The organism is Acinetobacter nosocomialis NIPH 2119 (genome assembly GCF_000368085.1).
GTDB classification, from domain to species: Bacteria; Pseudomonadota; Gammaproteobacteria; order Pseudomonadales; family Moraxellaceae; genus Acinetobacter; species Acinetobacter nosocomialis.
Genome location: NZ_KB849239.1, coordinates 1,135,611 through 1,193,281, shown reverse-complemented (window position 1 = coordinate 1,193,281; position 57,671 = coordinate 1,135,611). Strand labels below are relative to the sequence as shown.

55 protein-coding genes and 1 pseudogene (2 of these 56 cut by a window edge) are annotated in these 57,671 nt (G+C 37.6%); 33 read left to right on the top strand and 23 right to left on the bottom strand.

Annotated elements, in window-relative coordinates; all coding sequences use genetic code 11:
* Positions 1-1,142 carry the 5' portion of a sigma-54 interaction domain-containing protein gene (locus F984_RS09585; RefSeq protein ID WP_004708893.1) on the bottom strand. It extends 130 nt beyond the left edge of the window, so the window shows 1,142 of its 1,272 coding nt (coding positions 1-1,142); its start codon is at positions 1,140-1,142; its stop codon lies off the left edge, out of view.
* 192 nt (positions 1,143-1,334) lie between these two features.
* On the opposite strand from F984_RS09585, the gene F984_RS09580 reads away from it, so the two are divergent.
* The 4 genes from F984_RS09580 (at position 1,335) to F984_RS09565 (ending at position 5,797) form a co-directional block, all read left to right on the top strand.
* Positions 1,335-2,030 (top strand): MBL fold metallo-hydrolase, encoded by a 696-nt coding sequence (locus F984_RS09580; RefSeq protein WP_004708891.1) that lies wholly within the window; start codon positions 1,335-1,337, stop codon positions 2,028-2,030.
* Positions 2,031-2,042: 12 nt separating this feature from the next.
* Positions 2,043-3,698, top strand: a complete 1,656-nt coding sequence (locus F984_RS09575; protein WP_004708889.1) for a bifunctional protein tyrosine phosphatase family protein/NAD(P)/FAD-dependent oxidoreductase — start codon at positions 2,043-2,045, stop codon at positions 3,696-3,698.
* Between the two features lie 193 nt (positions 3,699-3,891).
* Positions 3,892-4,683, top strand: coding sequence for a sulfite exporter TauE/SafE family protein (locus tag F984_RS09570; protein WP_004708887.1), 792 nt, complete (start codon positions 3,892-3,894; stop codon positions 4,681-4,683).
* A gap of 109 nt (positions 4,684-4,792) precedes the next feature.
* A complete protein-coding gene (locus F984_RS09565; protein ID WP_004708885.1) occupies positions 4,793-5,797 on the top strand; it encodes a homoserine dehydrogenase in 1,005 nt (334 codons plus the stop codon).
* 30 nt (positions 5,798-5,827) lie between these two features.
* On the opposite strand, the gene F984_RS09560 is transcribed toward F984_RS09565, so the two are convergent.
* On the bottom strand, positions 5,828-6,745 hold the full coding sequence (locus F984_RS09560) for a DMT family transporter (protein WP_002050038.1): 918 nt from the start codon (positions 6,743-6,745) through the stop codon (positions 5,828-5,830).
* 166 nt (positions 6,746-6,911) lie between these two features.
* Here F984_RS09560 and F984_RS09555 point away from each other — a divergent pair, with 166 nt between their 5' ends.
* The gene (locus F984_RS09555) at positions 6,912-7,766 is read left to right on the top strand and encodes a helix-turn-helix domain-containing protein (protein WP_004708882.1); all 855 of its coding nucleotides are present in this window, start codon (positions 6,912-6,914) and stop codon (positions 7,764-7,766) included.
* Positions 7,767-7,784: 18 nt separating this feature from the next.
* On the opposite strand, the gene chrA is transcribed toward F984_RS09555, so the two are convergent.
* Positions 7,785-9,134: a chromate efflux transporter gene (gene chrA, locus F984_RS09550; RefSeq protein ID WP_004708880.1), complete on the bottom strand. Its 1,350-nt coding sequence runs from the start codon at positions 9,132-9,134 to the stop codon at positions 7,785-7,787.
* Between the two features lie 241 nt (positions 9,135-9,375).
* On the opposite strand from chrA, the gene F984_RS09545 reads away from it, so the two are divergent.
* From F984_RS09545 to F984_RS09510, 8 genes are read left to right on the top strand one after another with little or no spacing between them, the layout of a single operon-like run.
* Complete coding sequence (locus tag F984_RS09545) at positions 9,376-10,119, top strand: GntR family transcriptional regulator (RefSeq protein ID WP_004708879.1); 744 nt, start codon at positions 9,376-9,378, stop codon at positions 10,117-10,119.
* A gap of 28 nt (positions 10,120-10,147) precedes the next feature.
* Positions 10,148-11,881 (top strand): fumarate reductase/succinate dehydrogenase flavoprotein subunit, encoded by a 1,734-nt coding sequence (locus tag F984_RS09540; RefSeq protein WP_004708877.1) that lies wholly within the window; start codon positions 10,148-10,150, stop codon positions 11,879-11,881.
* A gap of 20 nt (positions 11,882-11,901) precedes the next feature.
* The gene (locus tag F984_RS09535; protein WP_000864074.1) at positions 11,902-12,147 is read left to right on the top strand and encodes a 4Fe-4S dicluster domain-containing protein; all 246 of its coding nucleotides are present in this window, start codon (positions 11,902-11,904) and stop codon (positions 12,145-12,147) included.
* A gap of 19 nt (positions 12,148-12,166) precedes the next feature.
* Positions 12,167-13,597 carry an ABC transporter substrate-binding protein gene (locus tag F984_RS09530; RefSeq protein ID WP_004708874.1) on the top strand — a complete coding sequence of 477 codons (1,431 nt, stop codon included), beginning with the start codon at positions 12,167-12,169 and terminating at the stop codon, positions 13,595-13,597.
* A gap of 34 nt (positions 13,598-13,631) precedes the next feature.
* On the top strand, positions 13,632-14,486 hold the full coding sequence (locus F984_RS09525) for an ABC transporter permease (protein WP_004708873.1): 855 nt from the start codon (positions 13,632-13,634) through the stop codon (positions 14,484-14,486).
* Position 14,487: 1 nt separating this feature from the next.
* The gene (locus F984_RS09520) at positions 14,488-15,327 is read left to right on the top strand and encodes an ABC transporter ATP-binding protein (RefSeq protein ID WP_004708871.1); all 840 of its coding nucleotides are present in this window, start codon (positions 14,488-14,490) and stop codon (positions 15,325-15,327) included.
* Complete coding sequence (locus tag F984_RS09515; protein WP_004708870.1) at positions 15,324-16,322, top strand: HEAT repeat domain-containing protein; 999 nt, start codon at positions 15,324-15,326, stop codon at positions 16,320-16,322. Before F984_RS09520 ends, F984_RS09515 begins: the two co-directional genes overlap by 4 nt.
* Positions 16,306-16,587 (top strand): gamma-butyrobetaine hydroxylase-like domain-containing protein, encoded by a 282-nt coding sequence (locus F984_RS09510; RefSeq protein ID WP_001167099.1) that lies wholly within the window; start codon positions 16,306-16,308, stop codon positions 16,585-16,587. Before F984_RS09515 ends, F984_RS09510 begins: the two co-directional genes overlap by 17 nt.
* 39 nt (positions 16,588-16,626) lie before the next feature.
* On the opposite strand, the gene F984_RS09505 is transcribed toward F984_RS09510, so the two are convergent.
* On the bottom strand, positions 16,627-17,913 hold the full coding sequence (locus tag F984_RS09505; RefSeq protein ID WP_000222732.1) for an MFS transporter: 1,287 nt from the start codon (positions 17,911-17,913) through the stop codon (positions 16,627-16,629).
* Positions 17,914-18,431: 518 nt separating this feature from the next.
* On the opposite strand from F984_RS09505, the gene F984_RS09500 reads away from it, so the two are divergent.
* Positions 18,432-20,636, top strand: a complete 2,205-nt coding sequence (locus F984_RS09500) for a TonB-dependent siderophore receptor (RefSeq protein WP_025469305.1) — start codon at positions 18,432-18,434, stop codon at positions 20,634-20,636.
* A 55-nt stretch (positions 20,637-20,691) separates the two neighbouring features.
* Here the strand turns inward: F984_RS09500 and F984_RS09495 are convergent, their stop codons facing one another.
* Positions 20,692-22,110 carry an aspartate ammonia-lyase gene (locus F984_RS09495; RefSeq protein ID WP_004708866.1) on the bottom strand — a complete coding sequence of 473 codons (1,419 nt, stop codon included), beginning with the start codon at positions 22,108-22,110 and terminating at the stop codon, positions 20,692-20,694.
* 413 nt (positions 22,111-22,523) lie between these two features.
* Between F984_RS09495 and F984_RS09490 the strand changes: the two genes are divergently transcribed.
* From F984_RS09490 to F984_RS09475, 4 genes are all read left to right on the top strand, one after another.
* On the top strand, positions 22,524-22,709 hold the full coding sequence (locus tag F984_RS09490) for a hypothetical protein (protein ID WP_004708863.1): 186 nt from the start codon (positions 22,524-22,526) through the stop codon (positions 22,707-22,709).
* A gap of 90 nt (positions 22,710-22,799) precedes the next feature.
* Complete coding sequence (locus F984_RS09485; RefSeq protein ID WP_000668585.1) at positions 22,800-23,021, top strand: hypothetical protein; 222 nt, start codon at positions 22,800-22,802, stop codon at positions 23,019-23,021.
* 774 nt (positions 23,022-23,795) lie between these two features.
* Positions 23,796-24,692: a LysR substrate-binding domain-containing protein gene (locus tag F984_RS09480; protein WP_002050172.1), complete on the top strand. Its 897-nt coding sequence runs from the start codon at positions 23,796-23,798 to the stop codon at positions 24,690-24,692.
* A gap of 237 nt (positions 24,693-24,929) precedes the next feature.
* Complete coding sequence (locus tag F984_RS09475) at positions 24,930-25,826, top strand: LysR family transcriptional regulator (protein WP_004708860.1); 897 nt, start codon at positions 24,930-24,932, stop codon at positions 25,824-25,826.
* A 61-nt stretch (positions 25,827-25,887) separates the two neighbouring features.
* On the opposite strand, the gene F984_RS09470 is transcribed toward F984_RS09475, so the two are convergent.
* The 8 genes from F984_RS09470 to F984_RS09435 form a co-directional block, all read right to left on the bottom strand.
* The gene (locus F984_RS09470; protein ID WP_000095311.1) at positions 25,888-27,060 is read right to left on the bottom strand and encodes a thiolase family protein; all 1,173 of its coding nucleotides are present in this window, start codon (positions 27,058-27,060) and stop codon (positions 25,888-25,890) included.
* A gap of 65 nt (positions 27,061-27,125) precedes the next feature.
* Positions 27,126-28,535, bottom strand: a complete 1,410-nt coding sequence (locus F984_RS09465) for a short-chain fatty acid transporter (protein ID WP_004708858.1) — start codon at positions 28,533-28,535, stop codon at positions 27,126-27,128.
* Positions 28,536-28,650: 115 nt separating this feature from the next.
* Positions 28,651-29,292, bottom strand: coding sequence for a 3-oxoacid CoA-transferase subunit B (locus F984_RS09460; protein WP_004708855.1), 642 nt, complete (start codon positions 29,290-29,292; stop codon positions 28,651-28,653).
* A 1-nt stretch (position 29,293) separates the two neighbouring features.
* A complete protein-coding gene (locus F984_RS09455; protein WP_004708854.1) occupies positions 29,294-29,998 on the bottom strand; it encodes a CoA transferase subunit A in 705 nt (234 codons plus the stop codon).
* 244 nt (positions 29,999-30,242) lie between these two features.
* Positions 30,243-31,124: a LysR family transcriptional regulator gene (locus F984_RS09450; RefSeq protein ID WP_002050110.1), complete on the bottom strand. Its 882-nt coding sequence runs from the start codon at positions 31,122-31,124 to the stop codon at positions 30,243-30,245.
* Positions 31,125-31,403: 279 nt separating this feature from the next.
* Positions 31,404-32,129 carry an alpha/beta hydrolase gene (locus F984_RS09445; protein WP_004708852.1) on the bottom strand — a complete coding sequence of 242 codons (726 nt, stop codon included), beginning with the start codon at positions 32,127-32,129 and terminating at the stop codon, positions 31,404-31,406.
* Positions 32,130-32,250: 121 nt separating this feature from the next.
* On the bottom strand, positions 32,251-33,186 hold the full coding sequence (locus tag F984_RS09440; RefSeq protein WP_004708850.1) for a LysR family transcriptional regulator: 936 nt from the start codon (positions 33,184-33,186) through the stop codon (positions 32,251-32,253).
* Between the two features lie 166 nt (positions 33,187-33,352).
* Positions 33,353-33,790: an MFS transporter gene (locus tag F984_RS09435; protein WP_025469303.1), complete on the bottom strand. Its 438-nt coding sequence runs from the start codon at positions 33,788-33,790 to the stop codon at positions 33,353-33,355.
* Between F984_RS09435 and F984_RS22375 the strand changes: the two are divergent.
* Positions 33,767-34,135 (top strand): annotated as a pseudogene (locus F984_RS22375) (helix-turn-helix domain-containing protein); the annotation flags it as partial. The gene F984_RS09435 and the pseudogene F984_RS22375 overlap by 24 nt on opposite strands.
* A 206-nt stretch (positions 34,136-34,341) precedes the next feature.
* Here F984_RS22375 and F984_RS09425 read toward each other — a convergent pair.
* On the bottom strand, positions 34,342-34,605 hold the full coding sequence (locus F984_RS09425) for a hypothetical protein (protein ID WP_002049812.1): 264 nt from the start codon (positions 34,603-34,605) through the stop codon (positions 34,342-34,344).
* 230 nt (positions 34,606-34,835) lie between these two features.
* On the opposite strand from F984_RS09425, the gene F984_RS09420 reads away from it, so the two are divergent.
* Positions 34,836-35,279, top strand: a complete 444-nt coding sequence (locus tag F984_RS09420; protein WP_004708845.1) for a BLUF domain-containing protein — start codon at positions 34,836-34,838, stop codon at positions 35,277-35,279.
* A gap of 136 nt (positions 35,280-35,415) precedes the next feature.
* Here F984_RS09420 and bla read toward each other — a convergent pair whose 3' ends face one another.
* Positions 35,416-36,270 (bottom strand): putative subclass B3 metallo-beta-lactamase, encoded by an 855-nt coding sequence (gene bla / locus F984_RS09415; RefSeq protein WP_029771699.1) that lies wholly within the window; start codon positions 36,268-36,270, stop codon positions 35,416-35,418.
* 665 nt (positions 36,271-36,935) lie between these two features.
* Between bla and F984_RS09410 the strand changes: the two genes are divergently transcribed.
* The 3 genes from F984_RS09410 to F984_RS09400 all read left to right on the top strand — a co-directional run bounded on the left by F984_RS09410 (position 36,936) and on the right by F984_RS09400 (position 40,486).
* On the top strand, positions 36,936-38,357 hold the full coding sequence (locus F984_RS09410; RefSeq protein WP_004708841.1) for a GntP family permease: 1,422 nt from the start codon (positions 36,936-36,938) through the stop codon (positions 38,355-38,357).
* Between the two features lie 33 nt (positions 38,358-38,390).
* Positions 38,391-39,176 carry a 3-hydroxybutyrate dehydrogenase gene (locus F984_RS09405; protein WP_004708839.1) on the top strand — a complete coding sequence of 262 codons (786 nt, stop codon included), beginning with the start codon at positions 38,391-38,393 and terminating at the stop codon, positions 39,174-39,176.
* A 323-nt stretch (positions 39,177-39,499) separates the two neighbouring features.
* Complete coding sequence (locus F984_RS09400; protein WP_004708836.1) at positions 39,500-40,486, top strand: AraC family transcriptional regulator; 987 nt, start codon at positions 39,500-39,502, stop codon at positions 40,484-40,486.
* Between the two features lie 67 nt (positions 40,487-40,553).
* Here the strand turns inward: F984_RS09400 and F984_RS09395 are convergent, their stop codons facing one another.
* Positions 40,554-41,897, bottom strand: coding sequence for an MFS transporter (locus tag F984_RS09395; RefSeq protein ID WP_004708835.1), 1,344 nt, complete (start codon positions 41,895-41,897; stop codon positions 40,554-40,556).
* A 330-nt stretch (positions 41,898-42,227) separates the two neighbouring features.
* Here F984_RS09395 and F984_RS09390 point away from each other — a divergent pair, with 330 nt between their 5' ends.
* Genes F984_RS09390 through F984_RS09370 form a run of 5 tightly spaced genes read left to right on the top strand, consistent with a single transcriptional unit; the run spans position 42,228 to position 47,119 of the window.
* Positions 42,228-43,478 (top strand): dienelactone hydrolase family protein, encoded by a 1,251-nt coding sequence (locus F984_RS09390; protein ID WP_004708833.1) that lies wholly within the window; start codon positions 42,228-42,230, stop codon positions 43,476-43,478.
* A 12-nt stretch (positions 43,479-43,490) separates the two neighbouring features.
* Positions 43,491-44,276, top strand: a complete 786-nt coding sequence (locus F984_RS09385; protein WP_004708832.1) for an SDR family oxidoreductase — start codon at positions 43,491-43,493, stop codon at positions 44,274-44,276.
* Positions 44,277-44,319: 43 nt separating this feature from the next.
* Positions 44,320-45,558, top strand: a complete 1,239-nt coding sequence (locus tag F984_RS09380; RefSeq protein ID WP_004708830.1) for a styrene monooxygenase/indole monooxygenase family protein — start codon at positions 44,320-44,322, stop codon at positions 45,556-45,558.
* Positions 45,559-45,586: 28 nt separating this feature from the next.
* Positions 45,587-46,117 carry a flavin reductase family protein gene (locus F984_RS09375; RefSeq protein ID WP_000379602.1) on the top strand — a complete coding sequence of 177 codons (531 nt, stop codon included), beginning with the start codon at positions 45,587-45,589 and terminating at the stop codon, positions 46,115-46,117.
* Between the two features lie 54 nt (positions 46,118-46,171).
* Positions 46,172-47,119, top strand: coding sequence for a SphA family protein (locus F984_RS09370; RefSeq protein WP_004708827.1), 948 nt, complete (start codon positions 46,172-46,174; stop codon positions 47,117-47,119).
* A gap of 57 nt (positions 47,120-47,176) precedes the next feature.
* On the opposite strand, the gene F984_RS09365 is transcribed toward F984_RS09370, so the two are convergent.
* The 4 genes from F984_RS09365 to antA form a co-directional block, all read right to left on the bottom strand.
* Positions 47,177-48,229 (bottom strand): AraC family transcriptional regulator, encoded by a 1,053-nt coding sequence (locus F984_RS09365; protein ID WP_004708826.1) that lies wholly within the window; start codon positions 48,227-48,229, stop codon positions 47,177-47,179.
* Between the two features lie 450 nt (positions 48,230-48,679).
* A complete protein-coding gene (gene antC, locus F984_RS09360) occupies positions 48,680-49,714 on the bottom strand; it encodes an anthranilate 1,2-dioxygenase electron transfer component AntC (protein ID WP_080631544.1) in 1,035 nt (344 codons plus the stop codon).
* 5 nt (positions 49,715-49,719) lie between these two features.
* Entirely contained in the window at positions 49,720-50,211 is a 492-nt protein-coding gene (gene antB, locus F984_RS09355) for an anthranilate 1,2-dioxygenase small subunit (protein WP_000076814.1), read from the bottom strand.
* A 2-nt stretch (positions 50,212-50,213) separates the two neighbouring features.
* Positions 50,214-51,629, bottom strand: coding sequence for an anthranilate 1,2-dioxygenase large subunit (antA, locus tag F984_RS09350; protein WP_000204407.1), 1,416 nt, complete (start codon positions 51,627-51,629; stop codon positions 50,214-50,216).
* Positions 51,630-51,851: 222 nt separating this feature from the next.
* Here antA and F984_RS09345 point away from each other — a divergent pair, with 222 nt between their 5' ends.
* From F984_RS09345 to F984_RS09330, 4 genes are all read left to right on the top strand, one after another.
* A complete protein-coding gene (locus F984_RS09345) occupies positions 51,852-52,202 on the top strand; it encodes a winged helix-turn-helix domain-containing protein (RefSeq protein WP_004708820.1) in 351 nt (116 codons plus the stop codon).
* A 189-nt stretch (positions 52,203-52,391) separates the two neighbouring features.
* A complete protein-coding gene (gene modA / locus F984_RS09340) occupies positions 52,392-53,177 on the top strand; it encodes a molybdate ABC transporter substrate-binding protein (RefSeq protein WP_004708819.1) in 786 nt (261 codons plus the stop codon).
* Complete coding sequence (gene modB / locus F984_RS09335) at positions 53,174-53,866, top strand: molybdate ABC transporter permease subunit (protein WP_000971578.1); 693 nt, start codon at positions 53,174-53,176, stop codon at positions 53,864-53,866. The genes modA and modB overlap by 4 nt, the downstream gene beginning before the upstream one ends.
* Positions 53,867-53,870: 4 nt before the next feature.
* Entirely contained in the window at positions 53,871-54,491 is a 621-nt protein-coding gene (locus F984_RS09330; protein ID WP_025469301.1) for an ATP-binding cassette domain-containing protein, read from the top strand.
* A gap of 43 nt (positions 54,492-54,534) precedes the next feature.
* Here F984_RS09330 and F984_RS09325 read toward each other — a convergent pair whose 3' ends face one another.
* Both F984_RS09325 and F984_RS09320 read right to left on the bottom strand, forming a co-directional pair.
* Positions 54,535-56,139 (bottom strand): PepSY-associated TM helix domain-containing protein, encoded by a 1,605-nt coding sequence (locus F984_RS09325; protein WP_004708814.1) that lies wholly within the window; start codon positions 56,137-56,139, stop codon positions 54,535-54,537.
* A 2-nt stretch (positions 56,140-56,141) separates the two neighbouring features.
* The gene (locus F984_RS09320; protein ID WP_004708813.1) at positions 56,142-56,432 is read right to left on the bottom strand and encodes a hypothetical protein; all 291 of its coding nucleotides are present in this window, start codon (positions 56,430-56,432) and stop codon (positions 56,142-56,144) included.
* 413 nt (positions 56,433-56,845) lie between these two features.
* Here F984_RS09320 and F984_RS09315 point away from each other — a divergent pair, with 413 nt between their 5' ends.
* The gene (locus tag F984_RS09315) at positions 56,846-57,577 is read left to right on the top strand and encodes a 4'-phosphopantetheinyl transferase family protein (protein WP_004708811.1); all 732 of its coding nucleotides are present in this window, start codon (positions 56,846-56,848) and stop codon (positions 57,575-57,577) included.
* Between the two features lie 42 nt (positions 57,578-57,619).
* On the opposite strand, the gene entS is transcribed toward F984_RS09315, so the two are convergent.
* Positions 57,620-57,671: the end of an enterobactin transporter EntS gene (gene entS / locus F984_RS09310; RefSeq protein ID WP_004708810.1), read on the bottom strand. 1,199 nt of this gene lie beyond the right edge of the window; the window shows 52 of its 1,251 coding nt (coding positions 1,200-1,251); the start codon falls outside the window, past its right edge — the gene reads right to left on this strand; the stop codon is at positions 57,620-57,622.

The window sequence follows — 57,671 nt, the reverse complement described above, 5'->3', positions numbered from 1 at the left end:
TTTGTCTCGGGTAATTTAACGTAATCCTCAGCATTCAAAAGCTCATTTGGTAAGTCTTCGACTTCAATTTCAACCTTACCATTTGCCATGGTTAATGCATAAAGCAGAGTGTTTTTTAGTTCACGAACATTTCCCGGCCAGTCATAGTTCAATAAAACTTGCATGGCTTTTTGATTAATATGGCGAGGCATCGATTCGAGTTGGGCTGAGCTTTCTTTTAAAATTTGATCGACAATCAGTGGAATATCGACTTTTCGTTCTCTGAGCGGCGGTATAAAAATTGGAATTACACGCAAACGGTAGAGTAGATCATGGCGGAAACGCCCAGCTTTTGCCTCTTCGCGCAAAGCTTTATGTGTTGCGGTAATAATTCGGACATTGGCCTGAATCGGTTTTTCACCACCGACAGGAGTAAATTCCCCTGTTTCTAAAACCCGTAGTAATTTAGCCTGAAGCTCTAAAGGAATCTCGGCAATTTCATCTAGAAACAACGTTCCGCCAGCAGCACGTTCAAACACGCCTTTATGGTCACGAATTGCTCCTGTAAAAGCACCTTTCACATGCCCAAATAGTTCACTTTCTAAAATATTGGCATTGAGAGCAGCACAATTAATCGCTACAAAAATTTTATTTTTACGTTGGCTATAATCATGAATTGCTTTTGCCACAAGCTCTTTGCCACTACCAGATTCGCCGCGAACAAGCACTGGAAATTCAGTAATTGCCACTCTTTGAATAATTGAAAACATACGGCTCATTTCTGGTGAGCAGCTATTAAAAACCTTGGCCAAGTCTTGCAACTGTTCTGTTAGCTCTACTTGAATAGCAATATCATTTTCTATGCTAATAGGCTGTAAAATATGTAGTTTCCCGATAATGCGATGCTCGGCAATATAAATATCATGTTCTTGATAGATAAATCGCTGTCTCATTTTAGGAGTATTGATCTCAAGATATTGATTGTGATGGTCTTGAGTAAGCGCTGCCATGCTCTCAACAGAAATGTCATCTGTATTAAACTTATAATGAATTGCTTTAGTTGATGTGTCTGCTAAAAACAGACTCGCATTTGAGAATAAAGCTTTTAATTGCTCAAATAAAATATAAAAATCCTGTTCTGACTCAAAATTTAGCTTTGCCATTTTATTTGTTTCACAATCGTTTCATTGAAACATACTTGAGTTTCATAGGAACATCAAGTTGATTCCTTTTTTCTATCTTTAATTTTATTAAATGTTATAAGTATTTAATTTTTATATTTATTATTTAATTTTAAATAATTGGCATCTTATTTGCAAAATATAGGAAAGAAATAAATTATTAGGGTATAAATCATGTTCTTTAAGCAGTTTTTTGAGCAGGAAAGTTCGACTTATACATATATGCTTGGATGTGAAGAAACACGAGAGGCTGTTTTAATTGACCCAGTTGCATCAGATATAGAGGTTTACACAAAAGAATTAGAACAGCATCAATTTACGCTCATTTACACCTTAGATACTCATGTTCATGCAGATCATATTACGGCCGCAAATTTACTTCGTGAACGCTTTCATTGCAAATCGGTTTTACACCGAAACTCAGATGTAAATTGCGGAGATATTTTAATTACAGATGGTTGCATGCTTAAAGTCGGCAACCTCAGTATTGAAGCGCGTTATACACCAGGTCATACCAATGCTTGTACGAGTTACCTAGTTGGAAATATGGTTTTCACTGGTGATGCATTATTAATTGATGGCTGTGGTCGCACTGACTTCCAGCAAGGTAATGCAGGCACACTTTATGACAGTATTCATAAACAACTTTTCAGCTTACCTAACGAGACTATTGTGTATCCGGGACACGATTACAAAGGTCGTCTATCTTCAACGATTGGTTATGAACGCTTAAATAACTCACGTTTAGGTCAAAATCGCTCGCGTGAAGATTTTATTAAATTAATGAATAATTTAAATCTTCCATATCCAAAACAAATCGATAAAGCACTTCCTGCCAATCAGGCTTGCGGCTCAATTTCACAATCATAAGAAGGTAGCAATATGGAACTTAAACGAGTTAATCAAGATTTTTATGTTGCTGGCCAGATTACTGCCAACGATATTGCAAAAATTGCAGACCAAGGAATAAAAACTCTGATATGTAACCGTCCAGATGGAGAAGGTGCAGATCAACCCAATGTGATTGAAATTGAAGAAGCAGCTCAGCGACATAGTCTAAAGGTAATTTATCAACCTGTTACCAGTGGCAAAATTAGCGATCAACAAGTTACCGAGTTTAAGCAGCTTTATCAGAATGCCCAAAAACCTGTTTTAGCGTATTGTCGTTCTGGTATGCGTGCAATCAGCTTGTGGGCTTTGGCTGAAGTTGCTCCACAAGATGCAGCACTGCTAGTAGAAGTGGGTAATAAGCTTGGGTTTAGCTTAAAAGGCTTAGTGCCACGTATTTTAAAACGTGATCATGAACCAGCCACAATTCCTTGTTATAGCGTTGTGGTTGTGGGCGCTGGAGCAGCAGGAATTTCTGTAGCATCGAGCTTGCTGTCTCGCGAACCTCATTTAGATATTGTCATTATTGATCCGGCAGACACACATTATTATCAACCGGGTTGGACCATGGTCGGTGGCGGTATTTTTAAGCCACAAGTAACCGCACGGTCAATGGCAAGTGTAATTCCTTCAAAAGTGAAATGGATGAAAGCAGCAGTTGCCGGATTCGACCCTGAACATAATCAGGTTATTTTGGAAGGATGCCAACCCATTCAATATAAAGCATTGGTCGTGTGTCCCGGTTTAAAACTGAATTGGCATGGCATTGAAGGTTTAGTCGAAACCTTAGGTAAAAATGGGGTGACGTCTAACTATCGTTATGATCTAGCGCCGTATACATGGGAACTTGTGCAACAGCTAAACGGTGGAAAGGCAATTTTCACTCAACCGCCTATGCCCATTAAATGTGCTGGTGCTCCTCAAAAAGCGATGTACCTTTCAGCTGATTACTGGTTAAAGCAAGGCAATCTTAAAGATATATCTATCCATTTTTATAACTCAGGCGGTGTTTTATTTGGTGTGAAGGAATATGTACCTGCACTCATGCAATACGTCGAAAAATATGGCTCTGAACTGCATTTTAACCATCAACTTGTCAAAGTAGACGGGCCTGCAAAAAAAGCATGGTTTAAGGTGGTGAATGATGAAAATGCAGCATTGGTCGAAACAGATTTCGACATGTTGCATGTTGTTCCTCCGCAACAAGCACCTGATTTTATTCGTGCAAGTATTCTTACTGATGAAGCAGGCTGGGTGAGTGTGAATCCTCAAACCTTACAACACACACAATATGCCAATATTTTTGCTTTAGGCGATGTGATGAATGCACCTAATGCCAAAACTGCTGCTGCGGCACGGGCACAAGCTCCGATCGTTGCTGTGAATGTGATAACGCAGCTCAAGGGGGAGCAGAACTTCTGTGAATACAACGGCTATGGCTCATGTCCACTTACCGTAGAGCGTGGAAAAATTGTTCTGGCTGAGTTTGGTTACGGCGGAAAATTACTCCCAAGTTTTCCAAAATGGGTGATTGATGGGCAAAAGCCATCTCGTTTGGCTTGGCTACTTAAAGAGCAGATTTTACCGCCGATTTATTGGCAAGGCATGCTCAAAGGCCGCGAGTGGATGGTCAAACCTGAGCGAGGATAAGTAAAGCAACGCTTTATCCTGAGAAGCGGTTGAAGCTTCGCAAGAAGACGAGAGCTGTGCTCGAGTTAAGAGGATAAACAAAGCAACGCTTTGTCCTGAGAAGCGGTTGAAGCTTCATAAGAAGGCGAGATCTACTCACTCATTAACCAGCAGTCTACTGCAAACAATGTATATGCAATTTTAGGCTTTTAATATGTTATTACTTGTCGTTGAAGGCATTGTGATTGGCTTTTTACTTGGTCTTACTGGTGCTGGTGGTGGCATTCTCGCCGTACCCGCGCTCATGACCAGTCAAGGCTGGAGCGTGGCTCAAGCCGCACCGATAGGATTATTGGCAGTTGCGTTATCTACACTCATTGGAACCATTGAAGGTTTATTTAAAAAAATAGTTCGTTATCGTGCTGCAATCTGGATTGCCTTAATTGGTGCTCCTATGGCACATATCGGTATTTTAATAGCTAACACGATTTCACCAGTTTGGCTCATGTTAATGTTTAGTTTAGTCATGTTTACAGTGGGCTATCGACTTATTAGTAACCGAGTTTCGGATTTTCATAACCCGCCGTGTCAGGTCAACCCAAGTACGGGACGCTTTATCTGGAATTTTAAAACTGGTGGCGTGCTTGCCAGCATCGGGATTATTGCTGGGCTTTTAACTGGTATGTTAGGGGTGGGTGGTGGATTTGTAATTGTGCCAGCGCTTAGAAAAGTCACCAATTTGGATATGCATAGTATTGTTGCAACCTCACTTATGATTATTTTTCTCATCAGTGGCATAAGTATTGTGATGCATATTGCAGAGGGTTTTCACTATCCAGTTGCCATTACCAGCGCATTTGCACTTGCATGTATGGCAGGTATGTTATTAGGACGCCGAGCTATTCGTTTTATTCCAGCGTCAATTGTACAAAAAGTCTTTGCTTTAATGGTTTTTGCTGTCGCAATTTATATGGTTATTAAGATTGTTAATCTAACAAATATCTAAGATATATAGTATTTTAACTATCCTTATGAATACTAAATTTCCAGAGATAAGATGTTTAAATTATCTTTGGAAATTTCATTTAAAGCATTTAAATTTTTGAGAAAGCGATATGAAGCGAGTTAACGTGGCAATTTGTGGTTTTGGACGGATTGGACAACAAATTGCAGAGCTCCTTTTAAATCGATCGACGTACTATAAACAAAAATATCAAATTGATGCCCGTTTAGTGGGTGTCTGCAACTCATCATCAGGCTTAATTGATCAAGAGGGTTTTCAGACTTCAAAGTGGCTAGATAAAACACGATTTCAGGAAGGCCTAACAGAGCAAAAGTTTTTAGAACAGGTTCAAGCAGATGTCATTATTGAGACCGGACCAAGTGATTATGTAACAGGTGGGAAAGGCTTATTTTATTTAAATTATGCTTTAACACACAACATGAATGCGATTGCGGTATCTAAAGGTGCTTTAGTCGTAGAAGGTAAAAAATTAGTTAACTTGGCACATCAGCACAATAAAAAACTATTTTTTAGCGGTGCGACAGCTGCTGCCTTACCAACTGTTGATTTGTTTGAATATAACTTAGCAGGCTGTCAAATTTTAGAAATAGAAGGTGTGTTTACAGGCACCACGAATTTTATTTTAAATGATATGTTGCAACACGGATGCGCATTTGCAGAATCTCTTGAAAAAGCTCAAACAAAAGGTATTGCGGAACCTGACAGTTCATTCGATGTAGATGGATGGGATACCGCGGCTAAAATTACCATATTAGCCAACACTGTTTTGGGGGCTGATATAAAAATTCAAGATATTCCAAGACAAGGAATCAGTCATGTCACACCCGATCATATTCGTGACTGGAAAAAAGAAAATGTAATTCCTCGTCTGGTCGGTTTTATTCATGTTAAAAATCAGCAAATTGAAACAGGTGTTGAATTAAGGTTAGTCCGAGCAAATCATGCGTTTGCTCATCTGCAAGGTTCTCAAAAATGTATTCGGGTGTTAACACAAGAAATGGGTGAATTTGTGGTCAGTGGAGGGGCATCTGCGCCTTTAGCCACAGCAGCCGCAGCTTTAAAAGATTTTGAGCTGATGTTAAAAACGGGCTACTAAAATTAATTATGATTTATAAAAAAGCAGGCTTTAAGCCTGCTTTTCACAATTTTTTTGGGTGTTAAATAACTTCTTTCCAATTTCAAACTTACTAAACATTAAGTAATTACCAAGTAAGATTAGCAAAATTCCAAATACAGCATTTAAAGTCCACTCATATCCTTCAAAGAAAGTAGAAACTGTTAAAGCAACTAAAGGAAAGAGCAACGTGCTATAGGCTGCTTTGGCTGCGCCAATTCGTCCAACTAAAGAAAAATAAGCAGAGAACCCAATAACTGTGCCAAATACAGCTAAGTATAGTACCGAGCTTAAAAATGGGAAATTCATCGGCGGCATTAAATCTTGTCCAGTAAATAAAGCTAGACTTAGCATCACCAATGCCCCATAAGTCATGGCATAACAATTTGTTGAAAAAATATTTAGGCCACGTTTTTGGTGTCTAACACTAATCATATTCCCTAAAGAAAAACCGTAAGTGCCTATTGCACATAGCCCAATACCCATTAATAACTGTGCATTAAACTGACTATTAATCAGGTCATGCCAAAACAGTAAAACAATACCACTTAGACCCAAAAGTGCAGCCGGCGCAAAGTTTGGAGAAGGTTTCTGCTTAAAAAAGATAAGTGCATTAATAGCATTAAAGAAAACAGCCATGGAAAATATGACAGACTCTAAACCGCTATTTACATATTTAACGGCGGTATAAAAACAAATAAAGTTTAGACCGAAAACACAAAGGCCTTGCAGCATACAGAACAAGTGATCTTTTAAAGCAATTCGTTGTAATTTTCCGGAAAATAGTAAAACAACCCAAAGTAATAAGGCTGAAATGGCAAAACGCCATAAAATTGCAACGACGGGAGTTGCATAATGGCTCTGAACGGCAATTCCAATCCATGTTGTTCCCCAAATCAACACCACCGCAACATAGAGTAAAATATTCATAACTTCATCCTCGATTACCAAGCTTAAGTATCTAGGAATGCTTCATTTTTCACGTATATATTCTTGTGTAGTACATGCAAGATCTTGCGTTTTTTATATGTCTAAACTAGCTGAATTTTACTGAATATGGTTAACTTAAGCTCAATGATATTTGTTTTAATTTTGCATGGCCTATCAAACTTTAGAACAGCTACAGCAATCTAAAGCCAAGCTTCACGAAACTGTGGTGCTTGATGAAAATATGCAACTTGCATTTTGGTCTAATCAGCAAGATCGTGTAAGTGTCTGTAGCGACCACCATACTTTGAGTCTCTATATCCAAGATGGTTATGAAAGTTATCAAAAAACACCTTCAGGCTGGAAAAATGGTGGCGGGCCAGGGCGTTTTTGTTTGTTACCTGAGCATCAAGAGTCGACTTGGGATATACGAGGTGGGCTTAAATTTGTTCACTTGTATTATACCGACCAACATTTACGTGATGTTGCCGAAAAAATATGGGACAAAGAACCTAATCAAATTGAGTTAAACGAAGTTGTCTTTAATGATGATGAACGGATTCGAGCTTTATATCAGTTCTTCTTGCTAGATTGCGATTGGCAAGATTCTTCAAATCATTTGCAAATGAGCACAACAGCAAGTTTATTGCTAAATCATTTAATTAGAAGATACAGCAGTGTTCAATGGCAACAACCTATTATTAAAGGCGGGTTGGCACCTCATAAGCTCAAATATATTCAGGAATGGATTGAAGATCATCTAGATCAGGCACTCACTTTGTCAGATCTGGCAAATGTTGTGAATTTAAGCGAATACCATTTTGCTCATATGTTTAAACAGTCCATGAATATGGCACCTCACCAATATGTCATGCAAAGACGTTTAACTAAGGCAAAAGGACTCATTCAGTCATCTCAGCTTTCTTTACAAGACATTGCCCTAGTATGTGGTTTTAGTTCAGCAAGTCATTTAAGTCATCGCTTTAAACAGTTTTATGGCATGAGTCCTTCGCAATTACGTTAAAGAACTCATGACTAATTTCTATAAAAGATAAACCCCTAAACCAACCAGTGCCGAAGCAAAAATGACATACAGCACAGTAATGTTAAAACGGAATAAAGCAATAAATGCAGCAACGGTAATGAGGGCTGCAACAATATCAAAATGCCCTGAAAAACCTTGTGGCCATAACACGTGATAACTAAAAAATAGTGCTAAATTTAAAATGACACCGACCACAGCCGCGGTAATTGCAGTGAGGGGTGCCGTAAACTTTATTTCATTATGAGTAGATTCAATAATCGGTGCACCCGCAAAAATAAAGACAAATGAAAAGAGAAAGGTAAACCAAGTCACAATGACAGCACCGAGTGCACCAGCAAAAAATAGATGCTCGGACCCAAGTAATGAATGATTGACTCCTCCTAAAAAACCCACAAAGGCAACAACCATAATCAGTGGACCGGGGGTAGTTTCACCCAAAGCCAGTCCATCAATCATTTGTGTAGGTGAAAGCCATGCAAAATGATTGACAGCTCCTTGATAGACATAAGGTAAAACCGCGTAAGCGCCCCCAAACGTAAGCAGCGCAGCTTTAGTGAAGAACCATGCCATTTGGGTATAAGAGTGATGCCATCCGAAATATACGCCTAAAGCTAAAATGGGTAATAACCATAAAATGATTGCCACAAAAATAAGTTTAACTAACCGTGACCAGTGGAATTTAGCGTGTTCTGGTGTTGGAGTCTCATCATCAATAAATGCCGGGCCGTAATCTTTTTGGCTGGCTTTATGACCAGCAGCTGAGGAAAGTAGCTCAGGGTACTTTTTACTAACTAAATAACCTGCAATGCCTGCTGATAAAACAATAAGCGGGAAAGGAAGTTTTAAGACAAAGATTGCAAAAAAAGCAGCAATTGCGACGAACCATAAAAATCTATTTTTAAGCGAACGACTACCTATACGGTATGTCGCATGGAAAACAATTGCGGTGACGGCAGGCTTTATCCCGTAAAAAATACCCGCAATAACCGGAACGTCTCCAAATTTTATATAAATCCAAGACAGCCCAATTAAAATAAATAAAGAGGGTAATACAAATAAAATACCGGCAACTAAACCTCCCGCAGTTCTGTGCATAAGCCAACCAATGTAGGTTGCTAACTGCTGTGCTTCAGGTCCAGGTAACAACATGCAGTAGTTCAGTGCATGTAAAAATCTTTTTTCAGATATCCAGCGCTTTTGTTCAACCAGTTCCTGATGCATCACAGCGATTTGTCCAGCTGGCCCCCCAAAGCTAATAAAACCAAGCTTGAGCCAAAATAAGAAGGCTTGCCAGAAGGTGACTTGTTCCACTGAATCATCAGGGGTATTTAATTGTTTTTGTTGCATATTATCCCCTAAAAAATAATAGTAATTTTTACGTTTATGGCACAACGGAGTATGTTTTATAGCATAACAAACACAAATGTATTTTTTATGATAACCATTTAACTTTTATAGATAGCTATTAATTAATTTATTGATATTCATTGAAATTATTTTTTTAACTAAAGTTATCGCTTTAAATTATTTCCAAAGCTGAAACATTTTAAACATTATTTGCTCAAGTTGTTATAACAGGTTGTGAGCCGTGAGCCAGCTACCCCCAGATGCTAAAAATCATAAGCCTCTTTACGATCAGTTAAGGGAACTCATCCTTAACAAAATTGTAAATGGCGAATACGCCGTACTGAGTCAAATTCCATCTGAAAACGAGTTTGCTGAACAGTTCGGTGTAAGCCGAATCACAGTTCGCCAAGCACTCAACCAATTACAGTTGGAAGGCTATATTTTTAAGGTGCCAGGTAAAGGGACCTTTGTAAGCAAGCCAAAAACGTTCCAGAACATTTCAAGTTTGCAAGGTTTTGCAGAAGCAATGTCATCTGCTGGTCACGAAATTTTAAACCGTGTCATCTCGGCCGAGCTTAGGCAGGTCCCGATGCATGTAGTACCGAAATTAAAGTTACCTGTTAAAGCCAATGTGTATGAAATTCAACGTGTTCGTTTACTCAACCGTCAGCCAGTATCGTATGAGTTGACTTATTTGCCAGAACATATTGGTTTGAAACTTAAAGAAAAAGCGATTGATTTACGCACAACCGATATTTTCAAAGCATTAGAACAAGAATGTGGCATTCCTTTAGGGCATGCAGATTTAAGTATTGATGCCACTGTAGCGGATGAAGAATTAGCGGCCTTGTTGCAAGTCGAAATCGGAACTCCGGTATTACGGGTCGAACGTTTGACTCACGATGCAAATGGTCAACCGATTGACTATGAATATCTCTATTTCTCAGGCGATACCTTCCAGTACCGTTTACGTATTCATCGTTAATAACTCAAATAAAAATAAGGATTTTACAATGGAAACTAAATATCTTGAGTTTGATATTGTGGTGATTGGTGGTGGAACTGCAGGGCCAATGGCTGCGATTAAAGCAAAACAAGAAAACCCGAATTTAAAAGTCTTGCTCATTGAAAAAGCGAATGTAAAACGCAGTGGGGCGATTTCAATGGGAATGGATGGGCTGAATAATGCTGTTATTCCGGGATATGCGACACCTGAGCAATACACCAAAGAAATTACCATTGCTAATGATGGGGTAGTTAATCAAACCACTGTATATGCATATGCAAAGCATAGTTTCAAAACCATTCAACAGCTCGATCAATGGGGCATTAAGTTTGAAAAAGATGAGACAGGTGAATTTGCAGTAAAAAAAGTACATCACATGGGGGCATATGTTTTACCAATGCCCGAAGGACATGATGTTAAAAAAGTTTTATATCGTCAATTAAAGCGTGCTCAAGTCAAAATTAATAATCGGATTGTCACCACAAAGCTTCTAAAAAATGAGCAAGGTGCAATCAATGGTGTACTTGGTTTTGACTGTCGTAGTGGTGACTTTTATGTCATTAAAACGAAAGCAGCCATTTTATGTTGTGGTGCCGCAGGGCGTTTAGGTTTGCCAGCTTCCGGCTACTTAATGGGTACTTATGAAAATCCAACCAATGCAGGTGACGGCTATGCAATGGCATATCATGCAGGTGCTGAGCTTGCAAACTTGGAATGCTTCCAGATTAATCCACTGATTAAAGACTATAACGGCCCAGCTTGTGCCTATGTGACTGGTCCTTTAGGAGGTTATACGGCCAATAGTAAAGGTGAACGTTTCATTGAATGTGACTACTGGAGTGGTCAGATGATGTGGGAGTTTTACCAAGAACTGGAAAGTGGTAATGGTCCTGTTTATTTAAAAGTAGATCATCTGGCCGAAGAAACGATTCAAACTATTGAAGAAATCTTGCATACCAATGAGCGCCCAAGCCGTGGTCGTTTCCACGAGGGCCGAGGAACCAATTATCGTCAAGATATGGTGGAAATGCATATTTCAGAAATTGGTTTCTGTAGCGGACACAGTGCTTCTGGCGTATGGGTCAATGAAAAAGCTGAGACTTCAGTTAAGGGATTATACAGTGCTGGCGATATGGCGGCTGTACCTCATAACTATATGCTTGGAGCATTTACTTACGGTTGGTTTGCGGGTGTAAATGCTGCGCAATATGTGAATACAATTGAAGATAGCGAATTAAACCAAAGTGAAATAGAAGCAGAAAAAGCTCGAATATTTGCGCCACTAGATTGCTCAGAAGGTTTACCTCCAGAACAAGTGGAATATAAGCTGCGCCGTTTTGTAAATGACTATTTGCAACCTCCTAAAACTCGCCAAAAAATGGAAATTGGGCTCAAGCGTTTTGAAGAAATTAAACAAGATATTAAGCGAATCTCTGCAAGGAACCCGCATGAGCTGATGCGCGCCGCTGAAGTTTCTTTTATTCGAGATTGCGCGGAAATGGCAGCAAGAGCTTCACTGTTTAGAGAAGAAAGCCGTTGGGGACTGTATCACTATAGAGCAGATTTCCCTCAAAAAAATAACTTGGATTGGTTCTGTCACGCGCATTTGAAAAAAGATGAATACGGGAACATGGTTAGTTTCAAAAAGCCAATCGAGCCTTATGTGGTTCCGATTAATCAAAATGAAGCTGTGTCGTATGACCGTTTACGCATTCAAAAAGATGTTGCTCTAGCAGACTAAATAAATCAGGAATTCAAATCATGGCTTTTATTTTTAAAGAAGTACAGCACCGTACTGTCGCACCCGTCATTATCGATGAAGATAAATGTATTGCTGATAAAGGATGCACTGTCTGTGTAGATGTTTGTCCAATGGATTTATTGGCAATCGATCCAACAACTCAAAAAGCTTATATGCAATTTGATGAATGTTGGTATTGCATGCCTTGTGAAAAGGACTGCCCAACAGATGCAGTCAAAGTAAATATCCCATACCTACTCAAATAATTAATTTGGAATACGTAACATGAGACAAAATAAATTGCTCAATAAAAAACTATTACTCAGTAGCTTAATTGGTGCCATGGTACTCGGCACTTTGGGGTGCGGCAGTAAAACAGAAACTGTGCGTGTCGCCATTGGTACACAAGACACGACCATTAACTGTGCAACAGGTGGGTTGCTGATTCGTGAATTGAATTTATTACCAAAATATTTACCCAAAGATGGTAAATACAAGAATGTTAAATATGACATTCAATGGAAAAATTTTACCTCTGGTGCACCACTTACCAGTGAGATGGTGGCTGGACGTCTAGATTTGGGAGCAATGGCAGACTTTCCTGCGGTTAATAATTTAGCGGCATTTAAAAAAGCTGGCAAAGAAAGCATATTTTTAGCCCCTTTGTCAGGCAGTATTAATGGTAGCGGCAATGCGATTGTTGTTCCAATTGACTCAAAAGTAACATCGCTTAAAGAACTAAAAGGACAAACCATTTCTGTACCTTTTGCCTCAACTGCTCATGGACTGTTGCTACGAGCGATTCAAGCAGAAGGCTGGCAACTTGATAAAGATATTAAAGTGATTGCTCAGGCGCCAGAAGTGGCCGGACCTGCATTAAAAAGTCATAAGATTGCTGCGCATGCTGACTTCGTACCATTTGGCGAGTTATTTGCTTACCAAGGTTTTGCCAAAAAAATCTATGATGGTTCTCAAGCAAAATCACCCACATTTCATGGTTCGCTTGCCAGCAAGGATTATGCACAGCAGCATCCAGAAGTTATAAAAGCTTATTTACAGGCAACCATTGAAGCGAATCGTCTAATTCGGGAACAACCAGAAAAATATAGTGAACTGATTGCTGAAAAAACCGGTATTCCTGCCGAAGTCGTCTATTTATTTCATGGTCCACTAGGTCTGCAAACTCGTGACTTAACGTGGAAACCTGAATATCGAAAAGCAACTCAAATCGCGATAGACACCTTAAAAGTTTTAGGCAAAAACGACGGTACGCTTGATGTAAATAAATTTATTGATGATCAATACATTAAGGATGCATCTCAGGCATCTGGGCTTAATTACAGCCAGCAACTGGCCGACTATGCAAAATCACCTTTGGTTGCCAATGACGCATTAACGGGCCAACCCATCAAGACATTTGGTCGGGTGACTCAAATTTGGGTAAAGGGTGAAGAAAAAGTTCGTAGCTATGAAACGCCTGAGCATGCTTTTTCTGATTTAAAGAAAATACAAGCCAATGGAAAAACAGTGCGTGTGGTTTATAGCCAAGATCATCAGTCCGACATTAAATTACTTGCCAATTTGGCATGGTATGCCACAGATAAAGCAGGACAAATTCACGCCTTTTTATTAAAAGATGATGCTGAAAAATGGGCTAAACAACAGGGCGGAAAAGTATATGACTTTAAAGCTATTCAGCTTGTAACCCAGAGCTGATGTGTTGTCTTACCTAATAAGCAGGAGGTGACGAATGAGTAGTTTAGTCCAGACAAAACCTAAAAACCAAAGTACATTTTTGATTAAATTTTTTCAGCAGTTGAGATCATATCCGACGCATTTAAAAAGCTATGTCATTGCTTTTACATCTATAGCTTTTTGGATAGCAGTTTGGCAAGGACTTGCTCAGTTTAAAGTAAATTTAGGCTTTGTGAACTTTAGCAATGTCCCGACACCTTTAGATGTCATTCATGCGCTATGGGCTTTTTTTCAACTCAGCGCTGCATTTGAACATGTTGAATCTAGTGTGTTTCGTGTAGTGATTGGTTTTGTGCTTGCGGCTCTAATTGGTGTAGGTATTGGTTTGTTGGCAGGACGTTACCAAAAACTGGCTGCATTTCTAATGCCACCATTAGAAGTATTACGTCCAATACCAGCAGTTGCATGGATTCCTTTAGCAATTCTGATTTTTCCCTCATCAGAAGCTTCCATGATTTTTATTACGTTCATTGGGGCTTTATTTCCAATTTTATTAAACACGGTACATGGTGTTGGTGCAGTTGATCCAAGACTCGTTGCATCTGCAAAAAGTCTAGGTGCTTCTGATCTTGCCATTATTCATGAAGTCATTATTCCGGGGGCATTACCGAATATTATTACTGGTTTATCCATTGGAATGGGTACTTGCTGGTTCTGTTTAGTGACTGCCGAAATGATTTCGGGGCAACATGGAATTGGATACTTCACATGGGAATCTTTCACCTTGCAAAACTATAGCAATATCGTGGTTGGCATGGTGCTCATAGGAGCATTGGGTATGTTTAGCAGTACATTGGTGCGTGTGATTGGAAACCGATTTACTCCATGGTATCAATTGAGGAAGTCTTAAAATGTCAGTTACACAAGGCCATGTACGTATTCAAAATCTATCTCTACATTTAGGGCAAGCTAAAAATCGTTTTCAGGCATTAGATCGGGTTAATTTCGAAATACAACCGGGCGAATTTATTTGTTTACTGGGCCCATCGGGTTGCGGTAAATCCACATTATTAGGTGCTTTGGCAGGGCATTTACCGATTAGTTCTGGGTCTTTAACGGTCGATGATGAATCGATATTTGAACCGCATCCAGATAGAGGTTTGGTGTTTCAGCAACATACCTTATTTCCGTGGAAAAGCGTGCTCGAAAATATTGCCTTTGGTTTAAAAATGAAAGGCATCGCCAAACAAAAGCGTATTGAACAAGCTAAGAAAATGGTTGATCTGGTCGGGCTTAAAGGTTTTGAACATAAATTTCCAGCCGAACTCTCTGGTGGCATGCAGCAACGGGTTGAAATTGCGAGAGTACTGATTAATCAACCTCGCATTTTATTAATGGATGAGCCTTTTGGTGCCTTAGATGCTCAAACTCGTTTAAAAATGCAAATGCTATTACTCGAAATTTGGCAAGAAATCCAAACGTCGGTTTTATTTATTACCCACGATATTGATGAGGCACTTTTTTTAGCCGACCGAGTGTTGATTATGAGCCATCGACCAGGACGGATTATTGAGGAAATTTCGCTTAAGTTTGAACGTCCACGGGATGTTGAGCTTGTAACGAGTAGTGAATTTACAGCCATTAAAAAACATTGCATCCAGTCTTTAAAAGAAGCTACTCAACAAGAAGAGTTAAGCCGTTTAAATCCATTAGGGCTTGGAAAGAAATCACAAATTAAGGAATACGAATGAGTTTTTATTATCAAGCTTTAGATGACCTCGATGAATATAATCAGGAATTTCTCGCACAGCTCAATGACCCAGATGAAAAGATTCGCTTCGTCGCTTTAATGAATATTGGTGATGAAGAAAATCCAGATTTACTTCCTTGGTTGCATACAGCACTACAACACGACTCTTCAGCTTTAGTCCGGGAAGAAGCGGCAAAAAACTTAGAAAGCTGGGAAGACCCAACCAGTTTGCAAGTATTGGCGCAAGCCTTATTTGATGCTGATCTGAATGTGAGACAAGCTGCCAGCCAGAGTTTAAGTGAAGTCAAAAATCCGGCATCGGCCCAGATACTGGCACCGTATTTAAAGCATACAGATACTTTTGCCCTTAGTGCAATTCTGCGTGCTTTAAAACCTTTACGACCACACCAATTATTTGAAGAGATATCTGCTTTGGTACACCACGAAGATGCATTTGTACGCCGTGAGGCAGTCAGTGCATTAAGTTGGTTACAACAAGACCAAGCGATTACGATATTGGCAAAAATTGCAGAAACAGATACAGATGATGAGGTCCGCCGTATTGCAACAGGTGGTTTGGCTTATAGTCAGAGTATATCAACTGAGGTCATCCAAGCACTTCAACATTCTTTAACTTCGGAAAGCTGGCAACTAAGAGTGGAAGCTGCACTTACGATTGGTAAGTTACGTATAGTTCAGCTCGAAGCTCCATTAATTCATGCTGTATCAGACCTGTATTGGCAAGTACGTATTGCAGCAGTACGGAGCTTGGGACTACTAAAATCGCATCTGGCAGTTGCTCATTTGACTGATAACTTTAAGCATGAAATTAGTAACTTGCGTAAAGAAGTCGCTTTAGCACTCGGCGAAATCGGCACATCAGAAGCTCAGACGTTATTGGAACAACATCAAAATGATCCGGATCCTGAAGTACGAAAAGCGATTCGTATTGGATTAAATCAAATTGGTGAGGTGAAGTATGCAAATCAGACCTGATATCCGTGTCGACACTATAAATAAGCAGGTTCACTTTATATGGACCGATGGCTCAAGCGTATGTCTGAGTCATCAAAGTTTAAGGGAAATTTGCCCATGTGGCTTTTGCCGAGCGAAGCGGATTAAACAAATTAAAATAGAGCATCAAAATGTTGAAGTGACAGCTATGTTTGATCAAGGTTATGGTGCCCAAATTTGCTTTAATGATGGGCATGATAAAGGGATTTTTCCGTGGGCTTTTTTAAAAGAATTTGCTAAGAGCTAAAAGATGCCTTCTGCTTGGGACAGAAGGCATCTTATTTAATTAATGATCATGTTCTAAATAATCTGGTTTTTTAGGAAGCGCAAGGCTACATAAGAAACAGATAATCAGCATGACAATCACATATATAAAGAAGGTATTTTCAATTCCGGCAGCTTTGAACTGTAAGGCAACTGAAGGTGCAGAACCACCAAACAGCGCATTACCTACTGCATACGAGAAACCTACACCTAAAGCCCGCACATGAGGTGGGAACATTTCAGCTTTTACCAAACCACTAATGGAAGTATAGAAGCTGAGTAACATCATCATAAAGATGAGTAGCAATGTAATGATGATCGGAGAATCTATATAGGCACGCATCCCGATCACCATGACTGGATAAATAAAAATGGCGGACAATAAGCTAAATGCCAACATTGAAGAGCGTCGTCCAATACGGTCCGAAATTGCACCAAATACAGGTTGAGCACACATATAAACAAATAGCGCGAAGGTCATGATATAACCAACGGTTTTTCCATCCATCCCTAAGTTGGTTAAATAGGTTTTTGAATAAACAGTCTCTACATAAAACGTTAATGAACCAGCAGAAGTGTATCCAACCACCAATAAAAAGGTTTTCCAGTGCTTTTTAAAGAGTTCTCTTAAGCTACCAGACTCTTTTCGTTCGCTGTCTTGATGAGAAAGCGTTTCTTCTAAACGACTACGTGCAAGCAAAGATAAAATTGCTGCGATACCACCAATAACAAATGGAATACGCCAACCGCCATCATGTAATTGTTGTTCACTTAAGAACGTCAATAAAATAACGCCCAGTAAGCTTGCAAGCAATTGACCACCAGAGAGGGTGACATATTGGAAAGATGAGTAAAAACCACGCTGACCTTTTAAGCCTAATTCACTCATATAAGTAGCAACGGCGCCATATTCACCACCCACTGATAAGCCTTGAAGTAGACGAACAAGGAGTAACAGAAAAGGAGCAAATAAACCGACTTGATCATAAGTAGGCAAAGCTGCAAACAAAAAGGAGCTTAAAGCCATCAAACAGATTGATATGATCATCGACTTCTTTCGGCCATGTCGATCTGCAATACGACCAAATAGCCAGCTTCCAATCGGACGCATAAAGAAGCTTGCGGCAAATACCCCCCAAACATAAATAGACTTGGTCGTACTATCCATATCAGGTGCGGTTAAAGCTTGAGTAAAGTAAGCAGCAAATACTGCATAAATATAAAAATCAAACCATTCGACTAAATTACCAGAGGCTGCGCCTACAATCCCACGTATTCGACTACGTTTTTCTTCCTGAGTATATGTCATATTACATCCATCGTTTTGTAGACAAAAACTAGGAATTTTTTAGGTATGCTAGACAGAAAAGAGAATGAAACAGTAAAAGTTACTCAACCCTGAGCACGTCCTTAAAATTCCTAACCATTCATTTTTTCTAATTTTAAAATTCGTTTCTAGTGAGATTACGTCCTTTTGTTCGATTTAAAGATATTTTAACCAATGATCGAACATTTCCTTACGCTCAATTTGATAATGAATTATATTTAAAATCATTGAGCTAATTTAATACCAGTATTTTTTCTATTCTCTTTCTCCTTTTTAGGTTCCATTTTGAGCTTAAGTGTAATTTGAATATTTGATAATACTTAAAAAGTTATAGTCTCAATTCTCAAGAAAATAAATAAAATTTATATAATGATAAGTTCAAAAATTCGGACAAAATTCACTTAATCGAAAAAATACAGAATGTATTGTTTCTCAATATGTGTGCCTGTATTCTTGCGTGGCTGAAAATAGGGAGATAACCATTTTTAGCCTTATAAATTATGCTCGCAATAGCAGGTAACTATTCAATGGAAAGACGTTCGTTAAATCTTCACTTCATGACATGCTCTAAAACAGCATTAGCTTCATCTATTGCACTCATAACATCTGTCGTTTATGCAAATGAAGTGGAGGTTTCGCAGCTCCCAACCATTACTGTGAACGCTACACAAAATAATGATGCATTATACTCATCAAAAAAAGTGACTTTATCTGGCTTTCAAACTAGTGAAGTAAAAAAAGTTCCTGCATCTATTACAACCATTACTTCTGAACGTATAGCAGATCAACACGCAAAAACTTTAACTGATGTTATTAAAAATGATTCATCCTTAGGCGATGGCTACGCTGCTATTGGCTACTATCCAAACTTTGTAGCACGGGGTTTTGCACTCGATTTAGGTTCAAGTTATCTCATTAATGGCCATACCATACGTGGCGAGCAAAATGTAGCTTTAGAAAATAAAGAACAAGTTGAAATCTTAAAAGGCATTTCTGCAATTCAAAGTGGTATGTCGACGCCAGGTGGTGTTGTTAACTATGTAACCAAAAGACCTGCCGATGTTAAAAATATTACGGTCGATGCAAATTCAGAAGGCGGCTATACACTGGCAACGGATGTCGGCGGCTTTATTAATGATAATTTCGGTTATCGAATCAATCTAGCACATGAAAGTATTCATCCAAATGTTGATCATGCAAATGGTAAGCGTGAGTTTGGTTCAGTAGCTTTAGACTGGAAAATTAATGATCGCTCTAAACTACTGTTTGACATTGAAGCCCAGCATCAAAGTCAACGTTCTGTACCCGGCTATCAACTGCTTGATGGGCAAGAAGTACCAACAAATGTAGATCAAGACCGTTTATTGGGTTATCAGTCTTGGAGTAAACCTGTTGTAAATAATAGTGTAAATGCGAGCTTGAAATATCAATATGCATTTAACGATCAATGGAATGGTAGCTTAAGTGCATCACAAAGCCGTGTTGTGATTGATGACAATAGTGCTTTCCCATGGGGCTGTTATAGCAGCATTTGTGAAGTTACGGGCTTGGGCAATACTTTTGATAAACACGGAAATTATGATATTTATGACTATCGTAGTCCAGATGACACACGTATAACTAACCAGTTTGCTGCTGGGTTAAATGGCCAATTCAATACTGGCAATATTCAGCATCAAATCGCTTTCGAATTACAACGTACATATAAAACCTTAAAACACCATACACCACTGAATGTAGCAGTAGGAACAGGCAATATTTATGAAGATACGGTCGACTACAATCCTTCATTGGAAAGTCCAGGCGATCGTTACAAAGCTCTAGAGAGTGATCAAACTGCATTTACAATCTCTGACCGAGTTCAATTTAATGATCAATGGTCAACCCTACTTGGTGGAAAACTTATTCACCTTGATGAGCAAGCTTATAATTCAGATGGGCAGCAAAGCCGAGATACCGATTTAAATAAGTTTTTGCCACAATTAGCACTCATGTATAGTCCAACTGCTACGACTAATCTTTATGCTTCATATGCTAAAGGTTTATCAGATGGTGGCGAAGCTCCTTGGTTTGCTAATAATGCTCTAGAAGTTCTATCACCGAAAAATTCTGAACAATATGAATTTGGTGTTAAGCAACAAATACGCAACTTCTTATTAACAGCAGCTATTTTTGATTTAAAACAAGACAATCAATATAGCCAAGTGAATGTAGATGGAACTTTTGATTTTGTTGAGCAAGGCGAACAACACAATCAAGGTATTGAGTTAGGTTTAACAGGCGCCTTAACCGATACACTTGATGTAAGCTCTGGCATTACCTTTACCAAATCTCGTCTTGTTGATATTGATACTGACAGCTACAAAGGTCATCAAACTCAAAATGTACCAAAGGTACGCGCAACTGCACAGTTATCTTATAAAGTACCGTCAGTTGAAGGATTAAGATTACTCAGTGGTATGCAATATAGTAGCAGTAAATATGCAAACAAAGAGGGAACTGCAAAAGTAGGCGGATATAGTGTCTTTAATATTGGTGCTGCCTATAAAACAAATTTTGCTGGGCATGACACAACTTTTAGATTCAATATTGATAACTTATTTAACAAGAAATATTGGCGTGATGTAGGGGCATTTATGGGGGATGACTATCTGTTCTTAGGTAATCCTCGCACAGCTCAATTTTCTACAACTTTTAGCTTTTAAAAGTTACAGGACAAATAAAAAAGGAGCTTTAAAAGCTCCTTTTTTATTTCAGGAATTAAGCCGACATTTTTGGTTTAACCATATTATTAATCGACAAGATATCATCAAGCACTTGTGCTGATAATAAACCTTCATTCTGAACTAGAGCCAATACACTTTGCCCAGTTTCATTTGCTGTTTTAGCAATACGAGTTGTAGTTTCATAACCTAGGTATGGGTTAAGTGCAGTCACAATACCAATTGAGTTTTCAACTAAAACTTTACAGTGCTCAGGGTTGGCCGTAATCGTATCAATACATTTACTTTGGAACATTGCCATTGCTTTACCAAGTAAGTCCATCGATTCAAATAGTTTGAATGCAATAAGTGGTTCCATTGCATTTAACTGTAATTGACCAGCTTCAGCAGCTAAAGTTACAGCCAAATCATTTGCAATAATCTGGAAGCAAGCAAGATTCATTGCTTCAGGAATAACTGGGTTTACTTTACCTGGCATGATCGAGCTACCCGGTTGACGTGCTTCTAAGTTAATTTCATTAATGCCAGTACGTGGACCACTTGAAAGTAAACGCAAGTCATTGGCAATTTTTGAAAGTTTAGTTGCAGTACGTTTTAATAAACCAGATAAAAGAACAAAGTCACCCATATCTGAAGTTGCTTCGATTAGATCTGGAGCTGACTTAATTTTCTTACCAGAAATTTTTCCAAGTGCTTGAATCGCGAGTTCACGGTAACTATATTCAGTGGTAATTCCTGTACCAATCGCTGTACCGCCAAGGTTCATATAAGCTAAAACATTTGGAATAAGCGTATTAATTTGCTCAAGGTCTTTTTGTAGAGTTACCGCAAAAGCACCAAACTCTTGACCTAATGTCATAGGCACAGCATCTTGTAATTGAGTACGTCCCATTTTTAAAATGTGTGCAAACTCTTGAGACTTATTTAGGAAGCTAAGAATCAAATTGTTAAATGGAAGATTTAACTCATCTAGGCTAAGTAACAAACCTAAACGGATTGCAGTAGGGTATACGTCATTTGTTGACTGTGACATGTTAATGTCGTTATTTGGATGTAAGTACTGATATTGACCTTTAGAATGTCCCATATATTCTAAAGCAACGTTTGCCAATACTTCATTTGCATTCATATTGGTTGAAGTACCAGCACCGCCTTGCATCATGTCGATTGGGAACTGGTCATGGAAGTTTCCACGAATAAGCTGATTACAGCTGTATTCGATCGCTTCAAATTTAGTTTGATCTAAGTTTTTAAGATTATAGTTTGCTTCAGCACAGGCAAGCTTAACCATAGCTAATGCTTTAATTAAGTTAGGAAAATTTCCAACTTTGCTATTTGTTAAGTTGAAATTTTCTAAAGCACGTAATGTTTGAACTCCGTAATAATGATCATTGTTGATTTCTCTATGACCAATAAGATCCTTCTCAATACGGGTAGTAATATCTGCGTTCATCATTAAACTTCGATTCATTAAAGATGATTCATCTTAGAATTCGAAATGCTTCACTTCTAATGCATTTATTAAAGTAATTATGCATTTTTTGCATATCAAAAACTGAATTACACTAAAATGAATATTGAATAGTTGATGAGTCTTGGAAGCTATATATCTTACAAAATTTAATATATTCAATTGCTTGTATAATTTCTTTAGAGTGAGTTGCTCAACAAGAATTAAGTAAATTAAAAAATTTGAAGCGAACTAAATAATGATTTTTATTCAGGAACGTTATTAAATTATTTGAATTTTCATGTGAAAATTAATTTATATAAAGAAATAATGAGTTTAGTTTAATAAATTTTAATAAAATTGTGATGCATTTCACATAAAAATACTTATAATACAGAAAATTTTGATTTATTAAGTTTATGTTAAAAGTAATTGGTGCCTTACTAATATTGGGAAGTTTTACTTGCTATCTCCTTATAGGAAATGAAGAAAAAACTGAAACCAAAAGTTCACACATGCTTAAAGAAGCTGAGCAATCGATTAAGAATGCTGAGTTATCTATTCAAAAAGCAAAACAAAATATTCCTACTGCATCGTATAAGTAATTGAGGTAATAAAGATTATTATCTATTAAATAATCTTTTGACTGAAATTTTATTAAGATGTCAGCGCTGTAAAGAGACAAATGCATGAGAATGAAGTTTATTGCATATGACCCTAACTCTGGTGAAAAACTAAGCTTGAAAGAGCATATTCATCACATGGATAAATACACAACTTATGTTTTTTTTAGTGATGAAAAAGACAATATGGTATTTAACCCACAGAAAAAACAGATATTTGAAATCAGCCAATATACTTCAAACATGATGGTTGAAATTTCAAGAAAGTTATACTACTTAATTGGTGAATATTAGTTCATTTTCTATAGATCATTATGTGGATGAATTATCGCTCTTACTGATGAATTAATGTACTCCCTGTCAGTCTATAGATACTTTAGTATAATAGTCGGGATTATCTTATTAATTTATACTTACCTTAAATATTGTATGAAATACAATTAATTATTAATACTGCTTAAATCCTGAAATGAGGTAAGGTAATCATTTACTTATCAATTATTACCTTACCAAATCATTGTAAGAGTAAATAATAATTCTCTTTTTTGATGATTAGATGAAGTGAGAAAGAATCTAAAACTAGATTTTTTAGATACTTTTTATAGTGGAATAGTGTATTAATTTAAGATTCTTAAAATTCAATCAATAACCTAGAGATTGGTTATTGAAACAGTTTACAGTCCGCATTCTTCCCCAAGGTGCGGACTTTTTTTATCATTAAAATGTACGAATAGAATTTCGTGCTTATTTCTAAAAGTTATCTTGTTAAGATCACTTATTTAATTTTATGATGGGTTTTTATCGATTGATTTAAATAATTTTTTTAGCTGAACTGTACTTATGTTCATCTCTTGTCTCGTGAAAACAAAACCTATTATTTTCTTATCTTCTTTTCTATGTCAGAATTATTAAATACTTAATTTTATAGATTGGCTTTGTCCTTTCACTTCTCGCATTTTTGCAGGTACTCCCTATGTTTTATCATTCTTTCTCATCCCTAAATTTATTTATGCTTCTTCCCAAAAATATCAATTAATAAAATTACAAATCTAAAAGGGAATAGATAAGATGAATTTAGAAGTCCGTTGGGTAGAGGATCTCCTCACATTAGAACGTGAACGTTCGATTTCGAAAGCAGCCGAGAAAAGATTTATTAGCCAGTCTGCATTTACTCGAAGAATTCAACAAATTGAAGAAATGATTGGTGCTGAAGTCATTATTAGGAACAACAAAAACAACATCGAATTTACAGACATTGGTCGAATTTTATTAGTGATGTCTAAGAATATTGAAAAACAGGTAGAGGAGACCGCAAAACTTATTAAAAATATTAAGAATGAGACTGAATCTACCATTCGTTTCTGTGTAGTTCACTCATTAGCTTCAGGTTTTTTAACAACATTTTTAAAGAAATTTCCTACTCTTATTCGTGATTTAAAAATTGAAATTGTCGCAACGAATAGTGGAGAAGGCCTATCTTTGTTAAAAGAAGGCGCCTGTGATTTCATGATTTGCTATGCAGATAAAAGTAATATTAGAAAAGTTGGAGATGATATTTTAAGTGGTATTAAAATTGCTGAAACGGTCATTGTACCGGTTTCTGCAACTGAACCCGACCATAGCCCAAAACATACAATACAAAGTAACTTTGCTCTACTAGCGTATAGTAAACACGCATACTTAAGAAAATTAGTGGACCAACTTATTGAAGGTAAGCTCGTATATAAAACGTTATATGAAACTGATAATGCCACCAATTTAAAAGAGCTGGTTTTACAAGGTCTAGGGGTTGCTTGGATTCCGAAAATTAATGTTGAAGAAGACCTTGCAGCTGGGAAATTGGTTATTTTAGATCAGCAAGAATATTGCCTTGCTCAAGATATTTATATTTTCAAAAATAATTTGAGTGATAATAAATCGGTACAACAAATATGGAATGGTTTTAAAGCCCAGCAAGAACTATAACGCATACTCATTCAAAGGGTGAAGTACACGATATTTATATATAAATTAAGCAAATAAGTAGATTATGCTTGGGTCTTTATGATGAAAGGCATGATAAAGCATTGCCCCTCGTCTGAATTCTTTGCTAATTTAGAGTAAAATTCAATAAGTCAAAAGTAGGGTAGAAGAATTTTTCTATCATTTATAACTGCTTTTGAACTTATTTCAATGGATTATTAAATCCAAGCGGAGACAATTTTGTTTGATCTAGACAGTAGATTATTAAATATTTTTTATCATATTTATCGGTTCAAAAGTGTTTCAATGGCTGCAGATGCTATTGGTCTAACACAGCCGAGTGTAAGTAACGGTCTAAACAAAATTCGTCAACATTTTAATGATCCTTTGTTTATTCGAGTCGGCAATGAAATGATTCCGACCGAACTGGCGAAGCAGATTTTTCCTCTGATTAGTGAAGTTATTGATAAAGTTGAAAGTATTAATAACTTTAATGTGAACTTTGATCCATTGACATCAGACCAGCTGTTTACGATTGCAATGACTGATGTATCACATTTAGTTTTACTGCCTCAGTTAACCAACTATTTAAAAGAAAAAGCACCTCTCATCCGTTTAAATATTAGACCTATTACGCCAGAAACCAGCTATCAAATGGCAAATGGTGAAATTGATTTGGCGATAGGTTTCTTACCACAATTAGAAGAAGGTTTTTATCAGCAGAAGTTTTTTCGTCAACACTATGTTGTGATTAGCTCAAAAAGCCATCCGCGTTTAGACCCAAATAATTTTACTTTAGAAGATTACATGCGCGAATATCATATCGATATTGATGCAGGTATTGGGCATTATCACATTAAAAATGAACTACAAAATAAAGGGTTGGATCGAAATATTTTAATTCGTTTACCAAGTTACTTAGGTGTAGGTCTAGTCGTTCAGGAAACAGATGCGATTGCCACTGTTCCATATTATTTAAGCCAAGTTTTATTGGTTAGAGAGAACTTACAAATTTTACCTGCACCGCTTGATTTTCCAACTTATGACGTTAAGCAACATTGGCATATGTCTTGTCACCATAAGAGTAGCCATAAATGGTTCCGTCAAACTTGTTATGAGCTATTTAAAACAGTTTAGGAATTTTACTTATAAAAAAGAAGATGTAAGAAAAATCCTTACATCTTCTTTTAATTTTGAATTAAATTTCAATCGCAACGGCTGTTGCTTCACCACCACCAATACATAGAGCCGCAACGCCTTTCTTTTTACCTAAGCGTTTTAATGCATAAATAAGAGAAAGGATAATTCTTGAACCTGTAGCGCCAATTGGATGGCCTAATGCACATGCACCACCATGGACGTTTACTTTAGCTTCATCAATACCTAGCTCATGAATTGGTGCCATTGCCACCATTGCAAAAGCCTCATTAATTTCCCAAGCATCTACTTCATCAACAGACCAACCAGCACGCTCAAGTACTTTCTGAATTGCACTAATTGGAGCAATTGTGAATTCGCTTGGATGCTGAGAGTGCGTCGAAGTTGCCACAATTTTTGCTAAGGTATTTAACCCATGGCTTTGAGCATATTCTTCAGTAGTTAGTACTAATGCAGCAGCACCATCAGAAATCGAGCTTGAGTTAGCGGCTGTAATTGTACCGTCCTTGCTAAAAGCAGGGCGTAAAGTTGGAATTTTCTCAAGATTTGCTTTTAATGGTTGCTCATCTTGATCAACAACTTCAACACCTTTGCGGGTTTTTACTTCAACAGGAACAATCTCTTCTTTGAAATAACCTTCCGTAATCGCAGTTTGCGCTTTTTTAAGTGAAGAAATTGCAAAGTCATCCATTTGCTCACGGGTAAAGCCTTTGGTGTTTGCCATGTCTTGCGCAAAAGAACCCATTAAACGACCTGTTTCTGCATCTTCAAGGCCATCTAAAAACATATGGTCCTTAATTTCACCGTGTCCCATACGATAACCACCGCGAGCTTTAGGCAAAATATAAGGTGCATTTGTCATAGATTCCATCCCGCCAGCCACAATAATATTGGCACTGCCTGCTTTTAAGGTATCTGATGCCATTAACACCGCTTTCATTGCAGAGCCACAAAGTTTATTAATGGTCACAGCTCCGACATGATCAGGCACACCAGCTTTACGCATGGCTTGACGAGCAGGACCTTGACCAATACCTGCACTGAGTACACAACCAAAAATTACTTCATCTACTTGTTCAGGCTTAACACCTGCACGTTGGATCGATTCACGGATGACAGCAGCGCCAAGTTCTGGAGCAGTTAGAGAAGATAAACTACCCTGAAAACCACCCATTGCAGTACGGCTACCTGAAACTATAACAATTGAACTCATCTTAATATCTCTTATTGGTGTATTTGCTAAATTTGCCTTTAGCCTAAACTAAAGGCGCCACTAAATTAAAAAGTTGGAGGGGTATAGCTGAGCGTTCTACCAAAGAACCACAGCAAGAATAAAACTAAAGGAAAATGCACAACGAGCTGAGTCACTGTAAAACCAATCACATCTTTTGCTTTTAGTTTTAAAATGCCTAACATTGGAAGCATAAAAAATGGATTGATTAAGTTTGGTAAAGCTTCGGCTGCATTATAAATTTGTACAGACCAGCCCAAATGAACCTTTAAATCATTTGCTGCTTGCATAACATATGGGGCTTCAATAATCCATTTTCCACCACCTGACGGTACAAAGAATCCAAGTACCGCAGAGTAAACTCCCATTACAATCGCAAAGGTTTCTTTTGATGCGATTGAAACGAAAAACTCGGCAACGTAATGTGATAGTGATAAATCCTGACTGTTTAAAGCTTGGGTCATAATAAAGGCGATACTTCCGTAAAGTGGAAATTGGATTAAGATTCCCGATACTGCCGGAACTGCTTTTGCAACAGCATTTAAAAAGTTCCGTGGTGTACCATGTAAAGCTAACCCAAGCATTAAAAACACGAAGTTGTAGGTGTTGAGACTTGAAATGGCAATGATTGGATTACTTTTTGAAAACTCAAAAAACATCCAGATTAAGCCTAAAGCCACCACAATAATCGTTAAAATAGGTGAGTTTTCTAACCAGTCGCCTGGGCGCGTTGATTTCTCCTCATGTGGTTTGTCTTCTTCAAACTGCACATCAAAACTATCAATTGTTTTAACGTTATTGCCTTTGGGCGCTGACCAATACGCAATGGCGATTGAAACAATCACCAAAATAATCGTCATCGCAATTGATTGCCAAAGGAAAATAGTTTCGGTAAATGGAATAACACCAGTTAGGTTATAAATTGATTCAGGTAAACTGGTTTTATTTGCCTGAAGCTGTGCTGCTGATGAACTAATTCCAAGCGCCCAAGTTGCTCCCATACCAATGATTGCGGCTGCCGCAGCAGCACGATAATCCATATTCAGCTCTTTACGTTTTGCTAATGCAATTACTAAAAGTGCAGTAAGAATTGTACTAACAGCCCAATTCATCAGAGAAATTAATAAGCTTACAGTTGCAACTAAGACAATAGCACCACGTCCAGAATTTGGAATACGTGCCATTTTTTGGATGAGGTATTTAACGGGCTTAGATACAGAAACGACATAACCTACAATAATGAGCATTGTCATTTGCAGGGTAAAGGGAATAAGACTCCAGAAGCCATTACCAAATGAAGTGGCCACATCGTGGATTGGGGCGCCAATAGCTAAAGCAGCGACAGAGACAATAATGACGCCAAGCAGAGCAAAAATATATGAATCAGGAAACCATTTTTCAGACCAGTCACTAATCCGAAGCGCAAATCTTTCAAAAATTCCTTGCTGTTTTTCCATAACTGAAAAATCCTTCTCGTTCTTATTTATAAACAGCACATCCGGTGCTTAAAAGGGTTAAGACCCAAGCTCACTTACTAACTTGAGTCTTGTACAGCTAACTAAATCTTAGAATTTACGCAACTAAGTTTTTATAAAACTCAACACCTGTAGCAGCTTGAATTTGTTCGAGCGTAACATCTTTAGCTAGTTCAATGAGCTCTACACCTTGTGGCGTAATATCCATTACACCTAAGTCTGTAATCACGCGATGAACAACACCTTTACCTGTTAAAGGCAAACTACAGCTTTTCACGATTTTTGGTGTACCGTCTTTTGCACAGTGTTCCATTAGAACCACAACTTTTTGGACACCAACAACCAAGTCCATTGCACCGCCCATACCTTTGACTTTCTTACCCGGAATCATCCAGTTCGCTAAGTCACCTTTTTCAGAAACTTCCATTGCACCTAAAATTGCAATGTTGACATGGCCACCACGAATCATGGCAAAAGATTCTGAGCTTGAGAAAAATGCTGCACCAGGGCGGGCAGTAACCGTTTGTTTCCCGGCGTTAATTAAATCGGCATCAACAGTTTCTTCGGTTGGAAACTCACCAATACCTAATAAGCCATTTTCAGATTGAAGCCAAACATTAATATTTTCAGGAATATAATTGGCAACAAGGGTAGGTAAGCCAATACCTAAATTGACATAAAAACCATCTTCAAGTTCTTTTGCAGCACGTTGTGCCATTTCATTACGTGACCAAGCCATTTTATACTGCCTCCGTGCTTAAAGTTTTATGCTCAATGCGTTTTTCAGGTGATGCATTTAATACGATGCGGTTTACATAGATACCCGGCAAGTGGATTTCATCCGGATCCAATTCACCAATTTCAACCACCTGTTCAACTTCCGCAATTGTAATTTTTCCAGCCATTGCACATTCAGGGTTAAAATTCTGAGCAGTTTTACGAAAAACTAAATTACCTGCTTTGTCAGCTTTATATGCTTTAACAAGAGCCACATCTGCTGTTAACGATTCTTCTAGAATGTAGTTTTTGCCATGAAAAGTACGTTCTTCTTTACCTTCCGCAATGAGGGTACCTACGCCAGTTTGTGTGTAAAACGCAGGAATTCCAGCGCCTCCTGCACGTAACTTTTCAGCTAAGGTACCTTGTGGAGTTAGTTCAACTTCTAGTTCACCATTTAAATATTGGCGCTCGAATTCTTTATTTTCACCCACATAAGAAGAGATCATTTTTTTGATCTGTTTGGTTTGAAGCAAAATACCTAAACCAAAATCATCTACACCTGCATTATTAGAAATACATGTGAGACCAGTCACGCCACTTTGCTTAACTGCAATAATCAGTTTTTCAGGAATTCCGCATAAACCAAAACCGCCTACAGCAAGTGTTTGATTATCTGCAATAACATCTTTCAGTGCTGCCTCTGCATTGTCATAAACTTTATTCATTCTGTTGTTTTCCTATATCCCTTAGTAGTTTAGTTTTAGCATCACAATTTGCGTTATAGAAGTTAATTTTTTTAAAGGATTAATAAGTATAATCAATGAATGGTATCAAATTTATAACAAAAGATCATTTTCGGACTATGTAAAAAACTTTAAAAAATAATTTTAATTTATTGAAAAGTATCATTATTAATTAATTTATATTAAACATGAGCGAAACTCATCCTAAAATACAGTATTTAATTTTTTAAAATTTATATTGAACCAGTGCTTCAATAAATTGAGCAGAAATATTTGAAATTTCAAAGTTCTTTTTATAAACAATTCCTACTGTTTTATGAATGGCTTCATCTTTTAAATCTATCAGTACGTTATGTTCTTTATCAATGTGTTTGGCAAAATGTCTTGGAATTGCACTTACTCCAATTCCATAAGCAACAAAACTTGAAAGAGATGAAATTTGATGACATTCCACTTTTAAATCGAGCGTTATATTATTTCGCAAACAATTTTGCTCAACTAAATATCGAACAATTGAAGGTTTCTGTAAGGTCACAAATGGGTTTGAACAAAGCTCATGCCATGTAATAGAAGATGATTGAGCGAGTGGATGAGTCTTTGGCAATAGAGCCAAGAAATCTTCTTCAAACAGAGGCTTGAACTCTAAGCCTTCGGTGAGATCTGGTTCAAAACAAATACCAAGCTCAAAAATACCATCCTGAACTTTTTCTATAATGGTCTCATTTGGAATATCGTGAATTGAAAAATTAAGATTGGGGTGAACAGCTAAAAACTGGTGAATTACTTCAGGCAAAATTGCGTGAGTCACAAAGGGCATAGATGCAATACTTAAAGTTCCCCGATTAAGCTTAAAGCGTTGTTTGACATCATTTTCCATTTCATCCCAATTGGCGAGTAATTTTTTTGCATAGGGAATGAGAGATTTGCCTTCTTGGGTAAGCTCAACACGGCGTGTATTACGGTTAAACAGTTTACCGCCTAACTCTTCTTCTAAACTTTTGATGGTGAGACTTAAAGCTGATTGGCTTAAATGTAACTCTAAAGAAGCATTGGCATAGTTGAGTGTACGTGCAAGGGCTAAAAAAGCTTTTAGTTGTTTAAGCGTCATTTCTTTCCTTTAAATTACTCAACTTACCTAGAAGAGTAATTTATACGAAAATTTGCCTAATATGATGTTTTTTGACAAAAAATTATGAAAAATAAAAATCACGTACTTACTTGATAGAGAACAAATTGTAGGATGGTAAAGAACAGATATTAAAGCTAATTTTCTAACGAGGATTTTAGCTTTCTGTATATGCTCATTAAGATATACCACTAATATTATTAATACTAAGTATGCAAGATTTATGTGTCGAAGCCCTTTGAAGGGCTTTCTTTTAAATATTTACATTTGATATTTTTTCAAGAATTTTTTTATTTCAAGAGAGTATTTGAAAGGATGTGAAAATCGAAACATATGACCCGTACGCTTGATAATGACTTCTTCTGAGTTTTTAATATTCTTTAAAAGAGTTTTAGAAGCTTCTTCTCCAATCAGTTTGTCTTCATCAGGTGTAAGAATTAATGTGGGTACTAAAATGTTTCCTAAGAGAGGTATATAGTTGATTTCTTCAATTGATTGAATACGATTGATATACGCTTTGTGAGGCGTGGATTTAATAAATAAATCTCTACTTAGATTTGTTGACCAGGGTATTTCTCCCTCTTTATCAAAAGATGAAGCGAGCTGTGCAGAATGAAATCGAAGTGTTAGTTGTCGATAAAATGGACCTGAAAAGAAAGGGGCAAGCATTGATAAAAATTTGAGTAGTGGAGAAGTAATCGGACTTTTAGCAAAACCGCCAGAAATGACCAAACCTGTTAAACCTTTTGGTTGACGTATTGCAACAGCAATTGCTGCTATAGCACCATAAGAATCACCAACTAAAACGTAATTATCTAGATCTATTACTTGGTCCATAATGAAATCAGCTAATTCTTCTATTTTATTAATATCATTCGGTAAACAAAAAGTGCGCATATTATAATTTTTTAATTCAGTAAGTTGATTAAGTTGCCATGCTGCTCCTGAGAAGCATGGAATCATGACTAGGGTTGGCTGGTTATTCATGAATTACTCCAATAATTTATATAATCGTATTAGAGTGATTCTAATCAGCTGAAATTATGATCTCTAATGGCATTCATTCATTGAATGCATGCATAAAATTAATAACTAAAAAAAGAATTTTTTAAATGGCTGATTGTGCTGATATTAGTGTGTTTGTAATCCATTCGATCATAGGTTCATTAATCCTATCTCTCGATCGAATAATATAAACCTCCCAAGTTGGTAATACCAAAGGTAGCTCAAAAATGCTCAATTGAGCAGTCTCTTGTAATTTTAATGCTACTCGCTCAGCTATTACTGCTATTGAATCTGAACTACCAACTAAGAATGGTACAGCCAAAAAACTAGGGCAAATTACGCTAATTTTGCGTGTAAGGTTATGAGTTTTTAGTACTTCATCTACAATTCCTCGTATATCTCCATTTGGTGAGACTAAGATATGCGAAAACTTGACAAAGTTATTGATATCTATGTACTTTTTATTGTCGCGTTTGATTAAAGCTGGGTGATTTTTACGAGCAATCCCTACAAATCTTTCTTGATGGACAAATTGGCAATCTAAACGCTGGGGGATTTGAAAAAAAGATCCTGAGCCAATTACAATATCAATATCTCCATTATCTAACATGCTTAAAGCTGATTCAGTATTAGCTTGTTTTAACTTCAAAACTATATCAGGAGCAGCCTTCTGAAGCTGAGCAAATGCAGGATTGATAACTGTTAATATTGCATGGTCAGTAACTGCCAGTACAAGGGGCCTCTTTAAGTTCATGGGATCGAATTGCCCTCTAGGAGTAGCAACTTGTCTTATTAATTCAAGAGCTGTTTTTACTTGTGGCATTAATTCAACTGTTAGTGGAGTAGGCTCTATTCCTTTAGGGTTACGAATGAATAAAGGGTCCTCTAGAGTATTACGTAGCCTTGATAAAGCATGGCTAGTTGCAGATTGTGTTATATGCAAGCTTTCTGCCGCACGACCAACGTGTCTTTCATTCCATAAAGCTTCAAGTACAACCAGAAGATTAAGATCAAAGCGAGTAAGATCCAAAGATTTCATAGCTTGTAAACCAAAAGTTGAATTTAAAAAATTTAAGCTATACAGAATTTGAAATAAGTACGCTCAATGCTTTCATAGTGTTTTAAACTTATATTACTCATATTAGAGTCCATACAAGAATGCTTTCAATAGATATACTTTAGATCTAAAAAATAAATGATTATATCTAGTCAAATATTTCAATTAACTCGACTTTTGACTGCAGAAATAACGCTAACGATGCACAGACTGTAAGAACAAGGCCCAATTGTTGTACTAGCCCAGCCAGTCCAAGCATACAACCCAACAATAAATAATACGTTAAGCCGAATAACGCACTAGCTTTACCTGCTTGTTCTCGATAATGACAGAGTGCCTGACTAAGTATGTTTGGGATGGCAATACCGTAGGCTAGAACGACTCCGGCCATCGGAATCAAGATCCATACGGTTGTTTGTAATATCCAAGCAATCATGCTTGATAACATTGCGATGTGACAAGCATGTCTTACCAATATTTCTGGTTCAATATTTGAGGCAAGTAGTTTTCGATTTAATAAACTACCCATAAGAGATGAGATTGCTAATAATAATCCTGTCCAGCCAAACGAAGTGAAAATTGGCAATTAATATATCCATCAGATGCTCGTCTAGAATCGTGGTTAGAGCATGTCCGTTTTGGTGAACTACCTCCACGGTTAGGCCAACTAGCTCAGATAGTAGGTGCTTGTGAGCGCACTATTAGCCGAATATTCATTCGTGATACAGGAATGAATTATCAAAACTGGAGACAGCAATGGAGATTATTAAGAGCGATGAAAATGCTAGCAAAAGGAAGACAAATAAGTGAGGTAGCGCAGCAATTAGAATTTGTCAGTGAGAGTACATTTATCGTTTTTTTCCGCCAACATACAGGTACTACTCCAGTCCGTTATCTACGGAATATTTTTGGTGAAAATTCCTATAAATAAAATTTTCTTTATCGTCTGATCAAGCAGCTGTGTTCTGTGGGGACAATCAGTTAATGGTTTTTTAAGTCCAGAAGGAGCTCTCACTGGCTTAATGGTTACACCATAATTACGTACGCTAAATTAATAATTTTACACTAGACAAAGTTTTGAAAAGCTCACTTTCGGGAGCTACTCTATTAATTAAAATTAGTTAAAGAAAGTTTTGATCATGAATATCTTAATTTGGTTTTCTTTGTCAAAATCTTAATAATCTTAAAGACCTGATTATTCAGCTTTATTTTTTGATGGACGGTTGCACTGTCGAGTTGATCCCACAGCTCAAATGGAAAAAATTCTGAGCTATGATCAAATACCCATAACCATTGGTAGCTATGGTTCAGTGTATGAGTATCAAAACGAACATCTTGAACTTTGACAATCTTAAGCTGTTTATGGTGTTCGTCTTGAAGAATAATTTCATGGTTCTCCATTAGACCGCCACAAATTAAAAAACAGGTTTTAAGTGTACTTGAAATAAGATTTTCTGGTTAATTGATTAGGTTGGCATTCATTTACAAAACATTTCTGCTTGTTAAAGTTTGTCATTTTCAAAATGATAATAATCTTTACTCTTGAAATACAAGGTTTTAAGTAGGTTGCATTGTAAGGCTTATATCTAAGTGTCAGAATGCACGTTGACATTTATCTTCGAGTTATCGCTATGAGTTTAATAGGCTTTATGTATGCAAGTAAAACCAATAGTGAACATAGTCAAATAAAACAAGATTTAATTGATATCCTCACAGAAGCAGTCAAATTCAACTCTCAAAATGACATTACTGGTGTGCTTTACTATGGTAATGGATACTTCTTACAATACTTAGAAGGGGAGAAAGAACAAGTTGAGACGCTATTTTATAAATCAATTTTGAAAGATTCGAGACATCAAAACTGCGAAATCATCTTTTTGGAACCGTCCGAACAGCGGTTATTTAAACATTGGAGTATGAAATTTGCGCCTATAAATACCAAAATAAAAGATTTCTTTTTTCATCATCATGTTGATGAGTTTAATCCGTATTTACTTAATACTAATTCAATCCCATCTTTTATTGAATTACTTGTAGATCAACCCAATTTGAAAGCGGATCAATATCAAGTTTAACCAAAAATATATTTTTTGATTGGATATATATCCAAAAAGAAAATGTTGAAGGGTGATGATATTAAAGTTTCTAAAAAAGCCCTGCACAATCAGGGCTTTTAAATTTATATTAAATATAAATAGTACTATTTTACATTTATGGCTTACTACTAACTAATGATTTTTCAAATGCCATTTCTGCATCTTTTACAATAGCAGAAAGTTTTTCTGGTTGAATAAATGCATTAACTTGACCTGCATCTTTGCGCGCTTTATTTCCCATAACATCTGCAACTTCTGGATGGCTAGTAAGCACAATGTCTGCTTTCATATTTTTTAAACGCTTAAAACTCTGACGATAATCTTCTACAATATTTGGATATTGATGATTATTTTGTAAAACATTGCCAGCAACAGAGAGACTGCAAGGGAAAACAACATTTAGGTTCTTACCATTAGATTTAACTTCAGTTGACCAAGTTGTACAACCCGGAGTATGGCCTGGGGTAAGAGTAGCTTTTAGTTTTAATTTCCCTAGTTTAACTACTTCTCCATCGTGAATGACTTTATCAACTTTAACTGGAGTAAAAGGAATACTTTGGAAGGTGTTTTCACCTATTGGTTTTCCTATTTCTAAAGCTCGAACATCCTGCTGCATAGCAATTAATTTGGCGCCAGTGTCTTGTTTAATGCGGGCAAGTGCACCTACATGGTCCCAATGAGCATGGCTTGTAACCATAATTTTTACATCTGATAACTTAAAACCCAATTTTTTAATATTCTGCTCTATTTGCTCTGTATTTTCCGGAAGACCTGTATCTATCAATAAAGCTTGATGATCAGAGGTCAATAAATAGGTTCCAAGACCGTGAGTACCTACATAGTATATATTTTCAGTAATTTGGAATGGCTGAGTATTTTGCGTCCAGTCATCAGGTAACTTTAATGGTGTAGCTGAGGCAGATAGAGAAGTCAGCAATATACTTCCTGTAAACAATATCTTTTTCTTCATCTTTATTGGACTCGTAGGTTGGTCGCAGTAATTAAAGTTTTATATTTTAACGCCTTTGCTATAATTAGACCCTAATTTATTCATAAAAAAATATGACCATTCATTAAATTTTTATGTGTTTATGTTTGTTTTTCATTCTTACTGATAAGTCATTTCAGAACCCGTCTCTTTAAAAAGCCTTTAGCTCAATCTATAAATAGATCTCAAAAAACTCAAATTAATAAATTAGTAAAGACTAATTTTTAATGTAGAGAGGATAGCGATCTGATGTTTAGGATACAGCTTCCTCATTATTTCCTTAAGATTAAATTATGAATATCTACTAAATTATTTTAAAAAATATATTATTTAATTGTCTTTACTAAATAATATGAAATTATTAATTTGATTTACTCAATAATTAATAAGTTTTATAAATTAATAATGGCTTTTAAATAATTTGTTTTACTAGAAAATTTATATAAATACCTGTATTTTATTGATATTTTAAAATTTAAATAAATTACATTGTTTTTAAATATTTTAGTGATATTTTATTTTTAAGCTCATTTATCTATTACCAATCGTAGATATTGTGATTTTTATCATTTTAGGTTTGGGATAACCTAAATATCTTTTGGTAATTTTATTGAACCTAATATCTATTCTTTAGGGAGAAAGAATATATGTGGGAATTATTTGTAATTCTACTTTCGCTTGGGCTGTTAATGTATACAGCTTACAAGGGTTTTTCTGTCATTCTCATGGCACCAATTTGTGCCTTACTTGCAGTTTTACTCATTAATCCAGCCAATGTTTTACCGTTTTATTCGGGTGTCTTTATGCCCAAAATGGTGAACTTTATTAAAGATTACTTTCTTGTGTTTTTGCTCGGGGCAATTTTTGGTAAAGTCGTTGAAATGTCAGGGATTGCTGAGTCTATCGCTCGAACCATTGTGAGATGGATTGGCGCAAAAAAAGCAATTTTAACGGTTGTATTACTAGGTGCAATTTTAACCTACAGCGGTGTTAGTTTATTTGTTGCTGTATTTGCCATTTATCCGTTTGCCAACCAGCTATTTAGACAAGCTAATATTCCAAAACGTTTAATTCCGGGAACCATCGCGCTTGGTGCATTTACATTCACTATGGATGCATTGCCAGGTACACCACAAATCCAGAACGTAATTCCTACCACTTTTTTTGGTACCAATATTTATGCCGCACCTTTCTTAGGAATTATTGGTGCTATTTTTGTTCTATGCATGGGTTTAAGTTACTTAGAATGGCGTCGCCGCGCTGCTGCAAAAGCTGGCGAAGGATTCTCTAGTTTTGGTATAGACAATACACCGTCTCAAGAAGTTGAAGCTGATATGAACTTGCAAAATAATGGAAGTTCGGCTCGTCAGTTTCTAGCATTTGTACCGCTCATTCTTGTTGCAGTAATGAACAAATATTTATCTAAAGCAATCAAAGAATGGTATCCAAATGGCTTTGATTTTGCCTCAGTTGGTCTAGCTGATTACACCGTAGATGTTGCGAAAACTGGTGCGATATGGGCGGTTGGACTTGCGCTGATTGTCGGGATTATTACTGCAATTTTGTTTGATTACCAACGTGTAGTAACCAACTTTAAAGAAGGTATTAATGCGAGTATTGGTGGCTCACTTTTAGCCGTAATGAATACGGCTTCTGAGTACGGTTTCGGTGCCATTATTGCGTCATTACCGGGTTTTGCGATGATTAGTCATGCAATGAGTAGTACTTTTACAAATCCTTTAGTAAATGGGGCGGTGACGACAACTGTTTTAGCAGGTATTACCGGTTCAGCTTCTGGTGGTATGAGTATCGCTTTAAGTGCGATGGCTGAACATTATAACGCCGCGATTTTAGCTGTGGGTATTCCACCAGAAGTTATGCACCGTGTAGTTGCGATGGCGTCAGGTGGTATGGATACCTTACCGCACAATGGTGCTGTCATTACTTTACTCGCTGTTACAGGTTTAACCCATAAACAATCGTATAAAGATATATTTGCAGTTACGGTAATTAAAACATTAGCAGTATTTGTGGTGATTACGGTCTTTACCGTAACGGGTATTGTTTAAATCAGCACGTTATAAGTATTAAGGAGTAAATAGATGACTAAACTTTTAGACGGTAAAGTTGCTTTTATTACAGGTTCTGCAAGTGGTATCGGTCTAGAGATTGCTAAGAAATTTGCTCAAGAAGGTGCCAAAGTTGTCATTTCTGATATGAATGCCGAAAAATGCCAAGAAACGGCGAACTCACTTAAAGAGCAAGGTTTTGATGCCTTATCTGCACCATGTGATGTAACTGATGAAGACGCTTATAAACAAGCAATTGAGCTGACTCAAAAGACCTTTGGTACGGTTGATATCTTAATTAATAATGCTGGTTTCCAACATGTTGCGCCTATTGAAGAGTTTCCAACGGCCGTTTTTCAAAAGTTAGTTCAGGTTATGTTAACAGGGGCATTTATTGGTATTAAACATGTTTTCCCAATCATGAAAGCTCAAAAATATGGTCGTATTATTAATATGGCTTCAATTAATGGCTTGATTGGTTTCGCTGGAAAGGCAGGCTATAACAGTGCTAAACACGGCGTAATTGGTCTAACAAAAGTTGCCGCATTAGAATGTGCACGTGACGGTATTACAGTAAATGCTTTATGTCCGGGGTATGTAGATACACCATTGGTTCGTGGGCAAATTGCAGATTTGGCTAAAACCCGTAATGTAAGTTTAGACAGTGCACTTGAAGATATAATTTTGGCAATGGTTCCTCAAAAGCGTTTGCTATCTGTTGAAGAAATCGCTGACTATGCAATTTTCCTCGCAAGTGAAAAAGCAGGTGGGGTAACAGGTCAAGCTGTCGTGATGGATGGCGGTTATACGGCCCAATAATTTAATTGTTTTATAAAAACCGCTTATTTTATATAAGCGGTTTTTTATTCATTAAAAATTTACGATCATCTACTGTTCAAAATAATGCTTTATCTCTACTATAACTCGTTATAAAAAAACCAATAAAATAAGTTCGTTAAGGTATAAATTTATACTTTAAAGGTATTTAACTTATTTCCATTTTTAAAATTTAATAGAGTATGAGAAAGTAATATTTACGCATGTCCTGATTAAATACTTTCAGGAAAACTCGTCAATTAAAGGGTATTAATTGGCATACAAGTTGCTTTTTTAGCAATAAGTTTTAGCTAGGTGAAAAGGATATGATATCACTCAGCCAACAGATGGAACTCAATCATTATTCACGCAAAGCTGAATTTGCGCAGAATCTGATGTCCACAATTTGTGGTGAACACCGTCTAGACACGATTTACAAAGACAATCTCGATTTCCACTATGACGGAATGCGTTTGCCTAATAAAAAAATGGCAATCGGCACAATTAGTTATGGTGCTAACGTTGCTATTAACATCTCAAATTTAAAAGCGTATAGCATTAGTTTACCTATACAGGGGCGACAAGCTCTCAACATTCGTGGTGCACATTATCAATCTGATGAAAACAGAGGCCTTATTGTTTCAAATAACGACCAGCAAGATCTGATTATCGATAAAGACTGTAGAAAATTTCAGGTGGTTATTCCTGAGCGGAGTATGCAGATTGTCCTTGCGGATCTACTCAATAAACCTATAGAAACGCCTATCATTTTTAATCCTGAAATGCACTTAGACTCTGAGCAACTGATTGGAGCGTGGTGGAAGAATATTCAGAATTTTTTACAGCTAAAATCGCAATATAGCAATTTTTATGGTTTACAGATGTTATCTGAAGACTATGAAAATTTTGTAATTAAAGCCTTACTATTATCTCAAGAAAACAACTACTCTGAAGCTTTAAAGTCACTTTCACATCAAGATGAGCCAGCTTATATCCGTAAGGTTCGTAATTTTATTATTGAACATGCTCATGAAGAAATCTGTGCAGAAGACTTGCAGCGTCTGGCTGGGGTTTCAAAATCAAAATTGTATGACGAATTTCAACAATACTACGGCACCAGCCCAATGTCGTATTTGAAAAAATATCGACTCCAACAAATTTATAAAATCTTGAGTACCACAGGAGCAGATAAAAAGATTTCTATTTCAAAGCTTGCATATGACTGGGGCTTTAACCATTTAAGCCGTTTTTCTCAAGAATATCGTGAAGAATTTGGAGAAAACCCAAGTGAGACTAAAGGTAAAATTTTCTGATATTTAACTTTCGCAATAAAAAACTGATTTAAGTAATTAAATCAGTTTTTTATTTATTGCTTAATATTTATAGACTTTCTTCAAGTTTTAACACTTGTTTGTGTTTAGATTTTTCATAAATCACTTTCAGGCTAAGTGCAATAAATGAGATGAAAGTTGGTAAAGCGAGAATAAAGAAAATACCGCTTAAACTTAAGTTAAAGGTGAAAATGAGTGAGCCAAAGAATGCACCTAAAATTGCACCAATACGACCAATACCATGCATCCATGAAACACCAACCGCGCGGCATACCGCTGGGTAGAACATAGCTGCAAGTGGCAGTAATGAAGACTGTGCACCAGCCAGTAATGCACCAATTAAGAAGATAGTAAGGCCTAATAAGAAAATATTTGAGCTCACTAGACCAGCAACAATAAATAGGCTGAAAGCGATGAAATATGAATATTTAATCACTGTAGTTGGGTTTAGTTTATCCATGTACCATCCCATAATGGTTGCGCCAATTACACCGCCAAAAGGGAAAATCGCAGCAATTAAACTAAACTGTTGGGTACTAAAACCTGCTGTTTTTAAAATCGTTGGCATCCAGCTTGTTAAAAGATAGAACACCAAAAGACTGGTAAAACAGCAGATCCAAAGCATGCTTGAACCCCACAGATATTTTCCTAAAACCACTTTAACTGGATTTTCATCTGAAGGATTTTCTGCTTGAGCTAAAATAAGTTTTACCGGTTCTTGGAAGGAATGGCCTTGAATATTTTCTAAAATACGCTGCGCTTTATCTTGTTGATGACATGTAATTAAGTATTGAGTTGATTCAGGTAATTTAAGTAATAAAGCAACCACTAAAATGAGGGGAATACTTCCGCCAATAATAATCACTTTGGCCCAGCCATAGCTTTCTAACAGATAAGCTGATAACACACCGCCACAAGAAATACCCAGCATAAATCCACAGCCAGCAAGACCTGTGAGAAATGCTTTACGTTTTACAGGCATATATTCTGAGACAATGGTACTAATGTTTGGCATAGCTGCGCCTAAACCTACGCCAGTAATAAAGCGATAAATCATTAAGTCTTGAGTTGAATTAGCAAAGCCACACAAAATCGTAAATATTGAGAACAAAAGGCTTGTAAAAACAATAACACCTTTACGGCCAAATTTATCGGCTAAGGGGCCCGAAATGATTGCACCAATTGACATACCGACTAAAGCAGCACTTAAAACGGGAGCAAGTTGAGGCTTGGTAATTCCCCAATCATCCAATAATGCCGGTGCAACAAAACCAATAATTCCTGTATCTAGACCATCACAGAAAAAGACAAAAAAGCCTAGGATAAAAACTATCCACTGTAGTGGAGACAGTTTTTCGCGATTGATAATCGTGTTTGCATCTATCGTTTTCATATGTATTCCTTCTTAAAATTATTTAATTCCCTGAGTAATTCAATGTATTAGTTACAAAACCTGTGTCTTTAATTGAACTATTTTTAACCAATATTCACTATCCAATAAGTCCGAATATTCATCCATTTTTTCCAAATGAGATAAAAAACATTCATTTCATTTTTTAATTTAATCGTTTGAAATATAGGTGTTTCTTATTTTTAATTTTTCCATCCAGTTTGATTGATTTTGATAATTGCGCAGAGATTGGATAGTGCTTGCAGCTTTTGGACAGTCTAAAAAAATTTTCAGATAGAAGATAAAGCCATAACAATGTCAGGAGTTGACACTATGGCTGGTCAAACCATTCAAATTCAAACTGCATCTGGAAAGCAGTTCGGTGCATATCTAGCGACACCAGAAACAGGAAAAGGACCCGGTGTGGTGCTTTGTCAGGAAATCTTTGGGGTGAATGCAGCAATGCGGGAAAAGGCAGATTTTCTTGCAGAAGAAGGCTATACCGTTTTGGTTCCTGATTTATTTTGGCGTGTAGCACCTAATATTGAACTGGGTTACACACCAGAAGATTTTCAAAAAGCTTTTGAACTTTATCAGCAATATGACGAAAACCTCGGTGTTGAAGATATTCAAGACAGCTTAGCTTTTTTAAAGACACGACCAGAATGTGATACCTCTACAGGTCTCGGCGTGGTTGGCTATTGTTTAGGTGGAAAGCTAGCTTATTTGGCAGGCTGCAGACTTTCGGAAGTGGCATGTGCCATAGGTTATTACGGTGTAGGCATTGAAAAAGCGTTAGATGACTTAGCTAACGTAAAAGGGCGCTTGGTTTTACATATTGCTGAACTGGACCAATTTACACCGCCAGATGCGAGACAAGCGATTGTCGATGCAGCCAACCAATATTTAAATGTAAAAGCCTATGTTTATGAAGGTGTTGATCATGCCTTTGCACGACCAAAAAGCAACCATTACCACAAACCTTCAGCACGCTTTGCTCACGAGCGTACAGTAACAGCTCTACATGAAACGATTGGGCCGAAATATGACCTGGTCGCACTATGGGAAGAGCATATTCGTCATGAGTTCGATACGCGTGACGTACCAGCAACCATGGCAACAATGGTCGCGGAGCCTTATGTCAACCATATTCCAACTTTGACTGGTGGTGTAGGCCAAAGCCAGCTTGCTCGTTTTTATCAATATCACTTTGTTCATCAAAACCCAAAAGATATGAAGATCACTTCGATCTCTCGTACGGTTGGCTCAACGCAAGTGGTAGACGAGTTTATTATGAGCTTTACCCACGACGCAGAAATTGACTGGTTATTACCGGGTGTAAAACCGACTGGTAAATATGTCGAAATTCCAATGTTAGGTGTAATTCAGTTCAGAGGTTCAAAGCTGTGCCATGAGCATATTTACTGGGACCAAGCGTCGGTACTCGTTCAAATTGGTTTATTAGACCCAACAGGCTTACCCGTTGCAGGTGTTGAGACCGCGCGAAAACTTCTTGATGAAGATCTTCCTTCCAATACTTTGATGCCATCTTGGTCAAGTAGTGAAGGCAAGCCAGTTAGTTAAGGAGTATTTGCAATGAATATAAATTTAAAAGGAAAAGTCGCTGTGGTGAGCGGCGGTGCAACACTGATTGGTAAAGCTGTTGTACAAGCCTTAGTCAGTGCAGGTGCTCATGTCGCTATCTTAGATATTGATACCAAAGGCAAGGCAATTGCCGAAAGCTTTAACCATGACGTGATGTTTATTCAAACCGATTTAACCAGTGATGCCGCTATTCAACAAGCTGTGGCAGATATTCGTCAACATTTAGGTGAAGTGAGTTACTTGGTCAATCTGGCATGTACATATTTAGATGACGGTTTTAAATCTTCACGTCAGGACTGGTTACAAGCACTCGATCTTAATTTGGTCTCTACCGTTGAGCTGAGCCGTGCTTTATACAATGACTTAAAAAAGCAGCAAGGTTCAATTGTCAATTTTACTTCTATCTCGGCCAAAGTGGCACAAACAGGACGCTGGTTATATCCAGTTTCTAAAGCCGCGATACGTCAACTCACACAAAGTATGGCAATGGATTTTGCTGCCGATGGTATTCGCGTCAATTCTGTTTCACCGGGTTGGACATGGTCACGAGTCATTGCAGAAGTCAGCGGCAATAACCGTGAAAAAGCCGATAGCGTGGCAGCCGATTATCACTTGCTAGGCCGATTGGGTCATCCCGAAGAAGTCGCCAATGTTGTTTTGTTTTTATTGTCACCCGCTGCGAGTTTTGTCACCGGAGCAGATTACGCAGTCGACGGTGGCTATTCAGTAATGGGCCCTGAAGGATCACAGCCCGCTATTCCACGTTTAGCCGAATAGCACAGCGTTTTAAAAGCACATTTAGAAAATTATGGAGAAGATTATGCGCCGTATTGCAATTGTTGGAGCAGGACAGTCTGGTTTACAGCTTGGTTTGGGGTTATTAGATACAGGTTACGAGGTAACCATGATTACCAACCGAACTGCCGACGAAATCCGTCAAGGTAAAGTTATGTCAAGCCAGTGTATGTTTCATACCGCTTTACAAACTGAACGTGACTTAGGTTTAAATTTTTGGGAAGAACAATGTCCAGCAGTAGAAGGTATTGGGCTGGCTTTAGTCAATCCTGAAAATGGTGGCAAAGCATTTGAATGGAGTGCTCGTCTTGAGCGCTACGCTCAATCGGTCGATCAACGCGTCAAAATGCCATATTGGATGGAAGAATTTGAACGCCGTGGCGGTCGATTGGTGATACAAGATGTTGGAATAGAAGAGTTAGAACAACTCGCAAACGACTACGAGCTTGTATTACTCGCGGCTGGTAAAGGTGAAGTTGTTAAACAGTTTGAGCGTGATGATGCACGAAGTGTTTTCGATAAACCGCAGCGCGCTTTGGCATTGACCTACGTCAAAAACATGAAGCCAATTTCACCTTATTCACGTGTGACTTTTAACATTATTCCAGAAGTCGGTGAGTACTTTTCTTTTCCGGCACTTACCGTGAATGGCCCTTGCGACATTATGGTATTTGAAGGAATTCCAAATGGGCCAATGGACTGCTGGCAAGATGTCAAAACACCAGAACAGCACCTGCAATGTAGTCTGGACTTACTCAAGAAATTTGTGCCTTGGGAATATGAACGCTGCGCAAATGTTGAGATAACCGATGCTGGCGGTTATTTGGCAGGGCGTTTTCCACCGACCGTACGCAAACCCGTTTTAACCTTACCGTCTGGCAAGAAAATTTTTGGTATGGCAGATGCCTTAGTGGTCAATGATCCAATTACTGGTCAAGGCTCAAACAATGCGGCTAAGTGTAGCAAGATCTATTTTGATGCCATTTTAGCCAATGATAATCAAAGCTTTAGCGAACAATGGATGGTTCAAACTTTTGAACGCTATTGGGCTTATGCAGAAAAAGTCGTGGCTTGGACCAATAGCTTGCTCGTACCGCCACAACCGCATGTTGTTGAGCTATTAGCAGCTGCAAGCCAAAACCAGAGCATTGCTTCAATTATGGCCAATAACTTTGATGACCCGCGCGCCTTTGCTCCGTGGTGGTTTGATGCAAATCAGGCTCAAGCATTCTTAGCTTCAAAAAACACAGCAAAAGTGGCCTAAGGTCAAAATATCAAAGGGAGATTTAAAAATGGACACAATTGACACTTTAGCTTTACAAGCGATTAATGCCGAAAATCCAAGAGAAATTCGTAATTTGCTTGGTCAGTTTGCAACTGGCGTTACCGTGATTACCACTCGTGGTAAAGATGGCCGGAAAATAGGTATGACAGCCAATTCATTTTCATCTCTGTCGTTAGATCCGCCATTAATTTTGTGGAGCCTTTCAAAAACGGCGCCAAGTTTGCCTGATTTTGTAGAAGCTGAATATTTTGCCATTCACATGTTGGCACAAGAGCATCATCAGCTTTCGGGGCATTTTGCTCGAGGTGCTGAAGACAAATTTGCAGGCATTGCCCATCAACAATGCAATGCAGGCGTTCCAATTTTGACGGATGCACTCGCAACCTTGGTTTGTCGTAATGTAAATCAGTATGAAGGCGGAGATCACCTGATTTTTATTGGTCAAATTGAACAGTACCAACAACGCCAAGGTGAACCATTGGTATTCCACGCAGGAAAGTATCGGATTGCCGCTGAGCATCCAGAATTAGCACATTAATTCACCACAATCACGATCAATCCGGTCGTGATTTTTTTTATAGGAAATAAGAAGATGAAAAGCACTTTAATTAAACATGGCTTTTTAGCAGGGACATTGTTGGGTGTGCCTTTGGTTGCACATGCCTATGATTTACCGACCGTAAACTTAGGTATGACCAGCTTTCTCGATGGTGGATTACCCGCAGGGCCCGGTTGGTATGCTCAAACCTATTTTCAAAATTACGATAGTAATAAACTGGTCGATGTTAATGGACAAAAACTCGGTTTACCTAAAACAGATCTAAATTATCAAGTACTGGTTGAACAGATTAGTTATTTATCGAATATCCGAGTAAAAGATAAAGCCAGTCTAGGTATGAATTTTTTAATTCCTTTTGTCAGTAAAATGGACATGGATGATGGCTTGAATAATGCGGCAATTAAAGCCCAAAGTGGCTTTGGGGACATTATGATTGGGCCTTTTATTCAGTTCGATCCAGTCATGGGCGCACAAGGACCGAAGTTTGTACATCGTTTTGAGTTTCAGGTGAATTTACCTACTGGCGAATACGACCAGCAAAAAGATATTAACCCAGGTAATAACGCCGTTTCATTTGACCCGTATTGGGCTGCCACATATTGGTTTAATCCAAAATGGACAGCTTCAACACGTATCCATTATCTCTATAACTTTAAGAATGATGACCCAAGCTATGCGTTTGCTGGAGCAAATGATATACAGGCAGGGCAAGCAATTCACGCAAACTTTGCAACGGACTATGCTATTACCGAACAGTTCCGTTTAGGGCTCAATGGCTATTGGCTAAAACAAGTTACAGATACCGAAGTCGATGGTGAAAAAGTCAAAGGTCGACGTGAACAAGTTTGGGCAATTGGTCCCGGTGCGATGTATAGTTTTTCTAAAAATGATCACTTGGTTGCAAATGCATATTTTGAGCAAGATGCTGAAAACCGACCAGAAGGTACGCGACTACAAGTTCGTTATGTCCATCATTTTTAAATCATAAAAAAAAGCCTTTTATATCAACAAATATAAAAGGCTTTTATCTATTTTAGTTTAAGAAAAAGTTGAAGTAATTAAGCCTTCACTGTGACCAGATCGGCGAGTAGACGAAGGTAACTCACCATAACGGCGTTTATATTCTTGAGAAAAACGACCTAAGTGAGTAAATCCCCATTTAAATGCAACGTCAGTGACCGATAGATGTTCATTATGCATCAGCTCTAAATGAGCTTGTTCAAAGCGTAATTCTTTTAAATAAGACATTGGGGTGGTCCCCAAATAATTTTTAAAACCAGTAAATAGGGTTCTTACGCTCACGCCTGCATGCTCGGCCAGAATTTCGACGTTAAGCGGCTCATGTAAATGTTCTTTTATGTAGGCTTCTGTACGCTTCACAAAATAAGGAGAAACGGTTTTTTCTTTATAATGATCAAGCTTATGTAATGCATTGTTGGGCTGACCATAAATGAGTGCATTAAATAAATTTGACTCAAACTGTTTAAAGGCTAAAGGATGATGGAGAGGGTGCTGCTCACAAGCTAAAGCATCCATTAAGGTTCTAACAAGCTGCAAAAAATAGGCTCCACCTTGGGTAGAAAAATCTAATTTTGGGTCAAAAACGAGTAAGTTATTTTCTGGATCAGCAATATGTTGACGGCAATGATATGTAAAATCATCCTTTGAAACTTTTAGAATGAGCTGCGGTGAGTTCGCGTGCCAGCGCATACGTAAATATTGCTTAGGTGAAATAAGAGAAGCAACTTGAGAATAAGAAATAAACTTTTGCGAACCAAACTCGATTTCTGCATAGCCTTGAGTTGGAATTTGAATTAAGTAAAAGTTATCCAGATGATCTGGTTCAATAATGACATCTGCGCCATATTCTAAGCGACTAATAGATAGCGCACCTGTTTTAACATGGTGCATAGTTGCACTGAAATCTCGCTTCTGATGAGAGATTTTAAGATCATGCGGTTTAAAAATTTGGCCTACATTTCGGCAGGTTTCGCTTAAATCGTGGTGATCGAACACCAAATTATGATCAGTAAAGATAGACTCATTTTGAAAATGACGTCCATTGAGTCCGTGGGAGTTGGCTTGGTTCATATATATCCCTTTTGGCTCACTCCTGTATTTACCTGTGTTACAAAAGCTTTAAAACTTCGCTGTACATCAAGTAAATACGGCACTTAAAAAAATTAAGTTACGCGTAAAATACAATGAGATATAAGCAAAATACAGACCAATTTAACCGCTAATTAATATGATTTTCTCAAATTTTTAAGTCGGATTTTATCCATCAATTTAATACATTCGAGAAATAGAATAGGGGGATATAAAAGGTACTTTAACTTAATCTCATCATGATCTTATTCCTTAAGATCTATCAAAATTTATAGCAAATCCGAGCGAACTGGTCAATTTATTTTGTCGGAATCTATTGATTTATATTATTGATATATAAAAACTTTTAATTTAATTGCAAAAATTCAATATACCCATTATAAGAGTATATTGAATCATTTCAGGTTTAGTGATTTTTAAGCTATTTATACTTTAACGTGATGTATTGCTCTGTAAAAATTTCTCGCTGTAAATACGGTAGTTTTGCAAAGATTGCTCATCTAACCAATTTTTTACGGCTTCAATCATTGGTGGTGGGCCACATAAATACATATCAAAAGCCTGCTCGGCCAGTTGATCTTTATTTAGGTGCTCATGGATATAGCCTGCTTTACCTTGCCAAGTTTCTGTTGCCTTAGTCACAATCGGGTGATAACTAAAGTTTGGTAGCTGTTCAGCATAGGCATGTAAACGCTGTTGTTCACACAAGTCGGTTTCACTATTTACGCCGTAGTACAACTGAACGGCAGGTGAGTTAGGCTGCTCAACCAAGTTATCAAGCATTCCCAAGAAAGCCGATAAGCCTGTTCCACCCGCCACAAAAACCAGTGGTCGCTCTACTTCACGTAAATAGAAACTACCAAGCGGTGCTTCAATAAGTAAGCTTTGTCCAACCTGACAACGGTCACGTAGGTAATTACTCATCACACCGTCTGGCAAGAGGCGAATGAGAAATTGCAATTGATTGGTTGCGTTTGGTCTATTTGCAAAAGAATAAGAGCGCCAGTCTTCTGTATTCGGTATTTGCAAACGAGCATATTGACCAGGTAAAAACTGAAGTTGTTCAGCATGACTGCTCGCATCAAGATGTAAAATTGCTGTTGTTTCTGAAACCAGCTCAACCGCAGTCACTTTGGTTTCAATTTTTAATGTATCGCCAGCATTGCAAATAGCAGAATCATGATCGAAATAAAAAGCTGCATCTGATTTTACACGGGTCTGGCAAGCTAACATTTTTCGTTCGGCCAAATCACGTTCACTTAATGCATCTTCATCGACATATTCTTGTTCATAAATACCAGTTTCACACTGTCCCTGACAGGTACCACAAACACCTTCACGGCAGTCTAACGGCAGGTTAATTCCCTGACGAACTGCTGCATCAAGCAACAATTCGTCTTTATTTACCGAAATAAAAAAGGTTTTGCCATCGGCAAAGTTAAGTGCAACTGAATGTCCCATTTTCATTCCCCTTAAACGTGATAAAAGTCTAAAACGGAATCAATTTTGTCATTCAGCAAAATGCTGTGCTGACGACGAATACGGAAACTATCAGCGGTTTGACGTAAAAGATAAGTGGCATGTCCGTAAAAACAGCCTTCTAAACCTTGACGGTTATAAAGCGTTTGCCATGCAACTTTTGCTTCGATAAGACCATCTTCCAGTGTTTTAACTCGAATATTGTTTATGCTGTGCAAAGTACGTGGTAACGGTGTTGCAGATGCTGCTTTTCCGGTACGAATACGGAATACACGGTCTTCAAGGCCTGTACGGTCCGCATAATAGATATAAGACAAGCCCTGATTTGGATCTTGAACATAGTTATGGTCATCAATCCACTGTGGAATATGATATTCACTATCTTCATCGTAAAGCTCTAGGTAGGCATCCCAGTCATAAGCGTCACAAAGTTCTGCTTTTTTGTACAAAAACTGAGATACAGCAAAATGTAGTTCTTGTGACATGGTTACACCTCATCCATTACGGCATTATTTTCAAAAGTAATATCCTGCATTTTCAGCGCTTTTTTGTTTAAGCCGTCGAGCATTAGGCGTTGCCAGTGTCCATGTTGATTTACATAGAGTCCTTCATGGGTAAATTCACGGCCAGTAATAACGGGTTGAATGCCTAAATCTTGGGAATTTTTGGTCGCGCCATATTCCCAAGACTGACAGCCACGAGAGATATCGCTCCAACGTTCAAGTCGTGCCTGAAAACCTTTTTGTTGCTCACGGAATTCAACTAAATCATCTGGTGTACCAAGGCCCGACACATTAAAGAAATCTTCAAACTGGCGAATACGGTTACGGCGTGCTTCAGCAGATTCACCTTTAACGCCAATACACTGACTAATGACTTCGGTTTTATTCCATGCCACAGGACGAACAATACGAAGTTGTGAGCTAATCTGGTCCATAAAAAATAGGCTAGGGTACAAGTTCAAGTTTCTTAAACGATGCATTGCCCATTCAGCATATTTTTCGCCATATTTTTCGACCATATATGGCATAACCGTGCTGTAGCCCGGACGAACTGTTGGGTTTGGCATGTCACTAAATAAAACACTATGACCATTTTTGAAACTAAACCACCCATCGTCAGTTTCTGAGTCACCGGCACCTAACTTGCTATAGTCAAGTGTATCGAGTTCTTCACCTTTTGAGGCATTGACTTGCTGGCGGTGTTGGACTGTAGAGACATAGTTATAGTGAACAGTGCTGACATGGTAGCCATCTAAACCATTTTCATTTTGTAGCTTCCAGTTACCTGCAAAGGTATAAGATGACTTACCTTGTAATACTTCGAGTTCACCTGTTGGCGACTGGTTAACCATTAAATCAAGGAACAGTTTTGCATCGCCTAAAAAGTCCTCTAGCGAATCTGTTGCTTGAGTATCAAGACTGACAAATACAAATCCACGATAGCTGGCAATACGGCCTTGTTTTAAACCACGGCTTGATTTATCAAAATCTTCACAGTACTCACTAGGCGCTTTTACCTTAACCAAGCGACCATCTGACTTATAACACCAAGCATGGAATGGGCAGGTAAATGTAGATTGATTGCCTTTAGCAACGCGTGTTAAGGTCGCACCGCGGTGTTCACAAGCATTAACCATGGCATGTAGTTCGCCTTTACCATCACGGCTTACAATAATCGGTTGGCGGCCAATTTGAACGGTTAGGAAATCATGATTGTTTGGAATTTCACTTTCATGACATGCGTAAATCCAAACTTTTTCAAAAATAAGTTCCATTTCCAAGTCAAATAGTTCTGGCTCGGTAAACATGTCACGTGCAATACGAAACACACCATCGTTAGGACGGAAGTCGATACATCCATCTATAAAATCATTCCATTGTTTTAAATTAGATGAGGTCATTTACTCAATCCTCCAATCAATCAGCTTTTAACTGATTGAACCGCGATTAAGCATTCCTCTCTATCCGTTTTTTCCAGATCTTTATCCACTTTGTGCAGTTTTGATTTTTTAATCGAATTCTTTTGAAGAAAAAGTAGAGATTTAAATTTGTATGTGTTTTAACCTATTAAAGTTCCCTATAATGTTAAGCAGCATAAAAATGAAACTTTGTGAACTAAGTCTATGAAAGAACAAAACTTAAAATTACAAATTAGAATTCTTTTAGAGCAAAATATTGCATTTGGTCCGGGTAAGGCAGACTTACTTGAAGCAATTGAGAGAACGGGTTCAATCTCACAGGCAGCAAAATCTATGAATATGAGCTACCGCCGTGCATGGCAGTTGGTCGACACCATGAATCAATGCTTTGAAACAGCTTTAGTGGAAACACAAACGGGTGGAACACATGGTGGTGGGGCAGCCGTCACAGCTTTGGGCCACAAAGTCTTAAAGCATTACCGCCAAATGGAAATCAATGCTCGACAAGCCTTAGAGCGTGATTATCAAATCATGAGTAATTATTTAAAAGGTTAAGATAAAAGATTGCATAACGATGAAATCTTTTAATTTGGTATAGCTTTTGCTTAATATCACGTGCATGCTGCAAAAGCACTAATACATTCCAGTCATCAATAGTTAACGAATTATGCTTTTCATAATCTTTATGTAGCGCTATATTCTTGAGTATATATCGCTGCAAAAAACACAAAAAAGGTAACAATAATGGTAAGTGATACGAAGATAAAAAATTTGGCTTTAGCCTGTTCAGTCCTCAGCATTGGATTGGTTTTTAATATCTCAGCCAAGGCTGAATCAGTTACTGTTTATGCAGCAGCAAGCTTAACGAATGCAATTAACGATTTAGAAAAAATTTACGAAAAACAGAATAAAGTAGAAGTTAAAACTTCATATGCAGGCTCATCGACCTTAGCTAAGCAAATTGAAGCAGGTGCGCCCGCAGATATTTTTATTTCAGCAGATACACAGTGGATGGATTATCTACAAAACAAAAAACAAGTTGCAGCAAATGGCCGTATAAATTTATTAGGTAACCGTTTGGTTTTAATTACACCTAAAGGAAGACCATTAAATATAAAATTAGATAAAACCACTGATCCCAATAAAGTCTTTACTGGAAAGATTTGTACAGGAGATACCAAAAGTGTGCCTGTAGGCAAATACGCTAAACAAGCTTTTATCAATTTAGGTTGGTGGAGTCGTATTGAGCCGAAGTTAGTTGAAACAGAAGATGTTCGAGCTGCATTAAATTTTGTTGCGCGTGGTGAATGTCAGGTTGGGATTGTCTATGCAACCGATGCAGCGATTAGCAAAGATGTGACTGTAGCTGGCGTATTTCCAGAAAATACACATTCGCCAATTACTTACCCTATAGGGATAGTTAAAAAGACTCCAAATTCAACAAAGTTCTATCAATTTTTACAAAGCAACCAAGCCAAAGCTGTCTTTAAAAAATATGGCTTTAGTGTGCTAGCTCCAGTTAAACCATGATGTTCTCTTTAACCCCAGAAGAACTCAGCGTGCTGCAACTTTCTTGTAAGGTTGCAGCAAGTTGTCTTGTTGTCAGTATTATTCCTGCAATTTGTGTGGGATGGTTTCTAGCACGTAAAGACTTTTGGGGTAAGTCATTCATTGAAACATTGGTGTTTTTACCTTTGGTATTACCGCCAGTGGTGCCTGGTTATTTGCTTTTACAAGTTTTTGGGAGCCGCGGGATTATTGGGCAATATTTAGCTCCACTCGGAATTGATTTTGCATTTAACTGGAAAGGCGCCGTTCTTGCTTCCGCAGTAATGGGTTTTCCGCTGTTGGTACAATCGATTCGACTAGCAATTGAGCTGGTCGATCAGCGTTTAGAAATGGCAGCAAAGACATTAGGTGCCTCATCTTTAGGGGCATTTTTCCATGTCACATTGCCACTTGCCAGCAGTGGTATTTTAATTGGTGCCATTTTGTGCTTTTGCCGGAGTCTAGGTGAGTTTGGAGCCACTATTACTTTTGTTGGTAATATTTCAAATGAAACACGGACTTTGCCTCTAGCCATGTATAGCTTAATGCAACAACCCGATACCGAGGCCGCTATTCAACGACTTATTGTTTTATCGTTAAGCGTGGCTTTTTTAGCACTATGGTTTGCACAGTGGTTTCATCGTTATCAAAAGAAGCGCTTAGGGCGGTAAGATTATGTTGATTGATTGCCGTTTTGAGCTACACATGGGGCAATTTCATATTGAGCCTAGTTTCAAGTCCGATGCTTCTGTTATTGGGCTATTTGGTGCATCCGGTTCAGGTAAAACGTCCATTTTACATGCTATTGCAGGGCTGAACACTCCGCGTAGTGGAGTCATTAAAATACAGGACCAAACATGGTTTGATTCAGATCAAAAAATTAACTTGAGCACGCAAAAGCGGCATGTTGGATTGGTTTTTCAAGATGCTCAGCTTTTTCCGCATAAAACGGTAAAGCAAAATTTATTATTTGGTCTTAAGCATCTTTCCCAACAAGAACGTCACTTTGAAGCAGATTACATTATTGAATTATTAAAGTTAGGGCACTTATTACAACGTATGCCTATCAAACTCTCAGGTGGGGAAAAGCAGCGCGTGGCACTGGGTCGAGCATTGTTATATTCACCTAAGCTGTTACTACTAGATGAGCCGTTATCAGCATTAGATGCGAATCATAAAGCTGAAATTATTCCTTTTTTTCAGAAGGTAAAAGAGGAAATAAAAATTCCGATGATTTATGTAAGTCATGATATTCAAGAAATTAAACAACTGACCGAAACAATGTGGGTTTTATAATTTTTCATATTTCACACATTATTTCAGTCATTGATTTATAGTGTTAACTAGCCCATAAACTACCTGTTGGAGCAGATTTTCGGCGATCTTGGGCTTGTTGATAAAAACGCCAGAAAGCGAAAGCAAAAATGACAGCTAATAAATCAACTACTAAGATTTCTCCGCCATGTACCCATAAGCCACTTTGGGGAATGAAGTAAGCTAAAAGAGATGTAAGTGGAATCGCAAATAACACAAAAACCAAGGTTAAGAGCAGTTGTGGTAAAGCTTTTGCGTAGCCAATCACAAAGGTATAAATCAAAGTCAGTAGGAAAATCGCATAATAACCATACATGAAGACGTGATTTATACTTTCAATGTTGAGTGTAGCGAAAAGCCAACGACTAGCTAACATTGTGCCTACGATAGCTAGAACACACCCTAAACATGCACCTATAGTTAAGTTCGCGAGGAACACCACATCTTTACGTTGGACAGGAACAGAATCTTCAGCACGCTTTTGTTTACGTGCACGAGTTTCAACCCAAAGAATGTTCCCTGTGTAAAATAGGAAAGCGCCACCGACACCTAACACAAAATAAATCCAACGTACGCCCGTACCCCCAAAACTTCCAAAATGTAGGCTAAACATGGCATTGATTAACTTATTACCTCCATCAGTCTGAGTATTAATACCTTTATGGTTAAAGTGCTCAACGGCATAGGGGTTCATACGCATAAAGTCTTGATTTGCGCCACGTAACATCTGATCGGGGCTATACAAGGCTATACGTGCATTGGCTTTTTCAGGTTTATCGAGGTTACTGAACTGGATATAGTCAACTGAATATTCAGGTGCTACTTTTTTTGTTTGAGCTAATATTTGCTGCACATCAATTTGTGTTTGTTTTGGTTGAATAAGTGCTGGGGGAGAACGCTGAAAAACAGGCTGTCCTTTGAGTGCAAGCTGACCAATCGCATCGTAAAAAAAGTCATGAAAAGCAAAGACAATAACGCTAATGCTAATAATGATGTGAAAAGGTAAGCTCGTAATTCCAATCACGTTATGCGCATCTAACCAAAAACGCTTTTTATTTTTACCAGGACGGATGACAAAGTAATCCTTTACCAAAGTTGGTAAAAGAATAATCACTCCTGAAAGTAAAGCAAGAAAATATAAAATAGAAACCACGCCCATCACGTAAAGTCCTAATCCGTGATGACCTGCCATGCCGGGTATGCCTGCTGTTTCATGCAACTGTTCGATTAGCCAACCTGCTTTAGATAAGTTTTCCTGAGCAACGATTAACTGACCTTTATTGTCTAAGCTTGCCATCCACGTAGACTGAGCAGCATTAAAGCCATCTCCACGTTCATGCTCACTCCACGTAATAGGTGCGTAGTGAAATTCATTGGACGCTAAGTTTAGTGTGAAGTTCTTTTGTGCAGCAGGATAGGTAGCCTGAACTTTTTGAATAAGCTCATTATATTGGTTAGGTGAAACTTTAGGTAAAACTTGCTGCGTTGGCGTAGCCCACTTACTAATGTGGTGCTGAAACATGCTAAGCCCACCAGCAAAGAAACAGATAAAAAGCAAAATCCCTGCACATACACCCACCCAAGTATGCATGCTTTTTGCTAATTTCATAATGTCTGAACGTACTTTCATGTTTAACCCCGCAATACGAAAATACAGCTATACGCTAGGGCATTCGCAATGGATAAATAGATCAGTGCTTTTTGTCCGGTCGTAAAAAAATAACTGGCAAACATAATAGGCATCCAAACCCAAGGCACACTCCACATTCCCAATTGCACTAATAAATCCATGGCAACATAAGGACGACCTAATAGAACTACTAAATTGCCAATCGCGATAGAAAGGCTTAGTCCTAAAACCCCGCCAGCACAAGTTTTACTCCACCAGTCTGGCTGGATAGGAGACTGAATTTTAGCTTTCATGAAACCAATTTCCGTTTAAAAAGCGCTATAAAGGGAAGAAACGACCATGCAAAAATGATGAGCATGAACCAGCAGAAAGCAGCAACAACTTTTGGTAAGCTCGCAAAGAGTGCAATCAATCCAACACTCAACAGTACTATACCCAAATACTTAAATAGAGCTGGAAGATGGTGAGACAACAGATTTTGATTGCTATGACTACAATAGATACTGACCGCTCCTAACAGGGTCAAAAAAAGTCCTATAAGTTTCATAATCGATGTTTATAAGTAAATTAAAGTCAAAATTTACCCAACAGTATAAGTAAATAATAATTATTATCAAATGATAAGTATAATTATTTATTAAATTGCGGCTCGTAAGTTAAGATAAGAGAGAACATATTAAAAGTATTTATTTTGAAGCCAAATACAGTGAGTCATTATCTATATATTCCTGAACAACTCAGCAAATCAATTTATGAAATTTCGAGCTCTATTTTTTTCACATCGGGGCTATTCTGTTATGGGGTAGACTTATCAAAAACACAGCATTTGCATATAGATCAACAGTTAGAGCATCCCCTAAAAATTGCTCAAGCGCGTATCGAGCGTAAAAATGAGTACTTATGTGGTAGGGTCTTAGCACAGGCTGTTTTAAATCATCATTTCAGTTTGAATCAGCCAATAACTTCTATGTATGAACATTTGCCCATTTGGCCATCTCATATTTTGGGTAGTATTAGTCATTCACAAAATAAGTTAATTGTTGGGCTATCAAATAACGCGCTTTATTTGGGAATTGATATCGAGCACTGGGTAACTTCAGAATTTGCAAAAGAAAGTGCACACCTTATTTTAACGCCATCTGAGCTTGATTTATGGAGCTGTAAGGCGGCTAAGTTTTTTGATTTTGCCCGATACGTAAGCTTAATTTTCTCTGTAAAAGAAAGCCTATATAAAGCAGTTTATTCCACAGCAAAGCAATATATTGATTTCTTAGAAGCATCTATTGTTGATATTAATTTTGACAATCAAACATTAACGTTAGCTTTTACATTAGAAACTCAACAGCGTTATCAACTTTTAGAACAATATCAAGGGGGATGGGTTGTAGAACAAGGCTGTGTTATGACTTGGGTTTATCAAGCAAGCTATTCTGTTTAAAGCAAAAGAAGGCAACGCATTGCCTTCTTTTTTATTTAGATTTTAATTTTCTTGTAGTTTAGGATCTTGAAATCCGGTTTCACGCATATCTTGA

What these genes read in the sequence shown, in the direction of transcription:
- F984_RS09580 (WP_004708891.1), top strand. Translation starts at nt 1,335, where the DNA reads ATGTTCTTTAAGCAGTTTTTTGAGCAGGAAAGTTCGACTTATACATAT.
- F984_RS09575 (WP_004708889.1), top strand. Translation starts at nt 2,043, where the DNA reads ATGGAACTTAAACGAGTTAATCAAGATTTTTATGTTGCTGGCCAGATT.
- F984_RS09570 (WP_004708887.1), top strand. Translation starts at nt 3,892, where the DNA reads ATGTTATTACTTGTCGTTGAAGGCATTGTGATTGGCTTTTTACTTGGT.
- F984_RS09565 (WP_004708885.1), top strand. Translation starts at nt 4,793, where the DNA reads ATGAAGCGAGTTAACGTGGCAATTTGTGGTTTTGGACGGATTGGACAA.
- F984_RS09560 (WP_002050038.1), bottom strand. Translation starts at nt 6,745, where the DNA reads ATGAATATTTTACTCTATGTTGCGGTGGTGTTGATTTGGGGAACAACA.
- F984_RS09555 (WP_004708882.1), top strand. Translation starts at nt 6,912, where the DNA reads ATGGCCTATCAAACTTTAGAACAGCTACAGCAATCTAAAGCCAAGCTT.
- chrA (WP_004708880.1), bottom strand. Translation starts at nt 9,134, where the DNA reads ATGCAACAAAAACAATTAAATACCCCTGATGATTCAGTGGAACAAGTC.
- F984_RS09540 (WP_004708877.1), top strand. Translation starts at nt 10,148, where the DNA reads ATGGAAACTAAATATCTTGAGTTTGATATTGTGGTGATTGGTGGTGGA.
- F984_RS09535 (WP_000864074.1), top strand. Translation starts at nt 11,902, where the DNA reads ATGGCTTTTATTTTTAAAGAAGTACAGCACCGTACTGTCGCACCCGTC.
- F984_RS09530 (WP_004708874.1), top strand. Translation starts at nt 12,167, where the DNA reads ATGAGACAAAATAAATTGCTCAATAAAAAACTATTACTCAGTAGCTTA.
- F984_RS09525 (WP_004708873.1), top strand. Translation starts at nt 13,632, where the DNA reads ATGAGTAGTTTAGTCCAGACAAAACCTAAAAACCAAAGTACATTTTTG.
- F984_RS09520 (WP_004708871.1), top strand. Translation starts at nt 14,488, where the DNA reads ATGTCAGTTACACAAGGCCATGTACGTATTCAAAATCTATCTCTACAT.
- F984_RS09515 (WP_004708870.1), top strand. Translation starts at nt 15,324, where the DNA reads ATGAGTTTTTATTATCAAGCTTTAGATGACCTCGATGAATATAATCAG.
- F984_RS09510 (WP_001167099.1), top strand. Translation starts at nt 16,306, where the DNA reads ATGCAAATCAGACCTGATATCCGTGTCGACACTATAAATAAGCAGGTT.
- F984_RS09505 (WP_000222732.1), bottom strand. Translation starts at nt 17,913, where the DNA reads ATGACATATACTCAGGAAGAAAAACGTAGTCGAATACGTGGGATTGTA.
- F984_RS09500 (WP_025469305.1), top strand. Translation starts at nt 18,432, where the DNA reads ATGCTCGCAATAGCAGGTAACTATTCAATGGAAAGACGTTCGTTAAAT.
- F984_RS09495 (WP_004708866.1), bottom strand. Translation starts at nt 22,110, where the DNA reads ATGATGAACGCAGATATTACTACCCGTATTGAGAAGGATCTTATTGGT.
- F984_RS09490 (WP_004708863.1), top strand. Translation starts at nt 22,524, where the DNA reads ATGTTAAAAGTAATTGGTGCCTTACTAATATTGGGAAGTTTTACTTGC.
- F984_RS09485 (WP_000668585.1), top strand. Translation starts at nt 22,800, where the DNA reads ATGAAGTTTATTGCATATGACCCTAACTCTGGTGAAAAACTAAGCTTG.
- F984_RS09480 (WP_002050172.1), top strand. Translation starts at nt 23,796, where the DNA reads ATGAATTTAGAAGTCCGTTGGGTAGAGGATCTCCTCACATTAGAACGT.
- F984_RS09470 (WP_000095311.1), bottom strand. Translation starts at nt 27,060, where the DNA reads ATGAGTTCAATTGTTATAGTTTCAGGTAGCCGTACTGCAATGGGTGGT.
- F984_RS09465 (WP_004708858.1), bottom strand. Translation starts at nt 28,535, where the DNA reads ATGGAAAAACAGCAAGGAATTTTTGAAAGATTTGCGCTTCGGATTAGT.
- F984_RS09460 (WP_004708855.1), bottom strand. Translation starts at nt 29,292, where the DNA reads ATGGCTTGGTCACGTAATGAAATGGCACAACGTGCTGCAAAAGAACTT.
- F984_RS09455 (WP_004708854.1), bottom strand. Translation starts at nt 29,998, where the DNA reads ATGAATAAAGTTTATGACAATGCAGAGGCAGCACTGAAAGATGTTATT.
- F984_RS09450 (WP_002050110.1), bottom strand. Translation starts at nt 31,124, where the DNA reads ATGACGCTTAAACAACTAAAAGCTTTTTTAGCCCTTGCACGTACACTC.
- F984_RS09445 (WP_004708852.1), bottom strand. Translation starts at nt 32,129, where the DNA reads ATGAATAACCAGCCAACCCTAGTCATGATTCCATGCTTCTCAGGAGCA.
- F984_RS09440 (WP_004708850.1), bottom strand. Translation starts at nt 33,186, where the DNA reads ATGAAATCTTTGGATCTTACTCGCTTTGATCTTAATCTTCTGGTTGTA.
- F984_RS09425 (WP_002049812.1), bottom strand. Translation starts at nt 34,605, where the DNA reads ATGGAGAACCATGAAATTATTCTTCAAGACGAACACCATAAACAGCTT.
- F984_RS09420 (WP_004708845.1), top strand. Translation starts at nt 34,836, where the DNA reads ATGAGTTTAATAGGCTTTATGTATGCAAGTAAAACCAATAGTGAACAT.
- bla (WP_029771699.1), bottom strand. Translation starts at nt 36,270, where the DNA reads ATGAAGAAAAAGATATTGTTTACAGGAAGTATATTGCTGACTTCTCTA.
- F984_RS09410 (WP_004708841.1), top strand. Translation starts at nt 36,936, where the DNA reads ATGTGGGAATTATTTGTAATTCTACTTTCGCTTGGGCTGTTAATGTAT.
- F984_RS09405 (WP_004708839.1), top strand. Translation starts at nt 38,391, where the DNA reads ATGACTAAACTTTTAGACGGTAAAGTTGCTTTTATTACAGGTTCTGCA.
- F984_RS09400 (WP_004708836.1), top strand. Translation starts at nt 39,500, where the DNA reads ATGATATCACTCAGCCAACAGATGGAACTCAATCATTATTCACGCAAA.
- F984_RS09395 (WP_004708835.1), bottom strand. Translation starts at nt 41,897, where the DNA reads ATGAAAACGATAGATGCAAACACGATTATCAATCGCGAAAAACTGTCT.
- F984_RS09390 (WP_004708833.1), top strand. Translation starts at nt 42,228, where the DNA reads ATGGCTGGTCAAACCATTCAAATTCAAACTGCATCTGGAAAGCAGTTC.
- F984_RS09385 (WP_004708832.1), top strand. Translation starts at nt 43,491, where the DNA reads ATGAATATAAATTTAAAAGGAAAAGTCGCTGTGGTGAGCGGCGGTGCA.
- F984_RS09380 (WP_004708830.1), top strand. Translation starts at nt 44,320, where the DNA reads ATGCGCCGTATTGCAATTGTTGGAGCAGGACAGTCTGGTTTACAGCTT.
- F984_RS09375 (WP_000379602.1), top strand. Translation starts at nt 45,587, where the DNA reads ATGGACACAATTGACACTTTAGCTTTACAAGCGATTAATGCCGAAAAT.
- F984_RS09370 (WP_004708827.1), top strand. Translation starts at nt 46,172, where the DNA reads ATGAAAAGCACTTTAATTAAACATGGCTTTTTAGCAGGGACATTGTTG.
- F984_RS09365 (WP_004708826.1), bottom strand. Translation starts at nt 48,229, where the DNA reads ATGAACCAAGCCAACTCCCACGGACTCAATGGACGTCATTTTCAAAAT.
- antC (WP_080631544.1), bottom strand. Translation starts at nt 49,714, where the DNA reads ATGAAAATGGGACATTCAGTTGCACTTAACTTTGCCGATGGCAAAACC.
- antB (WP_000076814.1), bottom strand. Translation starts at nt 50,211, where the DNA reads ATGTCACAAGAACTACATTTTGCTGTATCTCAGTTTTTGTACAAAAAA.
- antA (WP_000204407.1), bottom strand. Translation starts at nt 51,629, where the DNA reads ATGACCTCATCTAATTTAAAACAATGGAATGATTTTATAGATGGATGT.
- F984_RS09345 (WP_004708820.1), top strand. Translation starts at nt 51,852, where the DNA reads ATGAAAGAACAAAACTTAAAATTACAAATTAGAATTCTTTTAGAGCAA.
- modA (WP_004708819.1), top strand. Translation starts at nt 52,392, where the DNA reads ATGGTAAGTGATACGAAGATAAAAAATTTGGCTTTAGCCTGTTCAGTC.
- modB (WP_000971578.1), top strand. Translation starts at nt 53,174, where the DNA reads ATGATGTTCTCTTTAACCCCAGAAGAACTCAGCGTGCTGCAACTTTCT.
- F984_RS09330 (WP_025469301.1), top strand. Translation starts at nt 53,871, where the DNA reads ATGTTGATTGATTGCCGTTTTGAGCTACACATGGGGCAATTTCATATT.
- F984_RS09325 (WP_004708814.1), bottom strand. Translation starts at nt 56,139, where the DNA reads ATGAAAGTACGTTCAGACATTATGAAATTAGCAAAAAGCATGCATACT.
- F984_RS09320 (WP_004708813.1), bottom strand. Translation starts at nt 56,432, where the DNA reads ATGAAAGCTAAAATTCAGTCTCCTATCCAGCCAGACTGGTGGAGTAAA.